Here is a 57671-nt window from a genome sequence, read left to right on the forward strand (position 1 = left end):
CGTTCCTGCTCGTGCTGGCCGTCGACCGGCCGACGTTCGTACGCTTCGCCGGCTACGGCGCCGCGGTGCTGCTGCTGGGCCTCTCCCACGGTCTCGCGCTGCTGTTGCTGGCCGGGCACGGCTGGACCGTGTTCGCCTTCCGGCGCGGCGTGGCCGGCCGTTGGTCGGCGGTGGCGCTCCTGGGCGCGCTACCCGCGGCCGCCGCGCTGGGACTGTTCGGCGGGCCACCCGGCGCGCCGATCGCGCGGGGATCGAAGCTCACCCCGGACGTGTTGGCCGCGACCCCCCGGGAGCTGTTCGGCGTCACCGCCCTGGGCATCGTACTGCTCGGGTTGGCGCTGTTCAGCCTTCCGTTGCGGCGCTCCGCCGCCGTCTACACCGCGTGGGCGGTGGTGCCGCCGCTGGCGTTGCTGCTCGTCGCGCAGGCGACACCGATCTGGGGGCCGGAGGTGCTGCTCTTCACGCTTCCGGCGTGGGCGACGCTCGGCGCGGTCGCCCTGGCCCGGGTGCGTGCCCGGTGGTGTGCGGTCGCCCTGGTGGCGATCGCGGTGCTCGGTGCCCCGGCACAGCTCGCCCTGTTGACGGCGGAAGGAAGCGAGCAGGCGACCGGCGATCTGGCGAGGATCATTCGACTGTGGACCCGGCCCGCCGACGGCGAGACGCCGGACGGGGGCTCGCCCGGGCTTCGCCGGTGACTGAGAACGGCCATCGGAACAAGGCTCAAGGCCATTTGGGCAACATGACCCCTTTGAGCAAAGTGTCCGAATAGCATCGGCTCCGGTCGGGTTCGTGTCGGGCAGAATCTTTTGGGGGCAACGTGGGCATCGCCAGCGATACCCGGCTGTCTCACGTCGCGGGGGAGGTCACCGCGGGTGCTCCCTTCGTCTCCCCGCCCCGGGCCTCGTCGGAGCAGCCCCCTGACCGGCGACAGCGCAACGTCAGAGCCCGTCGCGCCTACGCCGCGTGCGGGACGACGGCCGGACCGTTGGTCGCGCCACGGCACCCGGAGGCGGCGGTCGAGTTCCGCCACGCCTTGTCGCCGGCGTCACGGCTGATCCTGACGCTGTTCGTCCTCGTCAACAGCGCGGTCGGCCTGCTGTTCATCGGTTGGCTGCTGCTCCCGGCCCACGTGCCGGGGCCGGGCGTGACCGGGATCGGGAACTGGCAGACGATGACGGCCCGGCTCGGCTTCTGCGTGGTCGTCGGCGTCGAGCTGATCCGCCTCGCGCAGAACGTGGTGATCTGGGTGTTCGCGTTCCACGCCAAGGATCCGATCCCGGTCGATCCGCCGGTCGGCCTGCGGGTGGCCCTGCTCACCACGATCGTGCCCAGCAAGGAGCCGATCGATGTCGCCGAGCGGACCCTGCGGAGGATGACCCAGATCGTGTACTGCGGCCAGGTCGACGTCTGGATCCTCGACGAGGGGAACGACCCGGCGGTGAAGGAGATGGCCGCGCGGCTCGGGGTGCGGCACTTCAGCCGTAAGGGCCGCCCGGAGTACAACCAGCCGAGCGGCGAGTTCCGGGCCCGGACGAAGTCGGGCAACCACAACGCCTGGCGGGCCGAGTACGAGCACTGCTACGACGTGGTCGCCAACGTCGACCCGGACCACGTGCCGCTGCCGGGCTTCCTCGAACGGACCCTCGGGTACTTCCGCGACCCGGACGTCGCCTTCGTGGTGACGCCCCAGGTCTACGGCAACATGCACCAGAACTGGGTCGCGCACGGCGCGTCGGTGCAGCAGTACCTCTACAACGGGCTCATCGCGCGGGGCGGGAACGGGCTGGACGCGCCGCTGCTCACCGGCACCGGCCACCTCTACCGACCGGCGGCCTGGCGGAGCATCGGGGGCTACCAGGACTCGATCATCGAGGATCACCTCACCAGCATCCGGGTCCACGCCGCCGTCAACCCGCAGACCGGCAACCGGTGGAAGGGCGTCTACACCCCGGACGTGCTGGCCATCGGGGAAGGCCCGACGTCGTGGGCGGACTACTTCAACCAGCAGAAGCGGTGGGCGGCCGGCATCTGCGAGATCCTCATCCGCCCCGAGCTGCGCGCACCGCGCCAACTCGGTGGACGGCGCCGCTGGCAGTACCGCCTGCTCCAGTTCTACTACCCGAGCGTCGCCGTCAGCCTGCTGCTGGGCAACCTCGCCACGGCCATGTACCTGCTCACCGGGGTGGGCGCGGCCCAACTCGACGTCACCGTGTGGTCGGTGCTGTGGGGCTCGAGCATGGGCACCTGGTTCTTGCTGTGGCTCTGGCTCCGCCGCTTCAACATCGCTCCCCACGAACGGGAGGAGATCGGTCTGGTCGGCATGGCGCTGGCGCTGTTCGCCGGTCCCATCTACGTGGCCGCCGGTATCAGTGCGCTGTTTCGGCGGAAGCTCGGGTTCGTGGTGACGGCCAAGGGGAAGCTGCGCACCACCGAGTCGCTCGGCACCTTCCGGCTGCACTTCTGCTGGGCGGCTTTCGCCGCTGCCCTGCTCGGCGCGAGTTTCGTACTGGAGACCAGCTTCACCATGCTCCACGTCTGGCCGATCCTGACCCTCCTGACAGGTCTCGGTCCGCCACTGATCGCGCTCCTGTCGAACATCACGGCCCGCGGCAAGCAGCACGACGACACGGCCGAGCAAGCCGCGCGCGCCGGCAATGAGGAGCGCCAACCGCCGAAGTCGCGGGCGCCGGCGGACGGAGGTTTGCCATGGCCAAGCTGACCGTCCCGCGGGTCATGATGGTGTTGATCGCCGCGCTGCTGCTGGCCTACGCCTTCGCCATGGCGCCAAGGACCACGGCCGAGGGCCGAAAGGAGGCGCCGTCCGACCGGGTTGCCGCAGCCGGACCACGCGCGGTGGCGACCGCCGAGCCAGGCTCGTCGCTCGCACCGGACCGGAAAATCTTCCCGCCAGCTGGTAAGACGTTCATCGGTGTCATGACCCACGAGGGCCCGCACGACTTCACCGCGGTGAACAGGTTCACGGCGGCCGCGAAGCGCCAGCCGCAGGTCATGCTCTTCGGCTCCGGATGGGCAACCGACACATTCGACCGGACGCCCTTCGACCGGATCAAAGACCGGGGCATGCTGCCGATGCTGGGCTGGGAACCGTGGGACTACCGATTGGGCGAAGCGGCTATCAAGAAGGGGCTCCCGACCCACGAGGTCGACAGGTTACGGAACGAGCAGACCCAGTACCGGTTGTCCCACATAGCGCGCGGGGACTTCGACAGCTACCTGCGATCCTGGGCCGAAGGGATCAAGTCACTCGGCTACCCGGTGGCCATCCGGTTCGCCCATGAGATGAACGGCTACTGGTACCCGTGGTGCGAGCTGGTCAACGGCAACCGACCGGGCGACTACGTCAAGGCGTGGCGCCACGTACATGACCTGTTCCGAGCTGCCGGGGCCACCAACGTCACGTGGGTGTGGAGCCCGAACAACATCTGGGACGATTCGCTCCCGAAACTCTCCACGTTCTACCCGGGCGATGCCTACGTCGACTGGGTGGGCATCTCCGGCTACTACACCACTGTGTTCACCCCGGACTACCGGTCCTTCGACGTGATCTTCGACCGGATCATCAAGGAGATCCACGCCTTCAGCAGCAAACCGCTGGTCATCACCGAGACCGGTGCCTCCGACGCCTACGGGCGCAAGGCCGAGTGGATCAGGCAGACATTCCGGCTGCTGCCCCGCTACAAGGACATCATCGGCGTCATCTGGTTCGAAGTGAACAAGGAGAGGGAGGTGGACTGGCGCATCGTCAGCTCACCGGCCGTGACAAAAGCCTTCGCCAAGGGGGTGGCCGACCCTCGCTACCAGGTCACCTGGTCGCCAGACATGCTCCTGCGCAGGAAACTCGAGGACTAGATGTTCCGTACCCGCCCTCGTCCCCGGTCGGAACGCCACCCGCCGAGGTTGCGGGTGGCGGCTGAGGGGGTTCTGCAACGATGAGGTTGACGGTTCCGCGGGTCCTGATGGTGCTGACCGGCGCGCTGCTGCTGACCTACGCGTTCGCCATCGCACCGACCACCAGGTCCGGGGGCTGGGAGGACGGCCCGTCCCGCCGGATTGCGAAGGCCGAGGCAACGGCGGCACCGAGCGCGCCGCCCCGACCGGCTGCGGAACTCTTCCCGCCGGCCGGCAAGGCGTTCATCGGTGTCATGACCCATGAGGGCCCGCACGACTTCACCGCGGTGGACATGTTCACGGCTGCCGCGAAGCGCGAGCCGCAGGTGATGCTCTTCAGTTCGGGGTGGGCGTCCGACACATTCGACCGGACGCTCTTCGACCGGATCAGCAGCCGCGGCATGCTGCCGATGCTGGCCTGGGAACCGTGGGACTACCGCCTGGACCAGGCGGCCCGCAAGAAGGGCTTCAGCGCCCGCAAGATCGACAGGATCCGCTCCGACCAACCCCACTACCGGCTGTCCCGCATCGCCCGGGGGAGCTTCGACACGTACCTGCAGTCCTGGGCCCAGGGCATCAAGGCACTCGATTACCCGGTGGCCATCCGGTTCGCCCACGAGATGAACGGCGACTGGTACCCGTGGTGCGAGACGGGCAACGGCAACCGGCCGGGCGACTTCGTGAAGGCCTGGCGTCACGTCCACGACGTGTTCGAGGCGGCCGGGGTCAAGAACGTCATCTGGACGTGGAGCCCGAACGTCAGATGGGACAACTCGACCCCGGAACTCTCCACGCTCTACCCGGGCGACGACTACGTCGACTGGGTCGGACTCTCGGGTTACTACGGCCCCGGGGCGCTCTCGACGTACCGGTCCTTCGATGCGATCTTCAACCAGACGATCAAGGAGATCCGCACCTTCACCCACAAACCGTTGGTCATCACCGAGACCGGCGCCTCGGACCGCAGGGGGCGCAAGGCCGAGTGGATCAAGCAGACCTTCCAGTTGCTGCCCCGCCACCGGGACATCATCGGCCTGATCTGGTTCGAGGCGAACAAGGAGGTGGACTGGAGGATCGTCAGTTCTCCGGCCGCCGCCAAGGCCTTCGCCCGGGCGGTCGCCGCCCCCCGGTACGACTTCGGCTGGTCGCCGGCCATGCTGCCGCGTACCCGGATCGAGGAGTAGGCCCGGGGACCGGACGCTGCCCGCGTGACGCACCTGTCGGCGGGCCAGAAGTTGATCGGCCCCCTACAATCCTGTGGCACCTGTCACACCCGGCTCCGGGTCGTCTCCGCGCCGGGTGCACCACTCGGCGCGCGGAGGGGAGCCTCGGGAGTGAGTCCACGTCACGGATCCGGCCCTGACGGCATGTGGCGGATCGGCCCAATTCGCCTGCTGGCGGTGGTGGGAGTCGGCTACCTGATCATCGTGCTGACGCTGGCGGCGCTGAACGTGGATCTGGGTTTCGGGGGATCGCCGGCGGCGGATCGTCCCGGCCCGGCCGGCCCGGCGACCGGCCTTGATCCGGCCGTCCCGACGCGGGACCCGGCGACCGCCACCCCGGTCGAGGGCGGCGGGGACGTGCGCGTCGGATCGGTGGCGAGCCGACCCGCCGCGCCGTCGACGGCACCCCCGACCACCCGACCGCCGGCCACCCGCCCGCCCGCCGCCCCGGCGGCACCGATGGTGGTGCGGTCCTACGAGGCTGAGTCGACGGAGAACGGCCTGGACGACATCAGGATCTACGACTGTCCCGGCTGCTCCGGCGGGAAGAAGGTGGGCAACATCGGGCGCCACATGGGAACGCTGCAGTTCAACGGCGTGACCGCCCGCACCGGCGGGTCGGCCACCGTGACCATCGCGTACGTCAACGGCGAGGCCCCCCGCGTGGGGCGGATCAGCGTGAACGGCGCGGCCCCGATCACGCTGACCTTCCCGGGGACGGGCGGGTGGAGCAGCGTCGGCACGATGGTCCTGACGGTGCCCCTCCGACCCGGGCCCAACACGCTGAAGATGTTCAACCCGGACTCGCCGGCACCCGACTTCGACAAGATCACCGTGGCCGTCCGATAGTCCGCCCCACCCGCCGGACGCCCCGACCCGGTCGAACCGCTGGCCGGTGTGCTCAGACGCCCGAGGGGTAGCTCTCGGGCTCGGCGAGGCTGGCGGGCCGGATGTGCAGCGGCCGGACGGCCTGGGACTCGTCGACCCAGCAGAGGGCGTCGTAGCGGTCGCCGAGCACCGTGGCGACGTAGTTGCCCCAGCTCTCCCGTTCCGGGTGGTAGACCACCCCGACCGCCCGATGGTCCAGTTCGTCGGTCAGCAGGTCGGGACGGCCGTCGCGGGGAAAGACGAAGAGCGCCTCCGGCGGCGCGGCGGCGTGCAGCGCGTCCTCCAGCGAGTGCCGCCGGCCCGGCGGCATCGCCATCACCCGCATCGGCGCCCCCCAGGCGTCGCCGGCCACCACGGTCCCCCGATGGGTGGCGAAGCCGACCAGGACGACCTGGTCGACGCCGTGCCGCTCGCGGGCGAGCTGGCCGATGTTGACCTCGCCCGCGTCGACCATGTCGGTGGCCCGGGCGTCACCCACGTGGGTGTTGTGGGCCCAGACGACCGCCTTCGCGCCCGGTCCGTAGTGCGTGAGCAGCCGGTCGAGGGTGTCGTCCATGTGCCGGTCACGGACGTTCCACGACTCGCGACCGCCCCGCACCATCGCCCGGTAGTAGCGCTCGGCGCCGGCGACCACCTCGGCGTTCTGCCACGCCCCGAAGCGGTCCGCGCCGTCGGTGGCGGCCCGCTCGCGCAGCGCGGCGAGCAGGTCGACGACCTCGTTCTCGCAGCTGTTCGGCACCAGCCGGGTCGCCAGCGCGTACTGCTGCGGGTCCTCGTCGTACGGCTGGAAACAGCGGTACGCCGCCAGCGCCGCCGGAACCTGTTCCGGGTCGTGCTCGCGCAGGTAGACGAGGATCTCGTGCAGCGACTCCCACAGCGAGTACACGTCCAGGCCGTGGAAGCCGACGCGTGCCGTCGCGTCCAGCTGGGCGTTGTGGGCCCGCAGCCAGCGGGTGAAGTCGACGACCTCCTCGTTGGCCCACATCCAGGTGGGCCACCGCTCGAACGCCGCGAGGGCTGCGCGCGGGTCCTCCGGCGCGTCGCTGCGGCACCGGACGCTGCGGTCGACCCGGTCACAGTCGGGCCAGTCGCCCTCGACGGCGACGAACGAGAAGCCCTTCTCCTCGATGAGCCGCCGCGTGATCGCGGCCCGCCAGGTGTAGAACTCGTGCGTGCCGTGGGTCGCCTCGCCGAGCATCACCACCCGGGCGGCGCCGACGCGGTCCAGCAGCACGTCCAGGTCGCCCGGGTCGGTCAGCGGCGCCGCGAGCCCGGTCACCTCGTCGTTGTAGCGTCCCATCGCGCACTCCCGCCGCCTCGGATCCGGCCCGTGACCACCCGGCAGGCGCTCGGGCCGTACCGGCGGGCGCCCCGCAGTTCCCGCGGGTGCCGCGCCGCCGTCACGGACACGTCACCCGGTGCCTACCCGCCCCGGCTGGGCGCATGCGTACCGGCTGCCGTCGTGTGCCGGCTGCCGTCGTGTGCCGGCTGCCGTCGTGTGCCGGCTGCCGTCGCCGGCGGGCGGGAAGGTGTCGACCGCCCGAAGACGTGCGGGTGCGCCGGCCCGACCCCCAAAGGCCCGGAATCAGGAGGAATGGCCAGGGGCCGGCAGGGCACATGGACGGGGTGAGCAAGGCACACAACGAAGCGGGCATGTGGGTCGTCGACGACCTGGATCAGCTCGCCACCCTGGTGCAGAAGGCCGCGGACGAGTCGCTGTACGTGCGGTGGTCCCGGGGACCGCAGGCGGACCTGACCGACGAACGGCAGGCCAGCCAGTCCAGCCGGGATGCGCTGACCGGGACGGAGCTGCCGGGTCTGTCCGCCAACCCGCTCGCCGTGGAGTCGTGGTGGGGTGACCGTTCCCTGCGGCTGTGGATCGCCCGCCGGCTGTACGACTACTGCCACCTGCGGGACCTGCGTGGGCCCGGCGTACGCCCGTGGGTGCTGCTGGGCGAGCAGATCGGCCGGGGGCCCGACAACGAACCCCTGGTGATCTGCCAGCGGCCGCTGGCCTGGGTCAGCGAGGCGGCCCTCAGCCAGGCCCACCGGGCGGTGGAGGAGCAGGCGTCGCACGAGTGGGGTCCACTGCACCGCGCGGACTGACCGGTGAGCGTCCCGCCGGTACCCGCCGGCGGCCCCGGCGGGGTCAGAAGGCGCGCCGGTACAGCGAGCAACCCCGGCACACCTCGGGCGGCTCGCCGCCGAGGAGGCGGTGCCGGAACTCGCGGTAGCGCTCGCCGTACCAGATCTGTGGGAAGCTCTGCTCGGTCAACCGGCCCAGGGACATCCGGTCGTCGCCCATCACCATGCAGCACGGCTGCACCACGCCGGTGCTGGTGATGTAGGCCGCCTCCCAGGGCCAGGAACAGCCCCGGCCCGAGGGTGGGCCGGCGTCGGCCGGGACGCCGGGGCGCGGCAGGCGCAGTCGCACCCCGTGCTCCCGCGCCGCCTCGCCCGCCTCGTGGAAGGCGCTCGCGGCGCGGTCCGCGTCCGTCCCGGTCCACAGTGCCTGCTCCGCGGTGAACTGCCGGATGCCGTCGTACCCGCCGGCGGGGTCGGCATCGGAGAAGTTGTGCGAGAGGTTCTGCACGTGCAGCTCGTCCACCCCGACGCGGGCCAGCAGACGCACCAGGTCCGGCAGTTCGGCGACGTTGTCCCGCATCGCCACGAACACCACCCGGATCCACGGGGTGACGCTGCCCGCAGCCTGTTTCGCGTGCACCAGCCCGGCGAGGTTCGCCACCACGCGGGCGAAGTCGGCCCCCTCGCGGACCGCCTCGTAGACGCCCGCGCCGGCCCCGTCGAGGGAGACGTGCAGCCAGCCGACCCCGCTGTCCACCAACTCCTCCGCGCGGCCACGGGTGAGCAGGGTGGCGTTGGTGTTGAACCCGACGGTGATCCCGCGGGCGACCGCCGCCCGCACCATCTCCATCAGGTACGGCGACAGCAGCGGCTCGCCCAGACCCTGCAGCGTCAGCCGGTTCAGCGCGGGTAGCTCGGCCAGCAGGCGGTGGAACAGCTCCGGCCGCATGGCCCCGGCGAGCTTGTTGACCGGGGGCCGGTATCGGACCAGACACATGACGCACCGCAGGTTGCACGCCGAGGTGACCTCCAACTGGAGGTGCGGCGGCAACGGCGGAGCGTCGATGTCGGTCGACATGCCACCTGATGCCCGGACGCCACCCGATGAAACCCGGCCGCGCGCCGGGTCCCGGCGGGCCGACGGCCGGGCGGCGTCAGCCGATCACTGTTCGTCGTCGATGACCTCGGTCCGGTCGTCGCGCGTGACGGTCACCGGAAGGTGCTCGTCGGGCTGGGGCGCCTGCGCCAAGGTGTGGTGGGGATCCCCGTCAGGGGAGTAGAGCACCCGGTCGGTCTTGCCGGTCTTCTCCCGGTCTTCCTCCGGCTCCGTCACGTCACCCTCCTGCTGCCGCTCGTGTCGCCCACGCTACGCGGCCGGCCCGCTGGTTGGTCCGGTTTCCGCCCGGTACGTGCCGGTCAGCGGGCCCGACGGCGGGCCCGGCGGGGGAGCGGTTTCGTCGGTGCGGCTCGCTCAGCCCGGCAGCCGGGCCGGACGGCGCTGCTCGCCGGCCAGCAGGGCGTACGAGGCGAGCGCGCCGGCGAGGACCGCGTCCACGGAGATGACGAAGCCCCGGTCCATCCCGTCCGGGGCGAGGGCCGTGCCGGTCACCAGGGCGGTGACGGCCACCAGCACCATCGCCACCCGGACGAGCTGGTGGGGGTCGGGTCCGCTCCGGTCGGCGCGCCGGGACGGGCGTCCCGCCGCCATCAGCAGGGCGCCGACGGCGCCGGCGGCCCCGATCATCAACGAGGGCACGGCGAGCCCGTCCACCCCCTGGCGCAGCATGCTGCCCCCGGACCAGGCGAGCAGCCCGAAGATCACCATCGCCAGGAGGTGCGGGAGGGCGCTCCGGCCCAACCGACGCGACCGGTTCAACGCCGGATCTCTTCCGTCTGCCACGACAGTCCTCCGCTCGGCCAGAATGCCGTCGATGTCATCGTCGCACCACGACGCCCGGATGGCAGCAGCCGACGAGCGCGGACAACCGGCGGACCCGCCCGGTTCGGCCGGGCGGGGCGCGCGGACCGGCGTGGAGCAGCGTCGGCGCGGTCGAACCCCGGCGGTGGCCCGGGCGGGTGAAGATCCGCTGGGCCGCGGACGTCGCGGCGGCTCAGCGCGCGGGGCTGGGCGCCCCGATGCCGGCCGCCGCCGCGAAACCGGCCAGCGCGATCTCGGCCGACTGCTCGAGGTCGGCGCGGGCGACGCCGGCCGCGGCGTGCACGGCGTGCCCCTCGGTGACCACCGCGACGAACCGGGCCAGCGCCGCCGGGTCCGCGTCCGGCGGCAGGTCGCCCTCGGCCACCGCGCGGGCGAGGCGATCGGCGAGGGCACGTTCCCCGGTCAGTCGGCTGGCGGCGAGGAAATCGGCGACCGGGGCGCTGCCGGTGCCACCGGCGGTGCCGCCCTGGATCGACAGGCACCCGGCGGGGCAGTCGGAGCGGGTCAGGGCGAGCACGTTGTCGCGCAGCAGGGTGGCCACCACCTCGTACGCGGTGGGCTGGGCGAGCGCGTCGCGCACGTACGCCATGTCCCGCTCGGCGTACCGGGCCACGACCTTGCGGAAGAGCTCCTCCTTGCTGCCGTAGGCGGCGTAGAGGCTGGGCTTGTTGATGCCCATCGCGGCGGTCAGGTCGGCCATCGAGGCACCCTCGTAGCCCTGGCGCCAGAACACCTTCATCGCGCGGTCCAACGCCTCGTCGGCGTCGAACCCTCGCGGTCGCCCCCGTTGCGGCATGGTGGCACCTCCTCCGGTGCACCATGATACCTCCGGCGCGACCGATCGGTACAAAATTGCTCGGCCGGCGGGGAGTGGTCAGCGCTTGACGCTGTCGAGCGCCTGCATGATCACGTCGGTGACGGCCTGGGGCTGGCTGACCATGATTACGTGGGAGCCCTCGACCTCGGTGATGGTCGCCCCGGCCCGCTGCGCCATGGACCGCAGGACGTCGGTGCCGGCAGCCTTGTCGCCGGTGGCGACCGCGGCCCAGGACGGCAGGTTGCGCCAGGCCGGCGTTCCGGTGGGTTCGCCGAAGGCCAGCGCCGAGACGGGGCGCTGGGTGGCCGCCATGACGGCGGCGTCCTTCTTCGACACGTCGGCGGCGAACGCGTCGTGGAACTTCGCCGGGTCGATGAGGAACTCCGTCTCCGTGCCCTGGGCGGTCGGGTACTTCACCTCCATCAGCGCGGAGGTGAGCACGCTGTCCTTGGAGTCGCTCTCGATCGACAACAGGGTCTCACCCTCGTCGGGGGCGAAGGCGGCGACGTAGACCAGGCCAACCACGTTGTCGACCCGGGCCGCGGCGTTGGTGATGACCGCCCCGCCGTACGAGTGGCCCACGGCCAGCACCGGGCCCTCGGTCTGCTTCAACGCGCTCGCGACGTACGCGGCGTCCTCGCTGACCCCGCGCAGCGGGTTCGGCACCGCCTTCACCGTCACGCCCCCGGCCTGGAGGCGCTCGACCACGCCGTTCCATCCCGAGCTGTCGGCGAAGGCGCCGTGGACCAGGACGACGGTCGGCGTGCCGTTCGGTGCGGTGGCCATGGTGGTTCCCCTCATCGCAGTCGTGGGCGCGGGCGAGGGTCCACGCCGGAGCCCGTCAACTACTGAGGGTAGCCAGGGCGGTGCGGAGAGATCGGCGTTTCCGCGCCGCCGCCTCACCGGTGCGGCCCGGCACCGTGGCCGTCGGCGAGCGGCCCGTGCTCGGCGATCCGTGGTGACGCTCGTCCGGCCCGTCACCGAGCGGCACGCGAGCAGTCCCGGTCATCGTCGTCGTCCCCGGCTCGCCCGAGTGCGCCCGGCGGGCGGTGCCGGCTCCGTAGAATTCCGCTGTGCCGCGCATCGTCCAGCTGCTGGCCTCGCCGGTACACCGCTACGTGGGGCGGCCCGCCGACGGCCCGCTGCCCGCTCCGCCCGGCGAGCTGGTGACCGAGGTCCGGCTCCGGGCCGAGCTGGGCATCGTCGGCGACCGGTACTTCGGCCGGCCGGCGCACCGCGCGGCGAGCGTGACCGTGATTGCCCAGGAGTCGCTGCCGCCGGGCGTCGACCTGGTGCAGGTCCGGCGCAACATCCTGACCACCGGCATCGCGGTGGACGAGCTGGTCGGATCGGTGCTCGTCCTCGACTCGGGGGACGGCCCGGTCAGCCTGCGGGTCAACCGGCCGGCCAACCCGTGCGCCTGGATGGACGTCACGATCGGCCCCGGCGGATGGCGGGCGCTGCGGCGCCGGGGCGGCGTGCGCTGCACGCCGCTGAACGACGGCACCCTGCGGGTCGGCCCGGTGGACGTCGCGGTCGAGAGCTAGCGACACCGCGACCGGGGCGAGCCAGGCGGCTCGCCCCGGTCGTGTCACCCGAGCATCGGTGGGCGCGCGGTGTCGCCTCAGACCTGGTTCGCGCCGCCGTCGACGAAGATCTCGGCGCCGGTCATGAAGCTGCTCTCGTCGGAGGCGAGGAAGAGGGCGGCGTTGGCAATCTCCTCGGGCCGGCCCATCCGGCGCATCGGCACGGAGGAGGCGAGCATCTGCACCAGCCCGGCGGCCTCCTCCGGGGTGGCGGCCAGCCCGGTGATGCCCGGAGTCTCGGTCGGACCCGGGATCAGGGTGTTCACCCGGATCCGGCGGTCGGTCAGCTCGGCGGCCCAGGTACGGCCGAACGAGCGGATGGCCGCCTTGGAGGCCGCGTAGACGCCGAAGGCCGGGGTGCCGGCGGTGGCGGCGGTCGAGCCGGCCAGGATGACCGACGCGCCGTCGTTGAGTACCGGCAGCGCCTTCTGGACGGTGAACAGGGTGCCCCGGACGTTCCGATCGAACGTGTCGGTGTAGTGCTCGAGGCTGATGGTGCCCAGGGCGGCGAACTCGCCGCCGCCGGCGTTGGCGAACAGCACGTCCAGGCCGGCGCCGCGGGCGGCGATCGCTTCGACGAGGGTGTCGAGGTCGTCGAGGTTGCTCACGTCGCTGCGGATGCCGGTGGCGGCCGAGCCGATCGATGCCACGGCCTCGGCCAGCTGCTGCTGGCGGCGTCCGGTGAGGAAGACGTGCGCCCCCTCGGCGGCGAAGCGGCGGGCCGCCGCCAGCCCGATACCGGTGGTGCCGCCGGTGACGAGCGCGGTTCTGCCGTTGAGCTGTCCCACTGTGGTGCTCCTTTTATGTGGTGGTGCGGTGAAAGGGGATTGATCAATTGGTGCGGTGGAGCTGCGGTAGCAGCGCGGCGAGTTCCCGCCACTGCTTCCGGGGCAGGTCCGTGTGCTCCGGGGTGGCCGGCTGCAGGACGTGCAGGGCGACGTGGTCGGCGCCGGCGTCCAGGTGCGCCTGGACGCGGGCGGCGATCCGGTCGAGGTCTCCCCAGGCGACCAGGGCGTCGATGAGCCGGTCGCTGCCGCCCGGGACCAGGTCCTCCTCGGTGAAGCCGAGCCGGGCCAGGTTCGACCGGTAGGCGGGGAATCCGATGAACATGCCGATTCCCTCGCGGGCCGCCGCTCGGGCCCGGTCCGGGCCGCGGTCCAGGACCACCGCCAGGTGCGCGGCGACCAGGGGCCGGTCTCCGACGCGGGCGCGCTGGAGCGCGGTGTACTCGGGTGTCACCAGGAACGGGTGCCAACCGATGCTCCGGGCGGTGGCCAGGTCGACCATCTTCGGGCCGAGTGCGCCCAGGGAGACGCCGATCGGCCGGGACCGGGTGCGGTGCGGCGTTCAGCCCGTCGAGGAACCGGCCCATCGAAACCGTCGGCCGGCCGAAGTCCTGACCGGCGTTGGCTGCGGAGTGGGCGTTGCTGATGCCCAGCCCCACGAGGGTGCGGCGGCCGTGCGCCGCGTCCAGGTCGGCCAGCCACGCGCCCAGCCCGGCCGGGTCCTGGCCCCAGATGGAGAGCACGCCCAGCGCGACGGTGGCGCGCGGAGCGGCGGCGAGCAGGTGCCCGATGTCGTCCAGCGCCCCGCGGCCGTCCAGCCCCGGAAGCCACAGCGCCGGGTAGCCCAGTTCGTCCAGCTCGGCGACCGCCTCACGGACCTCGGGCCGGCCGGCCCCCCGCAGCTCCATGCTCCAGATGCCGACCGCGCCGAGCACCTGCTTGATGCTGTCCATCTCGCCTCCCTGTTCTGTACCGGTCGGTACACAAGAACCTAGCAGGCGGTCCGGCGATTCCCAAACTTCTGTACCGATCGGTTGGGGATGAGGGTCGGGTCGCCACGGGGGTGGGGGCGGAGGGCATGTCCGCGAGGTTTGTCCGGGGCGGCAGGTCGGCGGAAGCGCGGCGGCGCCGGCCGGAACCCGGGGGGATTCCGACCGGCGCCGCTCGGCGGGTCAGCCGGGGTGGGAGCAGGTGTCCGGGCCGGCGGTCACCAGGTGGACGGCGGTGGCGGGGCCACGACCGGCGGCCGGTCGTCGCAGGTGATCGTGTTGGGCAGCAGCCACGGGGCGAGCCATCCGCTGTCGTTGCCGCCGAGGTCGGTCAGGCTGAACTCGGATCCGGCGGGGGTGAAGTGGAAGGAGCCGCAGTTGTTGACGCCGACCGCGCCCACGTTGCGCGCGTCGACGTTCGCGAACGAGGCCGAGCCCGCCGTGCGGGCGCTCACCACGGACGTTCCGGCGCCGTCGACCCGGATGTCGCGGAAGTGCACGTTCGTGATCGAGTACCGGTCCTTCACCGGCCAGTCGCTGACCAGCATGATCGCGTTGTAGGTGTTGTCCAGGTAGTGGTCGCCGACCACCTGGATGTCGGCGTCGATGCTGCGGTCGAGGGCGTAGAACCAGACGGCGCCGAGGCCGATGTTCCAGTTCAGCTCGTAGGTGCCGGCCCGGGCGGTGGTGTTCTCCGTGATCCACAGGTGCCCGGTGAACGGCTCGGCGCCGAACCGGGAGCCGACCTGGATGGCGCTGCCCTCGCGCACCGGGTCGGCGATGAGGTTGCGCGAGACGGTGTTGTCCGTGCCGCCGTACACGGCGATGCCGTTGGCCAGGACCGGCGACTGCACGGTGTTGCGGTCGATGATGTTGCCCGCGTTGCCGGTCTTCTCCGACCACATGGCGAGGCCGTCGTCGCCGCTGTTGCGGACGAAGTTGTTGCGCACCACGGAGTTGGTGACGCCGGTGTGGAAGTTCAGGCCGTCGGCGATCTGGTCGACGATGACGTTGTTCGTGACCCGCAGGTCGGTCATCGGCCCGTCGAACCAGAGCCCCACCTTGGTGTGGTGCAGATAGAGGCCGTCGACGCTGGAGTGGCTCATTGCGCCACCGACGCCGTTGACCTGGTCGGTGTCGATGCGCTCGCGGACGTCGCCCTCGATCGCGAAGCCGGACAGGTGCACGTTGCGGCTGCCGCCCGCCGACGCGGGCCGGCCGTAGAAGCCGACCCCGGTGTGCACCGAGCCGTCCGGGGCCGGGGTGTCGAGCGCGACCTCGCGTCCCTTGACGATCGTGTACCAGTTGCCGGCGCCCTCGATGGTGACGTCGTCGACGACGATGTGGCGGTTCACCTGGTAGGTCCCCGGCGGCAGATAGACCTTCAGCTTGGTACGCCGGGCGAAGGCGACCGCCCGGTCGAAGGCGCCGGCGGAGTCGCGGCGGCCGGTCGGGTCCGCGCCGAACGCCAGCACGTTCGCCGCGACCGGCACGACGCGCGGCGCGGCGACCAGCTCCGAGTCGAGCAGGTCGATGACCGTCCACGGCGCGACGCTGCCCGCCGGGACCGCGAGCCGCAGCACGCTGCCCGCCGGGTACGTCCGGCCGAGCAGCATGCGCTGCTCGTCGTAGAAGTGGTGCGGGCGGAACGGCCTCGTGATCATCGGGGTGGGCGTGGTGGCCGCGGGGACGCAGGAGCATTCGGTGATCCACCAGTCCGGGTGCAGCAGGCCGGCGGTGGGGTCGTTGGAGAACGGGTACTGGTTGTACAGCCAGGCGTACTGCGAGGTGAGGGTCATGGTTTGAGCGGGTCGGCGACCGACCGAGACGTCCAGCGGCGCGGTGATGCCGCCGCCGGTGGGCGCGTCCGGGATGCTGTAGCGGACGGTGATGGCGTTGGTCGCGGCCGGCAGCGTGAACTCGACGAACTGGCCGGGCGCCAGGCTCACCGCCCGGCGGCCGGAGGCTTCCGACGCCAGGGTGTACGCCGTGCGCCCCGGGCCGATCAACGTGCCGTTCGTGGTGGCGTGCTCCGCCTCCTGCTCCAGGAAGCCGACGTCGGCGCCCCGGCCCGCGACGAGCGACGGGTCGAGAGCGGCCCGGGTGACCACCGGGGACGCGGGCGGGGCGGCCTCGGCCCGGGCCGCCCCGGCCCCACCGGTCACCGTGGCCGCCATGACCGCAGCCACGGCCGCCGCCCCGACGGTTCGCCGGCGCGCCGGTCCGCCCGGCCGTCCTGTGCTGATTCGAGACATCGCGTGATCCGTTCTCCCGAGGACCCGACGACCGTCATCGACGCCGCGGGCAGTCCCCGTGCCGCGGTGGATGTCAGAAGCGAGGCGAGTTGGTTGCGGCGATGTTATTTCTACGACCTGTCAATATTCAAGCAGGTGTTTGTGCAGTAATTGCAGAGGCTGCCTGCCTGCCTGCGGACGGCTTCGAACTGTCCTGTCGTCGAACGTTGACGTGACACGTCAACGTGCAGTTCATTTCTTGCAGAGTCGGTGACGTATCATCGCGGCGTGACGAAGCGACTGACCGAGGTGGCGAGGAAGGCTGGCGTCAGCGAGGCCACCGTCAGCCGGGTGCTCAACGGTCGTGGCGGCGTCTCCGAGTCGACCCGTACCGCCGTGCTCACCGCGCTGGACGTGCTGGGCTACGAGCGACCGACCAAGCTGCGGGGGGAGCGGGCCCGCCTGGTCGGGCTGGTGCTCCCGGAGTTGCAGAACCCGATCTTCCCGGCGCTGGCCGAGGTGGTGACCGGGTCGCTCGCCCAGCGGGGTTACACCCCCGCGCTCTGCGCCCGGACGATCGGCGGCGTCTCCGAGGCGGACTACGTCGAGATGCTGCTCGACCACCAGGTCTCCGGCGTCATCTTCGCCGGTGGCTCGTACGCGCTGGCCGACGCCTCGCACGAGCACTACCGCCGGCTGACCGACCGTGGGCTGCCGGTGGTGCTGGTCAACGCCGGCGTCGACGCGCTGGACTTCCCCCGGGTCTCCACCGACGACGCGGTCGCGGTCGAGCAGGCGTACGGGCACCTGCGCTCGCTCGGGCACGAGCGGATCGGCCTGGTGCTCGGCCCGGAGGGGCACGTGCCGTCCCGGCGCAAGCTGGACGCGATGGTCCAGGCCGCGAACTGGGCCGACGACCGGGAGTGCGTCGAGCGCTCCAGCTTCTCGATGGAGGGCGCGCGGGTCGCCGCGACCAAGCTGGTCGAGCGGGGCGTGACCGGCATCATCTGCGCCAGCGACGTGCTGGCCCTGGGCACCATCCGGGCCGCCCGGCGGCTGGGTCGGGCGGTGCCGACCGACGTGTCGGTGGTGGGCTTCGACGACTCCGCGTTCATGACCTGCACCGACCCGCCGCTGACCACCGTGCGGCAGCCGATCGAGACGATGGGCCAGGCCGCGGTGGACCTGCTGGTCACCCAGATCGAGGGGGCCGGCGTGCTGCACGACGAGCTGCTGTTCGAGCCCGAACTGGTGGTACGAGGCTCCACCGCGCCCGCTCCCGGCCGCTGACCCGGACCCGCTCCAGGCCGTCGACCGCTGCTCGCGGTCGGCGGCCACTTCGTCGATCCTCGGTCCCGCGCTGACCAGGTTGGACGCCGCCCGGACACCGGAAGGTTCCGGCGCGGGCGACTGACCGAGTACGCGCGTCGAAAGCTCTCAACACCCCTCAATCCGGGCGACGCCCATTGCTCTGTCGACATCTGCCACGTTCGCGTCGAGTCCTTTCAAGCCCTGATCGAAACCTTGCTGAAATGAGTCGGCCTCGCTACAGTGACTCCACTCACAGCTGGCCCCGACGCAGCTACCGGGGGTCAGGTCATCCGATCGACGCAGATCACTGGCAGGGCGGTGCCGCGGTGCGTACACCGCAGGTCGGCGACGTCCTGAAGACACCCGTTCCCGAAGGGATGGACAGATGTCCGTACCGCAGTACCGGAAGGCTGCGGCGTTGGCGCTCGCGGCCGGCCTGGGGCTCAGCCTCACGGCGTGCTCCACGAAGAGCGACGACACGACGAGCGATGCCGGTGGCAAGGTCACCATCACCGTCGACTGCCAGCCGGTCGGCTCCCAGAAAGAGCTGCTGAAGAACTGGAACGACGATGTCGTCGAGTTCCAGCGGCAGAACCCGAACATCGTCATCAAGAGCGTCAGCGTCGGCGAGCAGTGCAACAACCCGCCGGACTTCACCGCCCGCCTCGCCGGCGGCACCGTGACCGACGTGTTCTACGGGTACATGACCGATCTCCAGCAGGTGCTCGACTCCGGTCAGGCGATGGACATCACCCAGTACACCACCAAGGACACCGTCCCGACCTGGGACAGCGTCGACCCGGCGCTCAAGGAGGTCTTCACCGACGGCGGCAAGCTCTACGCCGTCCCGGTGAAGAACTACTCGATGGGCCTGGTCTACAACAAGGTCCTGTTCCAGCAGGCGGGGCTCGACGTCAACAACCCGCCCAAGACCTGGGGTGAGGTCCGCGACGCCGCCAAGAAGATCTCCGCGCTGGGCAACGGCATCGCCGGGTACGCGGAATACAGCGCCGGCAACACCGGAGGCTGGCACTTCACCTCCCTGCTCTACTCCCAGGGCGGCCAGGTGCTCACCCCGGACGGCAAGAAGGCCGACTTCAACAACGCGATGGGCAAGCAGGTTCTGCAGAACCTCAAGGACATGCGGTACGGCGACAACAGCATGGGTGCCCGCCAACTGCTCCAGTGGGGCGACCTGCTGACCAACGCCGGCGCCGGCAAGGTCGGGATGTTCATCGGCGCGCCGGACGCCACCCAGGCGATCGTCAGCCAGTTCCAGGGCAAGTTCCAGGACTGGGCGATGGGCCCGCTGCCCGGCCAGGACGGCGCGGCGAAGGCGACGCTCGGCGGTGGTGAGGGCTACTTCTTCAAGAAGGGCCTCTCCCCGGAGCAGGTCAAGGCAGGTCTGAAGTGGATCGCGTACCAGAAGCTGACGCCGGGCAAGGGCCAGTTCGACTACGTCCGGGCCAAGCCGCAGAACTACCCGGTCGGCCTGCCCCAGCCGCTGCTGTTCGCCAACGGCAGCGAGGCGCAGAAGCAGGAGCTGGCGCTGCGCAAGGCGAACGCGAACGTCGACACCACGAACTTCGCGATCTTCGAGGCGAACCCGGTGCCGATCAAGGGTGAGCCCCGCAACGCGCAGGCGATCTACGCGGTGCTCGACGCCGTGATGTCCGGGGTGCTGACGAACCCGAACGCGAACGTCGACGCGCTGCTCAAGACGGCCGAGGACAAGGTCGACAAGCTGCTCGCCGAGAGCTGATCCGATCGTGTGGGGGCCGGCCCGCCGGCCCCCACACCCTCCGCGCCGCACCGTCGGCCGCTGACTCACACAGGAGTTGCCTTGGTGATCACCACCGTCCCGGGGACCACGAGAGGAGCGGGTCGTCGCCCCGCGTCGCCGTACCCGGCCGGACCGCAGCGTACGAGCCTCGGCCGCAAGGTACGGGACAACCTCACCGGGCACACCTTCCTGATCGGCGCGGTGCTCTGCTTCGCCGTCTTCTCCTGGTACCCGATGATCCGCGGCATCGTGATGAGCTTCCAGCGCACCCGGCGGGGCGAGACCACCTGGGTGGGCTGGGACAACTATCTGCGCATCATCGACGACCCCAGCTTCTGGACGGCCTGGAAGAACACCCTCTACTTCACGGTTCTCGCGCTCGTCCTCGGGTACGCGGTGCCGTTCTTCGTGGCGATCCTGCTCAACGAGTTCCGCCATGCCAAGGGGTACCTGCGGATCCTGGTCTACCTGCCGGTGATGCTGCCGCCGGCCTCGGCGCTGTTCCTCTTCAAGTTCTACGCGTACGACCCCAGCGAGGCGGGACTCTTCAACGCGATCCTCACGGCGCTGCACCTGCCGACGTCGCAGTGGATGCAGTCACCCGAGATGACGATGCCGGCGATGGTGCTCGCGTCGACCTGGATGAACATGGGCGGCGCGGTGCTGATCTACCTGGCGGCGCTGCAGAACATCCCCGGCGAACTCTACGAAGCCGCCGAGCTCGACGGCGCCGGGATCTGGCGGCGGATCGTGCACGTGACGATCCCGCAGACCCGGCTGATCCTCGCGCTCCTGGCGATGCTTCAGATCGTCGCCACGATGCAGCTCTTCATCGAACCACTGATCCTCGCCAACGGTGCGGGCGCGGAGGACTCCGCGACCTCGGTGGCGTACCTCATCTACCAGCACGGGTTCTTCCAGAACGACCTCAACGGCGCTGCGGCGCTCGGCGTGATCATGCTCGTGGTGCTGGCCGGCTTCTCCGCCGCCTACCTGCGGCTGAGCGCGAAACAGGACTAGGACGGGGCGAGCAATGGCACAGGACTCCGGGACCCGGACCCTCATCTCTCCGGCCCAGCTCCGGCGGGGGCGCGGCAAGGTCGTCTACTGGACGCTGCTCGCCGTCGTCGTGGTGGGCTTCACGCTGATCTTTCTCGGGCCGCTCTACTGGATGGTCACCGGCGCGCTGAAATCCGGCCAGGAGATCGCGCAGACCCCGCCGTCGCTGTTTCCGACCGATCCGCAGGCGCAGAACTACGTCGACGCGTGGAACAACCTGGACCTCGCCAAGCTGCTGTTCAACACGTTCTACTACGCGGCCGGCGCGCTGCTGTTCCAACTCGTCCTCGACACCGCCGCGGCGTACGCCCTGTCGAAGCTTCGGCCCGTGTTCGGCAACCTGATCCTCGGTCTGATGCTGGCGACGCTGATGATCCCGGCGATGGTCCTCATCGTCCCGCAGTACGTGACCGTGATCGACCTGCCGATCCTGCACCTCAACCTGCTCGACTCGCCGTTCGCGATCTGGCTGCCCGCGGTCGCGAACGCGTTCAACATCTTCCTGCTGAAGCGGTTCTTCGACTCGATCCCGGAGGAGTTGATGGCGGCGGCCCTCGTAGACGGCGCGACCCCGCTGCGCACGCTCTGGTCGATCATCCTGCCGATGTCGCGCCCCATCCTCGGCGTGGTCTCGATCTTCGCCGTGACGGCGGTCTGGAAGGACTTTCTCTGGCCGAAGCTGGTGATGCCGTCGGCCGAGACCCGGACGGTCAGCGTCGGCATCTACGCCTTCTCGGGTGGTACGCCGATGAACGTGGTGATCGCCGCGTCGGTCATCGCCGCGATCCCGACCGTCGTCGTCTTCCTGATCTTCCAGCGAAACATCATGTCCGGACTGACCACCGGCAGCCTCAAGGGCTGACCCTCGATCCGCCGACGTACCGACGCAGAAAGCAGGTGCTCGTGTCCACAGCAGACAAGGGTCCGTGGTGGCGTGGAGCGGTGATCTACCAGGTGTACCCGCGTAGCTTCGCCGACGGCGACGGCGACGGCATCGGCGACCTCGCCGGCATCCGGTCCCGGCTGAGCCACCTGTCCGCGCTCGGCGTCGACGCGATCTGGTTCAGCCCCTGGTACCCCTCCCCGATGGCCGACGCCGGCTACGACGTGGCCGACCACCGCGACATCGACCCGGTCTTCGGTACCCTGGCCGAGGCGGAGGCGCTGATCGCGGAGGCCCACGCGCTCGGCATCCGGATCATCGTCGACGTGGTGCCGAACCACTGCTCCGACGCGCACCCCTGGTTCCAGGCGGCGCTCGCCGGCGGGCCGGACGCGCCCGAACGCGAGCTGTTCTGGTTCCGCCCCGGCCGGGGCCCGAACGGCGACCAGCGACCCACCGACTGGGTCGGCGAGTTCGGCGGCGAGACCTGGACCCGGACCGTCAACCCGGACGGCACCCCCGGCGACTGGTACCTGCACCTGTTCACCGCCGAGCAGCCGGACTTCAACTGGGACCACCCCCGGGTACGGGCGGAGTTCGAGGACATCCTGCGGTTCTGGTTCGACCGGGGGGTGGACGGCATCCGGATCGACTCGGCGGGCCTGCTGGTCAAGGACGGGACGCTGCCCGAGGCCCTGGCGGACCGGCCGCACCCGTTCCACGACCTCGACGGGGTGCACGAGATCTACCGCGCCTGGCGACGGATCGCCGACTCCTACCCCGGGGAGCGGGCGCTGATCGGCGAGGTGTGGCTGCCGGACCAGGAACGGTTCGCCCACTACCTGCGCCCGGACGAGCTGCACTCGGCGTTCAACTTCGACTTCCTCGGCTGCGCCTGGGACGCGACGGCGCTGCGCCACTGCGTCGACGAGACGCTCGCCGCGCACGCCCCGGTCGGCGCGCCCGCCACCTGGGTGCTGTCCAACCACGACGTGACCCGCCACGTCACCCGCTACGGCCGGGCGGACACCACGTTCAGCTTCGCCAGCAAGCGCGAAGGCGTCCCCACCGACCTGGAGCTGGGCACCCTCCGGGCCCGGGCGGCGGCGCTGCTCACCCTCGCCCTGCCCGGCGCGGTCTACGTCTACCAGGGTGAGGAGCTGGGCCTGTGGGAGGTCGAGGACATCCCGCCCGCGCTGCGCCAGGACCCGATGTGGGAGCGCTCGGGTCACGGCCGGGACGGCTGCCGGGTCCCGCTGCCCTGGGCCGGCGACGCACCGCCGTTCGGGTTCAGCCCGGACGGCACGACCCGGACGCCCTGGCTGCCCCAGCCGGCGGAGTGGAAGGACCGGACCGTCCGGGCGCAGACCGACGACCCGCACTCGATGCTGGAGCTGTACCGGGCGGCGATCGGCGTGCGGCGTACCGAGGCGGACCTCGGTGACGGGACGCTGCGCTGGCTGCCGGCCCCCGACGGGGTGCTCGCCTTCGCCCGCGGTCCCGCCTTCGCCTGCCTGGTGAACCTCGGCACGACCCCGGTGCCGCTGCCCCCGCACGAGGCGCGACTGCTCGCCAGCGCGCCCCTGGACGGCGACCTGCTGCCGCCGGACACCGCCGTCTGGCTGCGTACCCGGGAACGGCCGGCCGACCCCGGCCCCGCGCCGGCCTCCTGAGCTGTCCCGGCGCCGGCCGGTCCCGTCCCGACCGGCCGGCGCCACCCCCACCGGCCGGTCCGTCCCGACCCGCCGCCACGTCGCCGGCCCCCTCGCCGGCGCGACCGAACGGAGGTACCGCAGAGCGCAACGCCCGCAGCACGGGGGACCCGGCCCGTCCGACGAAACGGAGAGCACCGCTCATGGCCCACCACACCATCGGCACCCCCGCTCCACCCCCGGGAAGATCCGCCCGCTCCCTGCTGGCCGCGATCGTCGGCACCACGCTCGTGGCGGCGTGCGTCAGCGCCGTCGCGGTCTCCACCGCCACCCCGGCACACGCCGCCGGGCTGTCCCCGTTCGACATCGCCGGCCGCGGCGCCACCGTGCCGTTCGTCGAGCACGAGGCCGAGCGGGCCACCCACAACGGTACGAAGATCGGCCCGACCCGCTACTACGGTCAGTTGCCGTCCGAGGCGTCCGGTCGGGAGGCTGTCACCCTCGACGCCGTCGGCGAGTACGTCGAGTTCACCCTGACCGCCCCGGCCAACGCGGTGACCTTCCGCTACAGCCTCCCGGACAACGCCGCCGGCACCGGCCGGGACGCCAGCCTCGACCTACGGGCGAACGGCGGCCTGGTGAAGGCGGTGCCGGTCACCTCCCGGTACGGCTGGTTCTACGGCGGATACCCGTTCAACAACAACCCCGGCGACACCAACCCGCACCACTTCTACGACGAGACGCGGACCATGTTCGGGACCACCTACCCGACGGGCACCAGGATCCGGTTGCAGGTCTCCTCGACCGCCCAGTCGCCGAGCTTCACCGTCGACCTGGCCGACTTCGAGCTGGTCGGCGCGCAGATCACCAAACCCGCCGGCGTGCTGGACGTGGTCACCGACTTCGGCGCGGACCCGACCGGCGCGACCGACTCGACGGCGAGGTTCCAGGCCGCCGTGGACGCCGGGAAGGCCCAGGGCCGGGCGGTGTGGATCCCCGCCGGCACCTTCACCCTCTGGGACCACGTGGTCGTCGACGGGGTGACCCTGCGCGGCGCCGGGCCCTGGTACTCGGTGCTCGGCGGCCGGCACCCCACCGACCGCAAACGCGCCGCCGGCATCTACGGCAAGTACGTGCCCGGCGGCGGGTACAGCGGGGAAATCCGGCCGCATGAGGCCGGCGGCCCCAGCCGCAACGTCACCCTGCGCGACTTCGCCATCATCGGCGACATCCGGGAACGCGTCGACGAGGACCAGGTCAACGCCATCGGCGGCGCGATGAGCAACTCGGTGGTCGACAACGTCTGGATGCAGCACACCAAGGTCGGCGCCTGGATGGACGGCCCGATGGACAACTTCACCATCCGCAACAGCCGGATTCTCGACCAGACCGCCGACGGGGTGAACTTCCACTGGGGCGTCACCAACTCGACGGTGACCAACACGTTCGTCCGCAACACCGGCGACGACGCCCTGGCGATGTGGGCGCAGAACGTGCCGAACGTCGGCAACTCCTTCACCCACAACACCATCGGCGTGACCATCCTGGCCAACCACCTGGTCACGTACGGGGGCCGGGACATCACCATCGCCGACAACGTCACCGCCGACTCGGTGACCAACGGCGGCGGCATCCACGTCGCCAACCGCTATCCCGGGGTGCAGGGCCCGACCGCGGTCGCCGGGACGGTCACCGTCGCCCGGAACACGTTGATCCGCAACGGCAACTCCGACTACAACTGGAACTTCGGCGTCGGCGCGATCTGGTTCTCCGCGTTGAACGAGCCGATCCAGGGCGCCAGCATCCGGGTCACCGACACCGACATCCTGGACAGCTCCTACGCGGCCCTGCACTGGATCGAGGGCCAGACCAGCGGGATCAGCTTCGCCAACGTCCGGATCGACGGCGCCGGCACGTACGCGCTGCAGGTGCAGGCGCCGAGCCAGGTGTCGTTCACCGGCGTGCGCGCCACCGGCATCGCGCAGAGCAATCCCATGCACAACTGCGTCGGCAGCGGCTTCCAGATCAGCCAGGGCGCCGGCAACTCCGGCTGGTACACCGCCACCCCGTACTGCGGACCGTGGCCCACCCCGCAGTGGGGCAACGGCCCGACCAGCCCACCCACCGGCACCCCGACCACCCCGCCACCCACCACCCCGCCCCCGACCACCCCGCCGCCGACGGGCGGGAACCTGGCGCAGGGCCGGCCGGTGGCCGCGTCGAGCGTGTCGCAGAACTACGTGGCGGGCAACGCCGTGGACGGCAACGCCGGCAGCTACTGGGAGAGCGCCAACGGCGCGTTCCCGCAGACGCTGACCGTCGACCTCGGCGCGGCGGTCGACACCGACCGGATCGTGCTGAAACTGCCCGCGGGCTGGGAGACCCGCACCCAGACGCTCTCGGTGGCCGGCTCGACGGACGGCGCGGCGTACTCGACGGTCGTCGGGTCGGCCGGATACACGTTCAACCCCGCCACCGGCAACACCGTGTCGATCACCCTGCCGGCCGGCAGCCGGCGGTTCCTGCGGCTGAGCTTCACCGGCAACACCGGGTGGCCGGCGGGCCAGGTCGCCGAGTTCGAGGTGTACGGCGGCGGCACGACCCCGCCGCCGACCACCACGCCGCCGCCCACCACCACGCCGCCGCCGTCGGGGAACCTGGCGCTGGGCCGGCCGGTCACCGAGACCAGCCACGCCGACGTGTACGGCGCCGGCAACGCGGTCGACGGCAACCCGGCCACCTACTGGGAGAGCGCCAACAACGCCTTCCCGCAGTCGCTCACCGTCGACCTGGGGGCCGCCCGTTCGGTGTCCCGGGTGGTGCTGAGGCTGCCGCCGGTGACGGCCTGGCAGACCCGTACCCAGACCCTCGCGGTCCTCGGCTCGGCGGACGGCGCGACGTTCACCACGCTGAAGCCCTCGGCCGGGTACACCTTCAACCCGGCGGCCGGCAACACGGTCACCATCACCTTCCCCGCCACCACCCAGCGGCACCTGAGGTTGACCTTCACCGGCAACACCGCCTGGCCCGCCGGCCAGGTCTCCGAGTTCGAGGTCCACGCCGCCTGACGGCGCCCGTCTCCGGGCCGGTCGGCCGTCCCCGCGACCCGGCCGGCCCGGCAGCTCCACCCCGCCGGGGCACCCCCCGCCCTCCGGCGGGCACCACCACCCCCGAGAGAAGGTGCAGCTCCGCCATGCCCGGAAACAGCACGAGACGACGTACCCCCGGCCGGTGGCTGACCGCCGGCCTGCTGGCCACCGCACTGCTGGTCACCGGCGGGCCCGCCGTGCCCGCCGCCGCGGCCCCGGCCGGCCCCCGCGCCGGCGCCCCCCGGGCCGCCGCGCCGGCCCCCGCCACCGCCGCGGCGCTGGCCGGGATCGCCGCCACCATGACCGCCAGCAGCGTCAACCAGGTGTACGGCCCGGCCAACGCCAACGACGGCAACCCGGACACCTACTGGGAGAGCGCCAACAACGCCTTCCCGCAGTGGATCCAGGCCGACCTCGGCGCCACCGTCACCGTGGACCGGCTGGTGCTGAAGCTGCCCCCGGCCGCCGCCTGGCAGACCCGGACCCAGACGCTGTCCGTGCAGGGCAGCACCAACGGCTCGACCTTCACCACCCTGAAGCCGTCCGCCGGCTACACCTTCGACCCGGCCACCGGCAACACGGTGACCGTCCCGCTGACCGCCACCGGCAGCCGCTACGTCCGGCTCACCTTCACCGGCAACACCGGCTGGCCCGCCGGGCAGCTCTCCGAGTTCGAGGTCTACGGCACGGCGACCGGGGACACCCAGGCGCCGACCGCCCCGACCAACCTGGCCTACACCGAACCCACCAGCGGGCAGATCAGGCTGACCTGGACCGCCGCCGGCGACAACGTCGGGGTCACCGGCTACGACGTGTACGCCAACGGCGCGCTGCGCGGCAGCGTCGCCGGCACCGTGCTCACCTTCACCGACAACCAGCCCACCAGCGCCACGGTGAGCTATCACGTGCGGGCCAGGGACGCCGCCGGCAACCAGTCGGCGAACAGCAACACGGTCACCCGCACCGGCAGCGGCACCGGCGGCAGCAACCTCGCGGTCGGCCGGCCGATCACCGCCTCGTCGCACGTGCACACCTTCGTCGCGACCAACGCCAACGACAACAACACCGCCACCTACTGGGAGAGCGCCGGCCACCCGGGCACGCTGACCGTGCAGCTCGGGGCGAACGCCAGCGTGAGCGCGGTGGTGCTGAAGCTGAACCCGGACCCGGTGTGGGGCACCCGGACGCAGACCGTGCAGGTGCTCGGCCGGGAGCAGAGCGCCACGTCGTTCACCAGCGTGGTCGGCGCGGCCGGGTACACCTTCAACCCGGCGTCCGGCAACACGGTGACCATCCCGGTCTCCGCCACCGCCGCCGACCTGCGGCTGACCTTCACCGCCAACTCCGGCGCTCCGGGCGGGCAGGTGGCCGAGTTCCAGGTGATCGGCGTGCCCGCCCCCAACCCGGACCTGACCGTCACCGCCCTGTCGGCCAGCCCGGCCAAGCCGACCGAGGCCGACCCGGTCACCCTCTCCGCCACCGTCCGCAACGCGGGCACGGTCGCGTCCACCGCCACCGCCGTCAACGTCTACCTCGGTGGGGTGCGGGTGGGCAGCGCGCCGGTCGGCGCCCTGGCCGCCGGCGCCTCGACCACCGTCACGGCGAACATCGGGGCCCGCGCGGCCGGCAGCTACCCGCTGAGCGCCAAGGTCGACGAGGCGAACGCCGTCATCGAGTCCGACGAGACGAACAACAGCTACACCAGCCCGTCGGAGCTCGTGGTGAACCCGGTGGCCAGCTCCGACCTGGTCGCCGCGTCGGTCGTCTGGACCCCGGGCAACCCGTCGGCGGGCAGCGCGGTGGCCTTCTCCGTGACGCTGCGCAACGCGGGCAGCGTCGCCTCGGCCGCCGGCACGCACGCGATCACGCTGACCCTGCTCGACCAGTCGGGCGCGGTGGTCCGCACGCTGACCGGCGCGTACTCCGGGGTGATCAACCCGGGCGCCACCACCGGCCCGGTCGCACTGGGCAGCTGGACCGCGGCGAACGGCCGGTACACCGTCCGGGTGGTGGTCGCGGCCGACGCCAACGAGCTGCCGGCGAAGCAGCAGAACAACACCAGCGAGCGGCCGCTCTTCGTCGGGCGGGGCGCGAACATGCCGTACGACATGTACGAGGCCGAGGACGGCGTGGTCGGTGGCGGCGCGGCCGTCGTCGGACCGAACCGGACCGTCGGCGACCTGGCCGGCGAGGCGTCCGGCCGGCGGGCGGTCACCCTCAACTCGACCGGCAGCTACGTCGAGTTCACCACCCGGGCCAGCACCAACACGCTGGTCACCCGCTTCTCCATCCCGGACGCCCCGGGCGGCGGCGGGATCGACGCGACGTTGAACGTCTACGTCAACGGCGCCTTCCACAAGGCCATCGACCTCACCTCCCGGCACGCGTGGTTGTACGGCAACGAGGCCAGCCCGGGCAACTCGCCGGGGGCGGGCGGACCGCGGCACATCTACGACGAGGCCAACGTCATGCTCAACGCGACCGTGCCGGCCGGCAGCCGGATCCGGCTCCAGAAGGACCCGGCCAACACCACCACGTACGCGATCGACTTCATCAACACCGAGCAGGTCGCGCCGATCGCCAACCCGGACCCGGCGCGGTACCTGGTACCGGCCGGCTTCGGTCACCAGGACGTGCAGAACGCGCTGGACGCCGCCCGGCAGAGCGCGACGGCGCTCGGGGTCTACCTGCCGCCGGGGACGTACGCGACCGCCCAGAAGTTCCAGGTGTACGGCAAGGCCGTCAAGGTGCTCGGTGCCGGCCCCTGGTACACCCGGTTCGTCGCGCCGCGCACGCAGGAGAACACCGACGTGGGCTTCCGGGCGGACGCCACCGCCAACGGCTCGACGTTCTCCGGCTTCGCCTACTTCGGCAACTACACCTCCCGCATCGACGGGCCGGGCAAGGTGTTCGACTTCGCCAACGTGGCCGACATGGTGATCGACAACATCTGGGCCGAGCACCAGGTCTGCCTCTACTGGGGCGCGAACACCGACCGCACGACGATCCGCAACTCCCGGATCCGCAACACCTTCGCCGACGGCGTGAACATGACCAACGGCAGCACCAACAACCTGGTCAGCAACAACGAGGCGCGGGCGACCGGCGACGACAGCTTCGCGCTCTTCTCGGCGATCGACGCCGGCGGCGCCGACATGAAGGACAACGTCTACGAGAACCTGACGTCGCTGCTGACCTGGCGCGCCGCCGGGGTGGCCGTGTACGGCGGGTACGGCAACACGTTCCGCAACATCTACATCGCCGACACGCTGGTCTACTCCGGCATCACGATCAGCTCGCTGGACTTCGGCTACCCGATGAACGGCTTCGGCGCCGACCCGCCCACCCGGTTCGAGAACATCTCCATCGTCCGGGCCGGCGGGCACTTCTGGGGCGCGCAGACCTTCCCGGCGATCTGGGTCTTCTCCGCCTCGAAGGTGTTCCAGGGCATCCGGGTCAGCGACGTCGACATCGTCGACCCGACCTACAGCGGCATCATGTTCCAGACCAACTACGTCGGTGGGCAGCCGCAGTACCCGGTCACCGACACCGTCTTCACCAACGTCTCGATCAGCGGCGCCCGGCGCAGCGGGGACGCCTTCGACGCCAAGTCCGGCTTCGGGATCTGGGTCAACGAGATGCCGGAGGCCGGACAGGGCCCGGCGGTCGGCTCCGCCACCTTCACCAACCTGCGGCTGAGCAACAACGACCAGGACATCCGCAACACCACGTCCACCTTCACCATCAACCGGAACTGACCGTCGGGGGAGACCCGGACGCCGTCGGCGGGCTCACCGCCGTCCGGCGGCGTCCGGTCGCCCCGGGCCGGCCGGCTCCGCGCCCCGGCCCGGCGGTCCGGCGGCGCCGCTCACCCGCGCGGCGCCGTCGCCCGGGCCACCGGGCGGGGCGGGTCCGCTCAGGACGTCGCCCGGTGCGGGACCCAGCCGAGGAAGCGGTCGCGCAGGTCGGCGGGGTTGGCCGGCAGGTCCTGGGTGGCCGAGGTCAGGCAGCTGGCGAGGTACACCCGCAGGTTGGTCGACTGCTGCCGGTACTCGTCGAGCAGGATCTGCCGGCGGCTCGGGCAGGGCCACTCGCGCCCGCAGTCGCGGCACTGCCACGACGGACTCACCGGCTCATGTGGATCGGGCATCGGTCTCCGATCTCCGTACTGCTGTGAACGATTCTCGGACATTCGGGCCGCCAATCCCACCGCCGATGAGTTCCATTCACAGGACGAGCGGCTGATGGCCGGTGACGGGCCTGGCTCGTTGCGCCCCGCCCGCGCCGGGTGGTGCGGGGCGGCCCGGACTGGCGGGGACGGTGGAATCACCGGCCGGGGGTGCGGCGAGATCGAGCCCCGGGCGTAGGCTGACCTGCGTGGATCACGAAGACCGGATCGCCCTGTTCCTCGACTACGAGAACCTCGCGCTGGGGGCGCGCGACCACCGCGGCGGCATGGCCTTCGACTTCCGCCCCATCGCCGACGCCCTCGCCGAGCGGGGCCGGGTGGTCGTGCGGCGGGCGTACGCGGACTGGTCGTACTTCGACGAGGACCGTCGGATGCTCACCCGGTCGCACGTCGAGCTGATCGAGATACCCCAGCGCATGGGCGCCTCCCGCAAGAACGCCGCCGACATCAAGATGGCGGTCGACGCGGTGGAGCTGGCCTTCGAGCGCGAGTACATCTCGACGTTCGTGATCTGCACCGGGGACAGCGACTTCACTCCGCTGGTCCACAAGCTCCGCGAGCTCAACAAGCGGGTGATCGGCGTCGGGGTGGAGAAGTCGACCTCCGCGCTGCTGCCGCCGGCCTGCGACGAGTTCCTCTACTACGACCGGCTGGAAGGGGTCGACATCCCGCCGACCCGCGCCCGGCGGGCCCGGCCGGCCCGGGTGCCCAGCCCCGAACCGCAGGTGGAGCAGGAACAGATCGAGCAGGAACCCGAGCCCCAGGCGGCGGTCGAGGAACCGGTCCGCGACGTGGAAACCCTCGCGGGGCTGGTGGCCCAGACGGTGGCCGGTCTCCAGGGCAGCTCCGGCGGCGAGGTGACCGCGTCGACGTTGAAGCGCACCCTGCTGCGCAAGGACCCGACCTTCACCGAGTCCGACTACGGGTTCCGCACCTTCGGCGAACTCCTGCGCCACCTCGCCAAGCAGAACGTCGTCGAGCTGGCGGAGGGTCCGGCCAAGGGCGACCCGGAGGTCTCCCTGCCCGAACACGGCGACCGGGAGGAGGCGTTCGGGCTGCTGCGCGCCGTGGTCCAGGACCTGGCCGGCGCCGACGGCGCGGCGGCGCTGTCCGGCCTGAAGAACCAGCTCCGGCGGGCGCGGCCCGAATTCAGCGAGAAGAAGCTCGGCTACCGCAGCTTCCTCCAGTTCTGCAAGGCGGCCGCCACCAGCGGCGTGGTCCACCTGAAGTGGAACGCCGAGGCCGACGACTACCTGCTCACCCCGCAGGCTTCCTGACCCGGCCGCCCATCGGAGGCCAGCCGCGCACCGACCGCCCCGTCGACGCCGCCGGCACGCCGGGCCGCCGGCACCGACACCGCCGCCGGCTCACCGGATCGAGGCATCCCGCCCCGATGGCCCAGCGCGAGGCCGGCGACCCCGCCGCGATGCTGGTCCTGTTCGCCCCGGGCGCGCCTGGCGAAGGCGTACTTCCGGGAGCTCGCGGAGATCGGCGCGTCGGGACGGACCCTCAGCGCCGACGAGTGGGTCGACCTGTGGGCCCGCCACGACCAGTACCGGGTGGACCCCGCCGATCGGGGCTGAGGTCGCCACCGCGCCGTCTCACCACCTGCGTGGCGCCTCCCGCGCGTCCTCGCGGATGTGCTGCGCCTCCCCGGCGCCCGTGTCGCGGACCGAGGCCACGCCCTGGGCCGCGGTGGACCTGACCTGCTCGGTCGCCTGCTGGACGGGTTCGCGCAGGTTGTCCTGCACGCCGTGCATCATGCCGCTGGCCTGCTGCTTGAACTGGTCCGAGTGTTCCATGGCCTGGTGCTTGACGCGCTCGGCCAGCTCCCGCTCCTTGCGGCTGGGCCGCAGGAGCGACGAGGCCAGCGCGCCCACGCCGAAGGCGATGATGCCCGCGGCGAGCGGATTGCCCTCGGCACGTTCCCGCGAGGCGTGGGTGAGGCCCCGCGCCCGGTCGCCGGCGGTGGCGGCGCCGTGCTGCGCCGTACCGGTCAGGTGTTGCGTGGTGTCGGACAGCCGGTGCGTGGTGGCCGAGGCCCGCTGCGTCACGCCGGACGCCTGGTGGCTGGCCATGTCCCGCGCGTGCCTGGCGTTGCCCATGATCGTGTCGACCATGCGGCTGAGCCGGCCACGGGCCCGGTTCACCGGCGCGGCCGCGATCCGACGCGGGTTGACCCTGTCGGTCAACGCGTCGACGTCACTGCTCAACTCCGCTCTGGCTGCCTCGATGTCGTACCGGATCCGGTCCGGATCGGTGGACATGACGTCTCCCTTCGGTTTCAGCGGCCTCTGACCGCGTCCGGAATCTCCTGCGCGGTCTCCTTGGTACGCGGTACGGCCTTCACCGTGCGTAGCTGCTTGCGCGCCCGGGAGGCGAGCACGGCGCCGATCACCGCCCAGATGATGGCGACGATCAACGCGGCCCAGCCCTGGTCCATGACGTTGGACAGCGCCCACCACAGGGCGTGGGACAGGAACACCAGGGTCAGCAGCGCCGCGATCGCCGCGGCGGCGAACATGGCCGCCACCATGCCGAGGCTGCGTGCCTCCTCGCGCACCTCGGCCTTGGCGAGCTCCACCTCCTTGCGCAGCAGGTAGGAGAAGTTGCGGGTGGCGTCGGCGAGCAGCTCACCGATGGAGGCCTGGGTCTTGTCCGAACCCCCGCCCGGGCCCATGGGCGATGCGCTCATGGGCCCACCTCATGGCCCATCGGACCGTGGCGGACCGGCGCGGTCATCCCCGGACTCGCCGGCACGTTCAACGGCGTCCGGGCCGCCGCCGGCGGGCCCTCGCCGGCGAACCTGCCGCCCTCACCGCCACCGCCCTGGCCGTCCTGGCCGCCGGTGAGGGCGCGGCCCAACCGTCCGGCGAGCAGCCCGGCGATCGCGGCCCCGGCGAGGAAGGCCCCGGGGTGCCGGCTGGCGTAGTCGCGTACCTCGCGCACCAGGGCGCCGGGTTCGCGCTCGTCCAGCCAACCCGCGGCCTGCTGCGCGGCGTCCGCGCCCCGGCGGACGACGTCGACGGCCATGCCGCTCTGGTCGGCGCAGTCGGCCATGGACCGCAGTTGCGTACCCAGCGTGCGCAGGCTGTCGGCGGCCCGCCGCTGCTGCTCCTCGGCCTGCGTCCGAGCCTGCGCGGAGGCCTCGCTGAGCAGGTTGCGGGCCTGCTGGCGGCCCTCCGAGGCGACCTGCCGGCCCTGTTCCATCGCCTGCTGGGCGGTGTGTCCGCCGGCCTGCGCCGTCTCCTGGCCGAAGCGGCCGGCCTCCTGCCGGATTTGTCCGACCTTGCCGCCGCGCGATCCGTCACCGGATACAGGAGGTGATTCCCGACCCGTCGTCATGCGATCTCCCTTCGTCGGGGCCCGCCCTTCGGGCAGGAACGGGAACGCCGGTTACCCGTGGCCGCCGGGTGTACACGTCCGTCCCGCTGCCGGCCCTGCGGGATGTGGGATCGGGAGCTGCCAGGCGCCAACCGAACGGGTGTAGGTGCCGATTTCACCGCCCACGCCCCGACGGATTTGGACAATGGACGCATGAGAATGACGATGTTGCAGAAGAGGCGGGCGGCGCGGATGCACCGCCGGAACTGGTGGCCGCTGGCGGCGGTCGTCCTCACCGCCGGAGCGGCCGGTGCCGCGGCGCTGCGGCGGCGCAAGGGCGCCGGTGGCGACTGGGTGGGCTCCGGCGGCGAATCCACCGCCCCGTCGCCGGAGGTCATGACCCCCGCCGGCAGCCGCATGGACAACCCGTTGTCGCCCAAGCGCTGACACCGGGCGGCCAGCCGTCCGACGGCCCCCCCGGCTCAGCGGTGTCGCCACCGGCGCAGCGCGTACAGCGCCGCGCTGGCGGCGAAGAGCGCCCCGCTGACCGCCAGCCAGCGGAGCAGCAGCGGCCGGGGGGTCAGGCCGGTCGCCGCGGTGTACGTGCCGTCGCCGAGGCCGAGAACGCCGGGCAGGTGGACGAGCAGGAGCAGCCCGGCGGCGAGCGCGGGCACCCGGACGTGGTTCAGCGCCGACGGGCCGCCCCGGCGGTCCGCTCCGGCGCGCAGCGCCCGGTCGGCCAGCGCGTAGACCGGGAACAGCAGCAGGTCGTGGGCGATCACCGCGCCGAGGAACCAGAGCAGCATCCGCACCGCGGACCCCTCCCCGGCCAGCCGCAGCACGATCCAGCCGGTCACCGCGAAGCAGCCGAGCAGGAGCAGCAGGTGCCAGGGCGCGGCGCCGTAGGCCCGCCGGAACCTAGCCATCGGCGCGCCCCTCGAAGGCGATCTCCCGGACCCATTTGGTGCAGTGCACGCCCGGCAGCGCCGGCACGATGACCCGCGCCGGATAGCCGTGGTCGGGGGAGAGGTCCACCCCGTTGACCCGCAGGGCGAGCAGCGAGTCGGGGTCGCGGACCTGGTTGGCCTGCAACCGGGCCTGGCGGAACAGGCCGGCCCGCTCCAGCGACCGGACCGACGCCGTGGCCGCCTCCGGCGCGCCGACCAGCGCGGCGAGGTCGCGCAGCCGGACCCCGGTCCAGGTCTGCGCCGTGGACCAGCCCTCCACGCAGGCGATCGGCAGGTCCGCCGTGTGCTGCGCCATCGCGAGCAGGCGGTCCCGGTCCAGCTCGACGCTGCGCCCGCCGCCGCGCACGGTCAGCCGCCAACCGGCGCCGGTGTCGGCGGGCTGGATGCCGGCCGCCGCGGCGCTGCGGTTGACCGGGAAGCCGTTCGGCCCGTCGCCGGGCTGCCGACCCCGGGGCAGCAGCAGCGCGGTGCGGCGCAGCACCCCGTCCAGGCTCTGCCCGACGGTCAGCGCGGCCAGCAGCAGGGCGCCACCGCCGGCCAGGGCCAGCACCCCGCGCCGGCTCATCGTCGCCGGGCCGGGCCGCCGGGACACCAGGCCGTCCGGGTCGGCCGGCTCCGGCCCGGTCCGCTCCACCGGGGTACGCGCGAAGCCCGGCCCGCGCAGCGCCGTGACCATCCGGGGCAGCTTGATCGCCACGTGGGTGACCAGGGCGGCGGTGAAGACCCAGGCGCCGTACCAGTGCGCGGTGTAGAAGTCGAACCCGAACAGGTACGCGTACTGGATGTTGAGCAGGCCGGTGGCCGTCTCGAAGAGGATCCCGCCGACCAGCAGCAGCAGCGACAGCCGTTCCAGCACCTGGGCCACCGAGCGGGCCGGCGGCCAGTCGAAGAGCTTCGGCACCACCGACCAGAGCTTGCCCAGCACCACCGGGACCAGCACGATCCCGAGCGTCACGTGCAGGCCCTGGGTGAGCCGGAACAGCCAGGCCGGCCGGGTGGGCCAGTCGAAGACGGGCGGGTGCAGCCAGCCCACGTCGCGGGGGAACGCCTGGCCGAGCCGGGGGCCGTAGGCGATCCAGTCCAGCAGCCCGGTGACCATCACCAGCGGCAGGGCGGCGAGCAGGACCGCCCCGAACACCGAGGTCAACCACGGGCCGCGGACCGGGCTGCGCCAGGCGTCGGCGGTGGCGTCGACGCCGGGTGGGCGGTGCCGGTCCAGCGCCCGCCACAGTCGCGCCGGGTAGGCGTACCCGTGGGGGTCGGTGGCGCCCGCGGACGTGCCGGCGGCGGCTCGCGGCCCGGACCGGTCGGCCGCCCGGCCCGGCCCGCCGCGTCCGGGCGTCGGGTCGCCGGGCGGTGGCGGCGGGTCGGCGGGCACGGAACCTCCTGCGGCGGGACTGCTCGGGCGCGGTGGCCCTCGTGCAGGACGCTAGACGGCGACCTCGCCCGTCGGCCCGCTTTGTCGCATTACCGGTCCCTTACGGAGTGCTGACGTCCGACCCGAACCGGCCCGCCGGGCCGCCGCGCTGACCTAGCGTGACGGGAATGCGGGTACTGGTCACCGGCGCGGCCGGGTTCATCGGATCGCAGGTCGCGGACCTGCTCGTCGCCGAGGGGCACCAGATCGTGTGCCTGGACGCCCTGCTGCCGCAGGCGCACGGCGGTGCGCTCCCGGAGTGGTCGCGCCGGCACGAACCGGTGATCGGCGACGTGCGGGACCCGGAACTGCTCGACGACCTGCTGGCCGGGGTGGACGCGGTGTGTCACCAGGCGGCGATGGTCGGGCACGGGCTGGATCCGTCCGACGCCCCCGACTACGCCAGCCACAACGACTACGGCACGGCGGTGCTGCTCGCCGCGATGCACCGGGCCGGCGTGACCCGGCTGGTGCTGGCCAGCTCCATGGTGGTCTACGGCGAGGGGCGCTACGGCTGCGCCCGGCACGGCGTCGTGCGGCCCGCCCCGCGCCGCGCCGCCGACCTGGCCGCCGGCCGGTACGACCCCACCTGCCCCGAGTGCGGCGGCACCCTCGCCGCCCTGCTGGTACCCGAGGACGCCCCGCTGGAGCCGCACAGCACCTACGCGGCCAGCAAGCTGGCGCAGGAGCACCTCGCCGCCGCCTGGGCCCGGCAGACCGGGGGCGGGGTGTGGGCGCTGCGCTACCACAACGTCTACGGTCCCCGGATGCCCCGCGACACCCCGTACGCCGGGGTCGCCTCGATCTTCCGCTCGGCACTGGCGGCCGGCCGGCCGGCCCGGGTCTACGAGGACGGCCGGCAGCGCCGCGACTTCGTGCACGTCACCGACGTGGCGCGGGCGAACCTGCTGGCGCTGACCGCACCCGCCCCGGACGGCCTGGTGCCGGTCAACGTCTGCTCCGGCGAGCCGCACACCGTCGGCGACCTCGCCGCCGCGCTGGCCTCCGCGATGGACGGGCCGGCCCCGGTGGTGGTCGGCGGCGCCCGCGCCGCGGACGTACGGCACGTGGTAGCTGACCCGGCCCGCGCGCGCGAACTGCTCGGCTACACCGCCCGGGTCGGCTTCCTCAACGGAGTGACCGCCTTCGCCACCGACCCACTCCGCGACCCAGCCGCCGTACCAGCCTGACCCCCCGCGCCGTCCCGCGCCGTTCCGCGCTGCGTGCACTTTCTCTGAATGAGTGGCCTCGGGCCGCGGAATGCGCCCTCTTTCTCTGAAACTGTGAGCGGGCGTCGGGGGAGGGGGTGCCGGTCAGGAGACGGTGAAGAGGAGGTGGTTGACGGCCAGGGCGGTGAGCGCCTGGGCGGCCAGCCACCAGCGGCGGGCCGGCGCGGGCAGGTGCGCGGCGGCGACCAGCAGCCAGACCGCGAACGGCAGCCAGATCCGCTCCACCTCGGCCTTGCTCATGCCGGACAGGTCGGCGCCGATCACCGCCAGCGCGGCGGCGGCCGGCAGCAGCACGGTCGGCCCGAGCAGCCGCACCCGGGACGCCAGCGCGACCGGCCCGCGGTGCGCGAGGAGGGCGCCCACCAGCCGGCCGGAGGCCCCGACCGTCGGGGCGGACGCGGGCGACTCTGCCGCACCGGCTCGCGTCGTGCCGCGCCAGCCCGCCCGGGCCGCCAGCAGCGTGCGGCGCAGCGCCGGCCCGACCACCGGCCCGGCCGAGAGCAGCAGCGCCGCCAGGTTGGCCCAGACCCAGTACCCGTACGGGCGGTCGGCCGCCCAGCCCTGGTAGTAGCGCTCGACCACCCGGTCGTACCCCTGCCACCAGTGGAAGCCGGCGAGGGTGAACGCCACGAGGACCGCGCTCACCCCGGCCGCTCCGGCGAGCAGCGCACCGCGCCGACCCGAGGGGCGCAGCGCCAGCACGGCCAGGGCCAGCGGCCCGACCAGCACGAAGCCGTACGACAGGTGCAGCGCGGAGCCGAGCAGCAGTCCGCCGGCCAGCGCGGTCGCGGGTCCGCGTACCGCCAGCAGGGCCAGGCCGGCGGCGACCACGCCGGTGAAGACGCCGTCGGCGGAGGCGCCCACCCAGACCGCCCCGGGCAGCAGCACCAGGAACGGCAGCACCGCCCGGGCCGCCTCGCCGGCACCCAGCGCCCGCAGCGCCAGCGGTACGGACACCACGATGCTCGCGCCGACCAGGACGCAGGCCAGCGCCGCCGCCGTCCCGCCGCCCAGGCCGACCCGGTCCAGGCCGACGAAGAACAGCAGCGCCCCCGGCGGGTGGCCGGCGGTGTGGGTGGACCACGAGTCCGGCTGGAAGTCGAGGATCCGGTCGGTGAAGCCGGCCAGCATCCGCCGGACGTCGGTCACCCCGGGCACCTCGTGCAGGTACTCCGCCTGTGGGGTGAGCCGCCGGGACAGCCCCGCCGACCAGCCGTCCACCAGCGCCAGGGCCAGGGTCCACGCCACCGCCGCCAGGTAGCCGGCGCCGAGCAGCGGGCCCCACCGGGCGGTCCGGGCCCAGCGCAGCCCGGGCCCGAGCACGACGCCGGCGACCAGCAGCGCCGCCGGCGTACCCCAGCCCAGGTGCGGCCGCCAGGTGGCGTAGAGCGGCGCGGCGTCGGCGTGCAGCCCCACCCCCCGGTGGTTCAGCACCGCGCCGACGGCCACCGCGGCGGCCAGCAGCGCCGCCTCGACCGCCAGCACGACGACGTCGCCCCGGTCGCGGGCCGGGGCACGGTCGGGGGCGGACGAGCGGGGGAGCGTGGCACCGGGTCTCATGTCGACCGGACGGTACGGCCTGCGCGCCGGCTCGTCAGCCGAACCACCGGTACGTCACCGGACGGTAAGAAATGCCTGGTCGGTAAGCGTTCCGTAAGGCCGAACGCGGCGCGGGCGGCCCCGGGCGGACCTAGCGTCGGCGGTATGCCGACACAGATCGACGTGGTGCTGCCGTGCCTGGACGAGGCCGCCGCCCTGCCCGGCGTGCTGACCGCGCTGCCGCCCGGCTACCGGGCGATCGTGGTGGACAACGGCTCCCGGGACGGCTCGCCCGAGGTGGCCGCCCGGTACGGCGCCCGGGTGGTGCACGAGCCCCGCCGGGGGTACGGCGCGGCCGTGCACGCCGGGATCGAGGCCGCCGAGACGGAGCTGGTCTGCGTCCTCGACGCCGACGGCTCCTTCGCCCCTCGGGAGCTGCCCGCCCTGGTCGCCCCGGTCGCCGAGGGGATCGCCGACCTGGCCGTCGGCCGCCGCCGCCCGGTCCGCGTCGGGGTGTGGCCCTGGCACGCCCGCGCCGGCACCGCGCTGGTCGCCGCGCTGCTGCGGCACCGGGGCGTTCCGCTGCGCGACCTGAGCCCGATCCGGGTGGCCCGGCGCGAGGCGCTGCTGGCTCTCGGCGTCACCGACCGGGCCTTCGGCTACCCGCTGGAGCTGCTGATCCGGGCCGCCGCGGCGGGCTGGCGCATCCACGAACTCGACGTCGCCTACGCCCCCCGTGCCGTCGGCACCCGCTCCAAGGTCTCCGGCTCGGTCCGCGGCACCCTGCGCGCCACCCGCGACTTCGCCGCCGTGCTGCGCAGCGTGGACGGTCCCCGGTGACCGTGCTGCTGGTGGTCGCCAAGGCGCCCGTGCCCGGCGCGGTGAAGACCCGGCTCTGCCCGCCCGCGACCGGCGTGCAGGCCGCCCGGGTGGCCGCCGCCGCGCTGCGGGACACCCTGGACGCCGTCCGGGAGACCCCCGGCGTGACGCCGGTGCTGGCGTTGGCCGGGCTCCTCGCCGACGCCGAGGACGCCGCCGCGCTGACCGCCGCCGTCGCCGGCTGGCCGGTCCTGCCGCAGCGGGGCGCGGACTTCGCCGCCCGGCTCGTGCACGCCCACGCCGACGTCGCCGACGCCTTCCCGGGCCGTCCGGTGCTCCAGATCGGCATGGACACCCCGCAGCTGACCCCGGCGCGGCTGGCCGCCGCCGTACGCCGGCTGGCCGACGCCGACGCGGTGCTGGGGCGGGCCGCCGACGGCGGCTGGTGGGCGCTGGGGCTGCGCGACCCCCGGCAGGCGGTGGCGCTGCGCGCGGTACCGATGTCGACCCCGGACACCGGCCGGTCGACCTGGTCGGCGCTGGCCGAGCGGGGGCTGCGTACCGTGCCGCTGCCGGTGCTGCGGGACGTGGACGACTGGTCGGACGCCCGGGCGGTGGCCGCCGCGGTCCCGGGTGGCCGGTTCGCCCGGCAGGTCGCCGCGGTACGCCGGGCGATGGTGGTGCGGGCGTGACCGCGCCGGCCGTGGACGGCTTCGCCGCCGCCCTGCGTGACCGGGGCGTGGACGCGCACTGGCTGGTGCCCGCCGACGGGCTGCGCCGCCGGCTGCCGGTGGACCGCTGGCACCGCCCGGCCGACCCGGCGGACACGGCGGTGCTCGCCCGCTGCGCCGGCCCCACCCTGGACCTGGGCTGCGGACCGGGCCGGGTGACCCTGGCCCTGACCCGGTCCGGGCTGACCACCCTCGGGGTGGACGTGTCGGCCCGGGCGGTGGCGCTGACCCGGGCCCGGGGTGCGGTGGCCGTGCAGGCCGACCTGTTCGGCCCGCTGCCGGCGGAGGGACGCTGGGCGCACGCGGTGCTGCTGGACGGCAACATCGGCATCGGCGGCGACCCGGCGGCGCTGCTGCGCCGGTGCCGGGCGCTGCTGCGGCCGGCCGGCACGGTGCTGGTGGAGCTGGAGCCGCCCGGGTCCGGCGCCTGGCAGGGGCAGGTCCACGTGCTGACCGGTCGGCGTCCGGGGCCGAGCTTCCGCTGGGCCTGGCTGGACACCGGCGCGGTGGCGGGCCCGGCGGCGGCGGCCGGGCTGGCGGTCGGCGAGGTGTTCCGGGCCGGCCGCCGCTGGTTCGCCGAGCTGACCCGCCCCTGACCGGCCGCGCCGTCCCGCCGGTCCGGGCGGGTGAGTGTCCGACGGTCAGCCGTCGGCCAGCGGCAGCCGGACGACGAACCGGCACCCGCCGGCGACGTTGCGCACGTCGACCCGGCCGCCGTGCGCCTCGACCAGCCCGCGCACGATCGCCAGGCCCAGCCCGCCGGAGCCCTCGGCACCGCCGTTGCCCGGCCGGGGCGTGCGGGCCGGCTCGCCCCGGAAGGCCACGTCGAAGAGCCGGGGCAGGTCGTCCTCGGGGATGCCGCCGCAGGTGTCCGCCACGGCCAGCCAGGCGGCGTCGCCGTCGCGGCCCGCGTCGACCCGCACGGTGCCGTCGTCGGGCGTGTAGCGCACCGCGTTGAGCAGCAGGTTCCCCACCACCCGGGCCAGCTCCGGCTCGCTGGCGGTCACCGTCGGCCAGCCCGACTCGGCGGCGACCAGCCGGATCCGGCGGGCCGCGGCCAGCGGCGCGGTGCCGGCCAGGGCGTCGGAGACCACGTCACCCAGCGGCACGGCGGACAGTGACAGCCGCAACGCCCCGGCGTTGATCCGGGACAGCTCGAACAGGTCGTCGACGAGGCGGGTCATCCGGTCGGTCTCCACCCGGATCCGCCGGTGGTACTCGTGCACCGTCGCCGGGTCGGCGACCACCCCGTCCTCCAGCGCCTCGGCCATCGCCCGCAGCCCGGCCAGCGGCGTGCGCAGGTCGTGCGACACCCAGGCGACCAGGTCCCGGCGGCCCTTCTCGATCCGCCGCTCCCGCTCCCGCGCCTGGTCCGCCCAGACCGCCGCCGCGGCGAGCCGCCGGCCGAAGAGCCAGCCGACGGCGAGGCTGACCACCGCCGCCGCGGAGACGGTGATCAGCACCACCTCCAGGTCGTGCGGGGAGAGGAACATCGCCTCGGCGATCACCGCGACCCCGGCCGCCACCGCGCTCACCGTCATCGCCAGCAGGACGGAGATGTGCACCGTGATCGACCGGCCGCGCAGCAGCCGCAGCGCCCCCGCGCCGAGCAGCCCGACGCAGCAGGCCGCGGCGAGCGCCGCCCCGAAGATCAGCGCGAGGTCAGCCATCGGCCGGCTCGTACCGGTAGCCGACGCCCCACACCGTGACGATCCGGCGCGGGTCGGCCGGGTCGGTTTCGATCTTCTCCCGCAGCCGGCGCACGTGGACGGTGACGGTGGACTGGTCGCCGAAGCTCCAGCCCCAGACCCGCTCCAGCAGCTCGGCCCGGCGGAACGCCCGCGCCGGGTGCCGCATCAGGTGGGCCAGCAGGTCGAACTCGCGCAGCGTGAGGGCCAGTTCCCGACCGTGCAGCCGGGCCACCCGGGGGCCGGTCTCGACGGTGAGGGCGCCGTCGGTGAGCACCTCCGCCGCCGCGCCGGCCGGCTCGCCGCCGGCCCGGCGCAGCACCGACCGCACCCGCAGCACCAGCTCGCGGGGGGAGAAGGGCTTGCTCAGGTAGTCGTCCGCGCCCAGTTGCAGGCCGAGGATCCGGTCGGCCTCGTCGCCGCGCGCGGTCAACATCACGATGGGTACGCCGTCCGGGCGTTCCCGCAGCCGCCGGCAGACCTCCAGCCCGTCGACCTTGGGCAGCATCACGTCGAGCACCACCAGCTGCGGCGGCGCCGCGGCGACGGCGGCCAGCGCGGCGGCGCCGTCGGAGACGTGGTCCACCTGGTAGCCGGCGTGTTCCAGGTAGCGGCAGACCACGTCGCTGACCGTCCGGTCGTCGTCGACGACCAGCACCCGTTGCGGCACGGCGTACCTCCCCCTCGTGCCGGTCAGCGTAGCCGTGGGCCGGGCCGGTGCCGGGGCGCGGAAACCTTGCGATGTCCTTACGGAACGATCCGGGCCGGCGGCGGGATCAGCCGGCGCGGGTGTCCGTCCGGGTGGCGCGGTCGGCCATGGCGTCGACCAGGTCGGCCCGGGCCCGGGCCACCCGCGACCGGATGGTGCCGACGGGACAGTCGCAGACCTGCGCCGCCTCGGCGTACGACAGGCCGAGGAGCTGGGTGGCGACGAAGGCCTCGCGCCGCTCGGCCGGCAGTTGCCGCAGCAGGGCGTCCAGCACCACGACGTTCTCGAACCGGCCCGCCGACGGCGGGTCGTACCCGTCGATGGTGGTGGCCGGTGGGCGGGCCCGCCGGGACCGGAGGTGGTCGGCGGCGACCCGCCGGGCGATGCCGAACAGCCAGGTCCGCGCCGAGGACCGGGCGGCGAACCTGGGCAGCGCGCGCATCGCCCGCAGGTACGTCTCCTGCACCAGGTCGTCGGTCTCCGCGTCGGCCAGCAGGTGGTGCAGGAACCGCCAGGTCGGGCCCTGGGTGGCCCGGACGAACGCGGCCAGCGCCAACGGGTCGCCCCGGCCGGCGGCCAGCGCCCACGCGGTCACCTGCTCGTCGCCGTCGTCCACCACAGCCGCTCCCTCGTCCGCCACGCCCCATCCTACGACGAAGCGTAGTAGGCCGGTTCTCCGTGTCGGCCGGTGGTACGGACGAACGGGCCCGCCGGTTCACCGGGTCAGGCGTCCGGGCAGCGTTCCGACAGGGCGTACCGGACCAGCACCACGTCACCGATCTGGCGGGCCTCGACCACCCGGGCCCGTCGGCCGGGGTGCCACGGGAACGGGCCGTCGCGGACGAAGCGGGGTGCCCGGGGGTCGCCGACGAAGAACGGGGCGACCACCAGGTGCAGCTCGTCGGCGAGCCCGGCGGTGAGGAACTGGGCGTGTACCGACCCGCCGCCCTCCACCATCAGCCGGTCCACTCCGCGCCCGGCCAGGTCGGCCAGCGCCCGGGCCGGGTCCAGCGGGTCGCCGGCGTCCACGACGGTGGCCAGCCCGTCCAGCACCTCGCTGGTCTTCGTCACCGCCGGCGAGGCGCAGTACACGATCCGGTCCGCGTCGCCGACCGTGAAGAACCGGGCGCTCGGGTCGAGGTCGCCGCGCCCGGTCAGCGTCACCTTCACCGGCGACGGCGGCAGCCCGCGGTCCACCCGCGCCCGGCGCAGCCGCTCCGAGCGGATCACCAGCCGCGGGTCGTCGCGGCGGACGGTGCCGGCGCCGACGAGGATCGCGTCGCAGCCGGCCCGGACGGCGTCGACCCGGGCCAGGTCGTCGGCGTTGGACAGCAGCAGCCGCTGCCCGGTGGCGTCGTCGATGTACCCGTCGATCGACGTGGCGCAGCTCAGCAGCACGTACGGCCGTCGGCCCGCCGGCACGGTGCCCATCTCAGGTCAGCGACGGCGAGTCGGCGGTGCGGGCGGCCGCCCGGCTCGCCTTCGCCGCGAGGTAGTCGGCGTTGGCGGGGGAGAGGTAGACCCCGGTGGGGATCACCTCCGTCACCGTCACGCCGAGCCCGTCGAGCTGCTCGGCCTTCTCCGGGTTGTTGCTCAGCAGCGCCAGCCGCCGCACGCCCAGCACCGCCAGCATCTGCGCGGCCGCCCGGTAGTCGCGTTCGTCCTCGCCGTGCCCGAGCGCCACGTTCGCCTCGTAGGTGTCCAGGCCGGCGTCCTGCAACGCGTAGGCGTCCAGCTTCGGGTACAGGCCGATGCCGCGCCCCTCCTGCCGCAGGTAGAGCAGGAACCCGCCGGCGTCGGCGATGCGCTCCACCGCCTCGCGCAGCTGCGGGCCGCAGTCGCAGCGCTGGCTGCCGAAGACGTCCCCGGTCAGGCACTCGCTGTGCGGGCGGACCAGCGGCGCCGGCCCGGCCGACTGCCGCCGCAGCGCGCCCGCCCAGTCGCCGAGCCCGAACGCCAGGTGCTCCCGCCCGTCCACCAGCCCGTCGAAGGTGAAGACCCGGGCCGTGGTGGCGTACCCGTCGGGTAGGCGCAGGGGGACCGTGACCTGGGTGCGGACCGTGGCGACCGGAAGTGCTCCGTACATGTGTCTCCTCCGTCAGGCGCTGCCGGCCAACCCGGCAGCGGGTACCGCGGCAGAACCGCCCTGGCCCACCGTACGAGGCGTGGACCGGTACGGAAACGGGGCCGGAAGCCGGCCCAGCAGCAGCACGGCGGCGCCGGGCAGGGCGGCGACGACCACCAGCGCCCCGTACACCAGCGCGGTGGACACCCCCTGGGCGGCGCCCAGGCCGGCGGCCCCGAACGCCCAGGCGGCCACCCCCTCGCGCGGGCCGAACCCGGCCACGTTCGCCGGCAGCCCCATCGCCAGCAGCGCCAGCAGGGTCAGCGGCAGCAGCTGCGCCAGCGGGGCGGTCGCGCCGGCGACCCGGGCCGCCACCAGGAAGGTGCCCAGGTGGCCGAGGACCGCCACCGACGAGGCGAGCAGCACCCCCGGCCCGGTCCGGCGGGTCAGCAGGCCGGCGCGGACGTCGGCGGCGGCGGCGCGCAGCGCGCGGGCCCGCCGGGACGGCCCGGAGCGGGGCAGCGCCCGTGCCACCAGCACCACGCCGAGGGCGACCGCCAGGGCCAGCGCGGTGGCCTCCGGCAGCCAGGGCCGCACCGGCGACGGCAGCGCCAGCAGCAGCGCCGCGGCGAGCGTGACCTGGACGACCTGACCGGCGCTGCGTTCCCAGACCACCGCCCGCACGGCCCGGCCCAGGTCGCCGGCCTCCCGGCCGTGGCGCACCGCCCGGTGCACGTCGCCGAGCACCCCGCCGGGCAGGGTGGCGTTGAGGAAGACCGCCCGGTAGCAGTCCGCCACGGCGGTGCCCAGCGGGAGCCGGACGCCGAGCCCTCCGGCGACCAGCCGCCACCGCCAGGCGCAGCAGACGGTGCTGAGCGCCCCGAGCAGCAGCGCCGCGACCACCGCCGGGGTGTCTATGCGGCGCAGCGCGGCCAGCGCCGGGCCGGTGCCCAGCCACCACAGCAGCGCCGCCACCAGCGCCACGCCGCCGAGGTTGCTCACCCAGGCCCACATCGGACGGACCTGGGTGCCGGGGGTGTCGTGGGCAGCCTGTGGCACGCGGGGCCTCCTGTCGAAGATCTCTCCCTCCTCCACGTACCGGCCGGCCGTCGGGTTCATTCCACCCCGGCGAGCAGGTCGTCGTGGCCCACCGTGACGGTCAGCCGGCCCGCCGCCGCCTCGGCCAGCCGGCGGCGGGCGTACCCGGTGATCCGGGCGGCCAGCTCCGGGCGCTGCTCGACGGCGGCGTCGCACCAGCCGGTGAACCACTCGGCGATCAGCGCGTCCTGCCCGGCGCCCAGCCGCCACGGGCTGGACCGGACCGTCACGGGAACCCCGTGCCGCCGGAACGCGGCGACGGTGGCCGCGGCGGCGTCCGGCCCGAGCAGCCGCCGGCCGTCGACGGTACGGCGTTGGTGCGCGTCGAACGCGGCGGCGACCTCCGCGTCCAGCTCGTCCGGCGGGTCGAGCCGCACCCGGCCGATGACGGAGAGCGTGAACAGGGTCGGGCGGCCCGCCCCGACGCAGGCCGTCACGATCGCCTCGATCTCCTCGGCGCTCAGCATGTCCAGCAGCGCCGAGGCGGTGACCAGGTCGGCGCCGGCCAGATCGGCGGCGGTGAGCCGGGTGATGTCCGTACGCCGCGTCTCGACGCGCACCGGGCTGCCGTCGGCGGCGCGCGGCGGGGCGGCGAGGGCCCGGTCGAGCAACCCCGGGTCCCGGTCGTAGAGGACCCAGTGCTGCGGGCCGGGCAGCCGGGGGGCCAGCCAGCGTGCCATGGAGCCGGTGCCACTGCCCAGGTCGTGCACCACCAGGGGCCGGCCGGCGGCCAGCCGGGCGCGGACCCGGTCCACCAGGTCGTCGGCGCGGGCGGCGGCGTCGGCGGGCTCGCGCAGCGCGAGCCAGTCGGCGAAGGGATCGGTGACGTGCGTGGTCATACCCTCACTCCGTTCAGGACGTGGGCGATCGCGGCGGCGGTGTCCGGCCAGCCGGCCAGGCCGTCCCGGCGGGCCAGGGCCGCCTGCCGCAGCCGGTGCCGCAGCGGCGCCCCGGTGAGCCAGCGCCGCAGCGCGCCGGCCAGCGCGGCCGGGTCGTCGGCGGGTACCAGCAGGCCGGGCGGCTCGCCGTCCGGGGCCCGGCCCAGCGCCTCGGGCACCCCGCCCACCCGGGTCGCGAGCACCGGCAGGCCGCGGGCCAGGGCCTCGGTGACCACCATCCCGTACGTCTCGGCGTGCGAGGCGAGCACCAGCAGGTCGGCGGCGGCGTACGCGGCGTCGAGGTCGGCCCCGGTGCGCGGTCCGGCCAGCCGTACCCGCCCGGCCAGCCCCCGCTCGTCCACCAGCCGGCGCAGCCCGGCGACGAAGCCGGGATCGCGGGTGAGCGCGCCCACGCAGTCCAGCGTCCAGGGCAGGTCGGCGACCTCGGCCAGGGCGCGGACCAGCACGTCGTGTCCCTTGTGCGCGGTGACCGCCGCGACGCAGAGCAACGCCGTGCCGGCGCCCGTGCCGGTCGCCGGTGGTGCCGGGTCCACCCCGGGGGTGGCCACGTGCACCCGGTCGGCGGGCAGCGGGTACCGGTCGAGCAGGCGGCGGCGGGTCCACCCGCTGGTGGTGACCACCGCGACGGCGCAGGCCAGCGCGGCGGCCTCGGTGTCGTCCTCCAGCGGCATGTGCACCAGCACCACCAGCCGCAGCCGCCGGGCGTGCGGGGCCAGCACCTCCGGCACGGCCGAGGCGACCAGCCCGTCGAGCAGCACCACCGTGCCGTCGGGCAGCGTCGCGAGCACCCCGGCCAGGCGGGTCCGCGCCGGCGGGTCGGGGCGCGGCCACCGCCCGGGTACGCCGTGCTCGCGCACCGCCCACCCCCGCTCGGCGAGGCCCCGGCAGACCCGGCGGTCGTACGTGTTGCCGCCGCTCGGGGTCGCCGGGTCGTCGATGTCGCCGGGGAGGACGACGTGCACCACGGGCACCGGCTACAGCGACCGCTCGTAGCTGGCCCAGGCGATGTGCGACTCGTGCAGCGTGACCGTGATCCCGGCCAGCTCGCGGGCCCCCGGGCCGAGCCCACCGGTGTGCGCCCGCTCGGCCAGCCGGTCCGCGACAGTGCGGCACAGCACCTCGGTGGTGGTGTTCACCCCGGCGAAGGCCGGCTCGTCGTCGAGGTTGCGGTAGTTCAACTCGGCGAGGATCGCCCGCAGCTCCTCGGTGGCCCGGCCGATGTCCACCACGATGCCGTCGGCGTCCAGCTCGGCGCGGCGGAAGGTCGCGTCCACCACGAACGTCGCCCCGTGCAGCCCCTGCGCCGGCCCGAAGACCTCGCCCCGGAAGCTGTGGGCGACCATCATGTGGTCCCGTACGGTCACGCTGAACACGGCGTCACTCCCCGTCGTAGGTGATGAGGTGGCACAGCGCGGGGAGGCTCCCCGCGGCCAGTCGGTCGAGCACATCGGGCAGGTCCGCGAAGCGCGACCGGCCGGTGAGCAGCGCGTCGAAGACCGGATCAGCGAGCAGCTCCAGGGCCAGCGCCATCCGGTCGGCGTAGCTTCGCCGCCCCGCCCGGGCCGGCGAGACCGTGCCGACCTGGCTGCTGCGGATGGTCAACCGGCCGGAGTGGAACGACCCGCCCAGCGACAACTGCACCGGCCGGTCGCCGTACCAGCTCAGCTCGACCACCGTGCCCTCCGGGGCGAGCAGGTCGATGGCGCGTTGCAGCCCCGGGCCGGTCGCGCTGGCGTGCACCACCAGGTCCCGCCCGTCGGCCGCGTCGTCGGGCGAGGCGAATCCGACGCCCAGCGCCGCGGCCACCGCCGCCCGCGCCGGGTCGGGGTCCACCAGCTCGACGTGTACCCCGGGGAAGCGGGCGAGCAGCGCCGCGACGGCGCAGCCCACCATGCCGGCACCCACCACGCTGACCCGGTCGCCGACCAGCGGCGCGGCGTCCCAGAGCGCGTTCACCGCCGTCTCCACCGTGCCGGCCAGCACCGCCCGGGCCGCCGGCACGCCGTCGGGCACCGGCGTCACCGCCGAGGCCGGCACGACGTACGCGCTCTGGTGCGGGTGCAGGCAGAAGACGGTACGCCCGCGCAGCCGCGCCGGACCGGCCTCGACCACGCCGACGCTGAGGTAGCCGTACTTGACCGGGGCGGGGAAGTCGCCCTCCTGGAACGGGGCGCGCATCGCCGCGTACTGGTCGGCCGGCACGCCGCCGGTGAAGACCAGCGTCTCGGTGCCCCGGCTGACCCCCGAGTACCGCGCGCGGACCAGGACCTCGTCGGGGCCCGGCGCCGGTAGCGTCACCGGGCGGATCTCACCCACGCCGGGGGAGCGGAGCCAGAAGGCGTGGGCGTCGCGGATCACGCGGATGTTCTCCTCATCTGGCTGCCGGACCGAACCGAACGGCCACCCGCTCCGTGTTTCCTGTCGAGGCCGTCGATCATAAACACGGAGGCAGGGTGTCCAAGGTTCGAACCGGTCCGGTGATCGGCCTGACCGCCCAGATCGTCCTGCTCGCCGGGCTGACCGCGACCGTCGGGCTCGACGTCGCCGGCTGGCTGGCCGGCGTCGCGTACGGCATCGGGCTCTGCGGGGCGCTCGACCGTGGCCTGCGCCGGCGCGGCGCGGACCGGTTGGGCCCGGCCGACCGGGTGACGCTGACCCGGGCGGTGCTCGTCGGCGGGGTGACCGCCCTGGTGGTGGACGCCATCGACGCGGCGGCGCCGCTGGCCGTGCTGGTGCCAATGGCCGCGGTGGCGCTCGCCCTGGACGCCGTCGACGGCTGGGTGGCCCGGCGCACCGGCACCGCCAGCGCGCTCGGCGCCCGCTTCGACATGGAGGTCGACGCCTTCCTGATCCTGGTGCTCAGCGTCCACGTGGCGCCGTCCACCGGCGGCTGGGTGCTCGCCATCGGCGCGATGCGGTACGCCTTCGTCGCGGCGAGCCGGGTGCTGCCCTGGATGCGCGGGACGCTGCCGCCGCGGTACTGGCGCAAGGTGGTGGCCGCGGCCCAGGGAGTGCTGCTGCTGGTCGCCACGGCGGAGGTGCTGCCCGCGCCAGCGACCGCCGTCGTGCTGGCGGCCTCACTGGCGTTGCTGGTCGAGTCGTTCGGCCACGACGTCGGCTGGCTCTGGTGGCACCGCCGGGTGCGGACCGCCCCCGTACGCCGTCCGACGCCGACTCTCCGGCCGGTGCCGGAGACCGTCGCCGAGCGCCCGCTCGCCGCGCACCAGCCCGTCTGAGCCGCACGATCGCCCGGCCGGACGGCCGGGGGTGACCCAGGGAAGGGACATCGCAGTGTCAGTGCTGTCGCGCCTGCGCCGCCGGGCCACCGTGGACGGACCGGCCCGCCCGGTCGATCCGACCCCGCCGGTCGATCCGACCCCGCAGCCTCGGCGCGACGAGCCCGACGGGCCGGCCCACGACCAACCCGCCGAGCCTGCCGCCGGGGCGGAGGCCCCCGAGGCGGCGTCCGCGCCGCAACCGGCTCCCGCCGCAGCAGAGGCCACCGATGCGGCGTCCGCGCTACACCCGGCTCCTGCCGAGGCGGAGGCATCCGACGCTCCGAGCGGGCCGGAACCGGCCGGGCCCGTGGCGGATGGCGTCGCCGGTGGGCGGGGACGGGTGCGTACCGTCGCGGCGCGGGTGACCACCGTGGCGGCCGGCCTGCTCGTGTTCGCCGTGCTGGTGGCGCCGAACCGGCTCGACCAGCTCGGCCCCGCCGCGTTCCTGCGCATCCCGGTCGAGGGGCTGGTCGCCGCCGCACTGCTGCTGGTGCTGCGCGGCGTGGCACGGCGGGCGGCGGCGGTGCTGTGCGGCGTCGCACTCGGGCTGCTCGCCGTCGTCAAGCTGCTCGACATGGGCATGTCCGCCAGCCTCGCCCGCCCCTTCGACCTGGTCCTCGACTGGGTGCTGCTGGACGACGCGTACGGCTTCGTCCGCGACTCCGTCGGCCGGGCCGGCGCGATCGGCGCGATCGTGGCGCTGGTCGCCGCGGTCGGCGCGCTGCTGGTGCTGACCACCCGGTCGGTGCTCCGGCTGACCCGGCTGGTGGCCCGGCACGACCGCCGGGCGGTCCGAGTGCTGGCGGGGTGCGCGGCGGTCTGGGTCGCCGGCGCGACGATCGGCGTGCCGGTCGCCGACTCGGGGACGTCCCGGCTGGTCGGCCAGCACCTCGGCCAGGTCGGTGCCGGGCTGCGGGACCGGGAGGCCTTCGCCGCCGAGGCCGCCGCCGACGCCTTCCGCGACACCCCGGGCGACGAGTTGCTCACCGCCCTGCGCGGCAAGGACGTGATCGTCGCGTTCGTGGAGAGCTACGGCCGCGACGCGGTGCAGGACCCGGAGTTCGCCCCGCAGGTCGGCGCGGTGCTCGACGGCGGTACGCGCCGGCTCGCCGAGCGGGGCTTTTCCGCCCGCAGCGGTTTCCTCACCTCACCCACCGCCGGCGGGGGCAGCTGGCTGGCCCACGACACGCTGCTGTCCGGGCTCTGGGTGGACAACCAGCAACGCCACCTCAGCCTGCTGGCCGGCGACCGGCTCACCCTCAACGGCGCGTTCCGGCGGGCCGGCTGGCAGACGGTGGGGGTGATGCCGGCGGCCACCCAGCCCTGGCCGGAGAAGAGCTTCTTCGGCTTCGACCGCTACCACGACGCGGCCGGGCTCGACTACCGCGGCCCGAAGTTCAACTACGCGCCCATGCCCGACCAGTACACGCTGGCCACCTTCCAGCGGCGGGAGCGGGCCACGCCGGGGCACGCGCCGATCATGGCGGAGATCCCGCTGATCTCCAGCCACTCACCCTGGGCGGCGATCCCCCGGATGCTCGACTGGGACCACGTCGGCGACGGATCCATCTACCGCCGGCCGACCTCGGTGGCCGCCAACCCGAAGGACGTGGTGGGGCGCAGCGCCACCGAGGTCCGCACCGGCTACCGGCGCTCCATCGAGTACTCGCTGAACAGCCTGATCTCCTACGTGGAGACGTACGGCGACGACGAGCTGGTGCTGGTCTTCCTCGGCGACCACCAGCCCGCGCCGGTGGTGACCGGGGAGAACGCCAGCCGGGACGTGCCGATCACCATCGTGGCCCACGACCCCGCCGTGCTGGCACGGGTGACCACGTGGGGTTGGGACGAGGGGCTGCGGCCCGGCCCGAGCGCGCCAGTCTGGCGGATGGACACCTTCCGGGACCGGTTCCTGCGCACCTTCGGCCCGCAGCCACCGGCCGGCGCGGCCGCCCCACCGTCGCCCCGCTGACCCGGAAGGGAGCGGAGCTTCGGCGACGCGGGCCGCATAAGCTGACCGACCCAGAGGAGATCGACAGACGGGAGCAACGTGGGCAGGCGATCGGAGGTCGTCCAGGCTGCCACGAGTGCGGCCCTGACGGTCATCGCCCACGCATCGTCCAGCGTGGCCGTCGCGAACGCACTGTGGATCGGCCGGGATTCGCCCGCCGAGTGGACCTTCTACCTCGTCGGAGCCAACTGTCTTCTGCTGCCGGTCACCGTGGCTGTGGGCTGGTTCATGACCCGCTTCCCGGGCACCAGGCACCTCGGGCGGGGTGCGCTAGTGGGGACGGCGACAGTGGTCGTCCTTGCCGCAGCGGCGGCGGTGACGGGTTCGGCGCCGCCGTGGATCACGGAGGGTTGGACCGGCAACGGATGGAGCTGACCACGAGGCGCACGGCGGTCAGGACGTCGCCACCACCCCCGGTGTCGCGACCGGCAGGCGTGGACGGCGGGTGGCGGGCACCACCAGCGGCGTGCCGGTCTCCGGGTCCTCGACGATCCGGCACGGCAACCCGAACACCTCCTGGACCAGTTCGGCGGTGACCACCTCGCGCGGGTCGCCCTCGGCGACCACCCGGCCGTCGCGCATGGCGATCAGGTGGGTGGCGTAGCGGGCGGCGTGGTGCAGGTCGTGCAGCACCGCCACCAGCGTGCGGCCCTGCTCCTCGTGCAGCCGGGCGCAGAGGTCCAGCACCTCGATCTGGTGGGCGACGTCCAGCCAGGTGGTCGGCTCGTCGAGCAGCAGCAGCGGCGTCTGCTGGGCCAGCGCCATGGCGATCCAGACCCGCTGGCGCTGCCCGCCGGAGAGCTCGTCGACCGGCCGGTCGGCCAGTTCGGCGACACCGGTGGCGGCCATCGACTCGGCGACCACCCGTTCGTCCTCCCGGGACCACTGCCGCAGCAGCCCCTGGTGCGGGTACCGGCCGCGGGCGACCAGGTCGGCCACCGTGATGCCGTCCGGCGCCACCGACGACTGCGGCAGCAGGCCGAGGGTACGGGCCACCGCCCGGGACGGCAGCGCGTGGATGTCCCGCCCGTCGAGCAGCACCGTCCCGGCGCGCGGCCGCAGCGTCCGGGCCAGGGCCCGCAGCAGCGTCGACTTGCCGCAGGCGTTCGGCCCGATCACCACGGTGAACGACCCGTCCGGTACGGACACCGACAGCCCCTCCGCGACGATCCGCCGCTCGTACGCCAGGGTCAGCCCGACCCCGTCCAGGCGTGGGTTTCCCGACACGTGAGCTCCTTAGTTCCGTCCGGCCCGCCGCGCGGCGAGCAACCACACCAGGTACGTCCCGCCGAGCACCCCGGTCACCACGCCCACCGGCAGTTGCTGGCCGGCGAGGGCGCGCTGCGCCACCAGGTCCGCCCCGACCAGCAGCACCGCACCGGTGAGCGCCGAGGCCACCAGGTTCGGCCCCGGCGCGCGGGTGAGCCGGCGGGCCAGGTGCGGGGCGGTGAGCGCCACGAAGGAGACCGGCCCGGCGGCGGCCGCCGCGACGGAGGCGAGCAGCACCGCCGCGCCGAGCAGCACCTGCCGGACCCGGGTCACCGGCACGCCCAGCGCGGTGGCGGTCTCGTCGCCCAGTTCCACCATGGCCATTGCCCGGCCGCCGGCGAGCACCACCGGGGTGAGCGCCGCGAGGACGCCGAGCAGCGGCACCGCCTGCGACCAGCCGCGCCCGTCCAGGCTGCCGGTGAGCCAGAGCACCGCCCGGGCGGCGTCCATCAGCGGCGCCCGGGTGAGCAGCCAGCCGTTGACGCCGGTGAGGATCGCCGTGAAGCCGATGCCGACCAGCACGAGCCGGTGGCCGGCCAGGCCCCGGGCGCCGGCGACGGCACGGATGAGCAGGCCGGTGCAGATCCCGGTGGCCAGCGCCGCGCCGGACAGCGCGAGGCTGCTGCCGCCGAGCACCACGGCGATCAGCCCGCCGGTCGCCGCTCCCTGGGTGATGCCGAGCACGTCGGGGCTGCCCAGCGGATTGCGCAGCAGCGTCTGGACCACCGCGCCGGACAGCGCCAGGGCGGCCCCGACGCCCAGCGCGGTGACCAGCCGGGGCAGGCGCAGCTCGCCGACGATGAACTCCTCGGCCGCGGTGCCGCCCCCGGTCAGCGTGCGCAGCACGTCGGCCGGGCTCATCGGGTAGTCGCCGCCGCCCACGGCGAGCACGCCGAGGCCGACGGCGAGCAGCACGGCGGTGGCGACGACGACCAGCGATCGGGGACGCCAGCGCAGCGACCGGCCACCCGGGGTGCGGAGCACGGTCATCGCCGGGCCACCAGACGCAGGAAGAGCGGGCCGCCGAGCACGGCGGTGACCAGGCCGACCTGGAGTTCGCCGGGGCGGCCCAGTACCCGGCCCAGCACGTCGGCGCCGAGCAGCAGGACGGGCGCGTACAGCGCGCAGGCGGGCAGCAGCCAGCGCAGGTCCGGCCCGGTCAGCACGCGGACCAGGTGCGGCACGAGCAGCCCGACGAAGACGATCGGCCCACAGGCGGCGGTGGCTGCGCCGCAGAGCAGCGTGATCGCCGCGATGGCGCCGCCGCGCACCACGGCCGGCCGGGCGCCGAGCGCCCGCGCGGTGTCGTCGCCCAGGGCCAGCGCGTTCAGCGACCGTGCGCCGGCCAGGGCGACCAGCAGGCCGGCCAGCACGAAGGGCGCCACGGTACGCAGGGTGGCGAACTCGGCGTTGGCCAGCGAGCCGACCGTCCAGAACCGCAGCCGGTCCAGCGAGGCGGAGTTGAGCAGCATGACCGCGCTGACGTAGGAGTAGAGCACCGCGTTGAGCGCCGCCCCGGCCAGCGCGAGGCGGTCCGGGGTGGCCCGCCGGCCGCCGCCGACGGCATACACCCCGACGGTGACGGTGGCGGCGCCGAGCAGGGCGAACCAGATCCAGCCGCCGGCGGTGCCGACGCCGAGCAGGGCGGTGGCGGAGGCGACCGCGGCCGCCGCGCCGGCGTTGATGCCGAGCAGTCCCGGGTCGGCCAGGGGGTTGCGGGTGAGCGTCTGCATCAGCGCCCCGGCCACCCCGAGTGCCGCGCCGGCGACCAGGCCGAGCAGCGTGCGGGGCAGGCGCATCCGGTGCACCACCGCGTGTTCGGGGGAGGCGGCGGAGACCAGGCCCTGCCAGACCTCGGTGGGGGAGAGCGGTCGGGCACCGACGGCGATGCTCAGCACCGCGACGACGAGCAGGAGCAGCAGCCCGGCGGCGAGCGCCGCGGCGGGGCCGGCCCGGCGGGTGGGTGGCGCCGGCGCCGGGGCGGCGGCGAGCGTGGTGACGGACAGGGTCGGCTCCGGGGGGAAACGGCATGGCACCGGTTGACTTCGGGTTAGGTTAGGTTAACCTAACCCCGCCATCGCGGATCATCGCGGTCCGGTCCTGATCGAAAGACGTCATCATGCCTGCTTCCATGTCCGCCCGCGGACTCTCCCGCCGGGGCCTGCTCGCCGCTGGCGGCGCCACCCTCGCGACCCTCCTCGTCGGCTGCGGCCAGGACGACAAGCCCAGCTCCACCAGTGCCAAGGGCTCAACCGGGCCCTGGTCGTTCACCGACGACCGCAACCAGAAGATCGAGCTGTCGAGCACCCCGACTCGGGTCGTCGCCTTCACCGGGGTCGCCGCCGCGCTGGTCGATTTCGGACTCGACTCGCAGATCGTCGGCGTGTTCGGCGAGACCACCCGCAGCGACGGCTCCGTCGACCCGCAGGCCGGCGGCCTCGACGTCGACCGGGTCACCGTGCTCGGCAACGTCTGGGGCGAGTTCAACGTCGAGAAGTACGCGGGGCTGCGCCCCGAACTGCTGGTCACCCACATGTACGACCCCGGTGCCCTCTGGTACGTGCCGGACGAGAGCCGCGACAAGATCCTCGCCCTGGCGCCCAGCGCCACCGTCACCACCGCCCGGGTGCCGATGACCCGGCCCATCGAGCGGTACGCGGAACTGGCCCGCTCCCTCGGCGCCGACCTGAACGCGAAGAAGGTCACCGACGCCAAGGCGCGCTTCGAGGCCGCCGCCGAGTCGGTCCGCCAGGCGGTCAAGGCCAACCCCGGCATCCGGGTGCTCGCCGCCTCCGGCAGCCCCGACCTGTTCTACGTCTCCAACCCGAAGGTCAGCACGGACCTGATGTACTTCGCCGAGCTGGGCGTCGACATCGTGGTGCCGAACAAGCTCGCCACCGGCGACTACTTCGAGAGCCTGAGCTGGGAGAACGCCGGCAAGTTCCCCGCCGACCTGATCCTGCTCGACAACCGGTCCACCGCGTTGCAGCCCAAGGACCTCGCGGCCAAGCCCACCTGGCAGCAGCTGCCCGCCGTCCGCGCCAACCAGGTCACCCCGTGGGACGCGGTGCCCCGCTTCTCGTACGCGGGCGCGGCGCCGCTGCTGGAGAACCTCGCCACCGCCATCCGGTCGGCCAAGCGGGTCGGCTGACGCCGTGACGACCGGCACCGCGACCCGCGTCGCCCTCCGGTACCGCTTCTACCAGGCCCAGGTCCGGCACACCCGGCGCATCGGCGCCTCGCTGATCCGGGTCACCCTGACCGGCGAGGAGCTGGCCGCGTTCGCCGGCGGCGGCCGGGACCAGAGCGTCTCGCTCTTCCTGCCCCACCCGGGCCAGCCGGAGCCGGTGGTCCCGCTCGACGCCGGGGACGACTGGTACGCGCGGTGGCGGGCCACCGACCCGGCCGTCCGCGCGGTGATGCGCTCCTACACCATCAGCGGGCAGCGGCCGGAGGCGTCCGAAGTGGACGTCGACTTCGTCCACCACGGTGACAGCGGCCCGGCCACCCGGTGGGCGGGTCGGGCCCGGCCGGGGGACCGGATCGTCCTGCTCGGACCCGCCGAGCGGGACAACCGCAGCGTCTGCTTCCGGCCCCCGCCCGGCACCGACCACGTCCTGCTGGCCGCCGACGAGACGGCGCTGCCGGCCGTCGCCGGCATCCTGGCCTGGCTGCCCGCCGGTGCCACCGTGCGGGCGTGGGTCGAGGTGCCGGACGCCGCCGACGTGCGCGAACTGCCGACCGTGGCGAACGCGCAGGTGTGCTGGCTGGTCCGGGGCACCACCCCGCCCGGCAGCGGCCTGCTGGTCGAGGCGATCCGCGCCGCCCGGTTCCCGGCCGGCGTCCCGTACGCGTGGATCGCCGGCGAGTCCTCGACGGTCCGGGCGGTCCGCCGGCACCTGGTCACCGACCGCGGCCTGGACCGGCGGCGGGTGACCTTCGCCGGCTACTGGCGGCGCGGGGCATCCGAGGAGCAGCTGCGCGCGGAGGCGGACGCCTGACCGGGCCGACCGAGGTCCCTCCGGGCGGTGTTGCGGGTCCGCCCGCCTGCGTCGTCACCCGGTTGGTCACCCGACCCGACGGTCAGCCGTCGAAGCGGAACTCAGACTGGCCGGCTCACGCAGCAGGGCGGGCAGGTCGCCCAGGGTGGCGAACGCACGTCCGCCCCAGCTCGGGTCGGTGTCGCTGTGCTCCGTGGTCCGCAGC

Annotated in this window: 54 protein-coding genes and 1 pseudogene (2 of these 55 cut by a window edge); 25 read left to right on the plus strand and 30 right to left on the minus strand. The window is 73.7% G+C overall.

Annotation, left to right across the window (positions count from 1 at the left end; translation table 11 throughout):
* The 5 genes from M2302_RS20870 to M2302_RS20890 form a co-directional block, all read left to right on the plus strand.
* Positions 1-695: the 3' portion of a glycosyltransferase family 39 protein gene (locus M2302_RS20870; protein ID WP_280839532.1), read on the plus strand. 469 nt of this gene lie to the left of the window's left edge; the window shows 695 of its 1164 coding nt (coding positions 470-1164); the start codon falls outside the window, past its left edge; its stop codon occupies positions 693-695.
* 290 nt (positions 696-985) lie between these two features.
* Positions 986-2719, plus strand: a complete 1734-nt coding sequence (locus M2302_RS20875; protein ID WP_280839533.1) for a glycosyltransferase — start codon at positions 986-988, stop codon at positions 2717-2719.
* Positions 2707-3870, plus strand: coding sequence for a glycosyl hydrolase (locus tag M2302_RS20880; protein WP_280839534.1), 1164 nt, complete (start codon positions 2707-2709; stop codon positions 3868-3870). Before M2302_RS20875 ends, M2302_RS20880 begins: the two co-directional genes overlap by 13 nt.
* A gap of 80 nt (positions 3871-3950) precedes the next feature.
* A complete protein-coding gene (locus tag M2302_RS20885; RefSeq protein WP_280839535.1) occupies positions 3951-5093 on the plus strand; it encodes a glycosyl hydrolase in 1143 nt (380 codons plus the stop codon).
* A gap of 150 nt (positions 5094-5243) precedes the next feature.
* Complete coding sequence (locus tag M2302_RS20890; RefSeq protein ID WP_280839537.1) at positions 5244-5981, plus strand: hypothetical protein; 738 nt, start codon at positions 5244-5246, stop codon at positions 5979-5981.
* A 52-nt stretch (positions 5982-6033) separates the two neighbouring features.
* Here M2302_RS20890 and M2302_RS20895 read toward each other — a convergent pair whose 3' ends face one another.
* Positions 6034-7320, minus strand: a complete 1287-nt coding sequence (locus tag M2302_RS20895) for an erythromycin esterase family protein (RefSeq protein ID WP_280839538.1) — start codon at positions 7318-7320, stop codon at positions 6034-6036.
* Positions 7321-7673: 353 nt separating this feature from the next.
* Between M2302_RS20895 and M2302_RS20900 the strand changes: the two genes are divergently transcribed.
* Positions 7674-8126 (plus strand): DUF6098 family protein, encoded by a 453-nt coding sequence (locus tag M2302_RS20900; RefSeq protein ID WP_280839539.1) that lies wholly within the window; start codon positions 7674-7676, stop codon positions 8124-8126.
* A 43-nt stretch (positions 8127-8169) separates the two neighbouring features.
* On the opposite strand, the gene M2302_RS20905 is transcribed toward M2302_RS20900, so the two are convergent.
* The 5 genes from M2302_RS20905 to M2302_RS20925 all read right to left on the minus strand — a co-directional run bounded on the left by M2302_RS20905 (position 8170) and on the right by M2302_RS20925 (position 11647).
* Entirely contained in the window at positions 8170-9183 is a 1014-nt protein-coding gene (locus M2302_RS20905; protein WP_280839540.1) for a radical SAM protein, read from the minus strand.
* Between the two features lie 84 nt (positions 9184-9267).
* Positions 9268-9438, minus strand: coding sequence for a hypothetical protein (locus tag M2302_RS20910; RefSeq protein ID WP_210775737.1), 171 nt, complete (start codon positions 9436-9438; stop codon positions 9268-9270).
* Positions 9439-9576: 138 nt separating this feature from the next.
* Positions 9577-10005 (minus strand): hypothetical protein, encoded by a 429-nt coding sequence (locus M2302_RS20915; protein ID WP_280839541.1) that lies wholly within the window; start codon positions 10003-10005, stop codon positions 9577-9579.
* A gap of 211 nt (positions 10006-10216) precedes the next feature.
* The gene (locus M2302_RS20920) at positions 10217-10840 is read right to left on the minus strand and encodes a TetR/AcrR family transcriptional regulator (protein WP_280839542.1); all 624 of its coding nucleotides are present in this window, start codon (positions 10838-10840) and stop codon (positions 10217-10219) included.
* 78 nt (positions 10841-10918) lie between these two features.
* Positions 10919-11647: an alpha/beta hydrolase gene (locus M2302_RS20925; protein ID WP_280839543.1), complete on the minus strand. Its 729-nt coding sequence runs from the start codon at positions 11645-11647 to the stop codon at positions 10919-10921.
* A 287-nt stretch (positions 11648-11934) separates the two neighbouring features.
* Between M2302_RS20925 and M2302_RS20930 the strand changes: the two genes are divergently transcribed.
* A complete protein-coding gene (locus tag M2302_RS20930) occupies positions 11935-12408 on the plus strand; it encodes a molybdenum cofactor biosysynthesis protein (RefSeq protein WP_280839545.1) in 474 nt (157 codons plus the stop codon).
* Between the two features lie 77 nt (positions 12409-12485).
* Here the strand turns inward: M2302_RS20930 and M2302_RS20935 are convergent, their stop codons facing one another.
* The 3 genes from M2302_RS20935 to M2302_RS20945 form a co-directional block, all read right to left on the minus strand.
* On the minus strand, positions 12486-13235 hold the full coding sequence (locus M2302_RS20935; RefSeq protein WP_280839546.1) for an SDR family oxidoreductase: 750 nt from the start codon (positions 13233-13235) through the stop codon (positions 12486-12488).
* Between the two features lie 43 nt (positions 13236-13278).
* Positions 13279-13734, minus strand: a complete 456-nt coding sequence (locus tag M2302_RS20940) for a hypothetical protein (RefSeq protein ID WP_280839548.1) — start codon at positions 13732-13734, stop codon at positions 13279-13281.
* Between the two features lie 705 nt (positions 13735-14439).
* Positions 14440-16398: a glycosyl hydrolase family 28-related protein gene (locus M2302_RS20945; protein ID WP_280839587.1), complete on the minus strand. Its 1959-nt coding sequence runs from the start codon at positions 16396-16398 to the stop codon at positions 14440-14442.
* Positions 16399-16743: 345 nt separating this feature from the next.
* Here M2302_RS20945 and M2302_RS20950 point away from each other — a divergent pair, with 345 nt between their 5' ends.
* From M2302_RS20950 to M2302_RS20980, 7 genes are all read left to right on the plus strand, one after another.
* A complete protein-coding gene (locus M2302_RS20950; RefSeq protein ID WP_179805468.1) occupies positions 16744-17745 on the plus strand; it encodes a LacI family DNA-binding transcriptional regulator in 1002 nt (333 codons plus the stop codon).
* Positions 17746-18151: 406 nt separating this feature from the next.
* Positions 18152-19528, plus strand: coding sequence for an extracellular solute-binding protein (locus M2302_RS20955; protein WP_280839549.1), 1377 nt, complete (start codon positions 18152-18154; stop codon positions 19526-19528).
* Between the two features lie 81 nt (positions 19529-19609).
* Positions 19610-20569 carry a sugar ABC transporter permease gene (locus tag M2302_RS20960; RefSeq protein WP_280839550.1) on the plus strand — a complete coding sequence of 320 codons (960 nt, stop codon included), beginning with the start codon at positions 19610-19612 and terminating at the stop codon, positions 20567-20569.
* Between the two features lie 13 nt (positions 20570-20582).
* The gene (locus tag M2302_RS20965; protein WP_280839551.1) at positions 20583-21470 is read left to right on the plus strand and encodes a carbohydrate ABC transporter permease; all 888 of its coding nucleotides are present in this window, start codon (positions 20583-20585) and stop codon (positions 21468-21470) included.
* Positions 21471-21511: 41 nt separating this feature from the next.
* Positions 21512-23164, plus strand: a complete 1653-nt coding sequence (locus tag M2302_RS20970; protein WP_280839552.1) for a glycoside hydrolase family 13 protein — start codon at positions 21512-21514, stop codon at positions 23162-23164.
* A gap of 182 nt (positions 23165-23346) precedes the next feature.
* The gene (locus M2302_RS20975; RefSeq protein ID WP_280839553.1) at positions 23347-26211 is read left to right on the plus strand and encodes a discoidin domain-containing protein; all 2865 of its coding nucleotides are present in this window, start codon (positions 23347-23349) and stop codon (positions 26209-26211) included.
* Between the two features lie 125 nt (positions 26212-26336).
* Positions 26337-29990, plus strand: a complete 3654-nt coding sequence (locus M2302_RS20980; RefSeq protein WP_280839554.1) for a discoidin domain-containing protein — start codon at positions 26337-26339, stop codon at positions 29988-29990.
* Positions 29991-30148: 158 nt separating this feature from the next.
* Here the strand turns inward: M2302_RS20980 and M2302_RS20985 are convergent, their stop codons facing one another.
* A complete protein-coding gene (locus M2302_RS20985) occupies positions 30149-30382 on the minus strand; it encodes a hypothetical protein (protein ID WP_280839555.1) in 234 nt (77 codons plus the stop codon).
* Between the two features lie 227 nt (positions 30383-30609).
* Here M2302_RS20985 and M2302_RS20990 point away from each other — a divergent pair, with 227 nt between their 5' ends.
* Complete coding sequence (locus tag M2302_RS20990) at positions 30610-31698, plus strand: NYN domain-containing protein (RefSeq protein WP_280839556.1); 1089 nt, start codon at positions 30610-30612, stop codon at positions 31696-31698.
* A 324-nt stretch (positions 31699-32022) separates the two neighbouring features.
* Here the strand turns inward: M2302_RS20990 and M2302_RS20995 are convergent, their stop codons facing one another.
* The 3 genes from M2302_RS20995 to M2302_RS21005 are packed head-to-tail and all read right to left on the minus strand — an operon-like array spanning position 32023 to position 33766.
* The gene (locus tag M2302_RS20995) at positions 32023-32688 is read right to left on the minus strand and encodes a DUF3618 domain-containing protein (protein WP_280839557.1); all 666 of its coding nucleotides are present in this window, start codon (positions 32686-32688) and stop codon (positions 32023-32025) included.
* Positions 32689-32705: 17 nt separating this feature from the next.
* Complete coding sequence (locus M2302_RS21000) at positions 32706-33116, minus strand: phage holin family protein (protein ID WP_280839558.1); 411 nt, start codon at positions 33114-33116, stop codon at positions 32706-32708.
* Positions 33113-33766: a hypothetical protein gene (locus M2302_RS21005; RefSeq protein ID WP_280839559.1), complete on the minus strand. Its 654-nt coding sequence runs from the start codon at positions 33764-33766 to the stop codon at positions 33113-33115. The genes M2302_RS21000 and M2302_RS21005 overlap by 4 nt, the downstream gene beginning before the upstream one ends.
* A 192-nt stretch (positions 33767-33958) precedes the next feature.
* Between M2302_RS21005 and M2302_RS21010 the strand changes: the two genes are divergently transcribed.
* The gene (locus M2302_RS21010; protein ID WP_280839560.1) at positions 33959-34192 is read left to right on the plus strand and encodes a hypothetical protein; all 234 of its coding nucleotides are present in this window, start codon (positions 33959-33961) and stop codon (positions 34190-34192) included.
* A 35-nt stretch (positions 34193-34227) separates the two neighbouring features.
* Here the strand turns inward: M2302_RS21010 and M2302_RS21015 are convergent, their stop codons facing one another.
* Entirely contained in the window at positions 34228-34671 is a 444-nt protein-coding gene (locus M2302_RS21015; protein ID WP_280839561.1) for a hypothetical protein, read from the minus strand.
* The gene (locus M2302_RS21020; RefSeq protein WP_280839588.1) at positions 34664-35944 is read right to left on the minus strand and encodes a molybdopterin-dependent oxidoreductase; all 1281 of its coding nucleotides are present in this window, start codon (positions 35942-35944) and stop codon (positions 34664-34666) included. The genes M2302_RS21015 and M2302_RS21020 overlap by 8 nt, the downstream gene beginning before the upstream one ends.
* A 314-nt stretch (positions 35945-36258) precedes the next feature.
* Between M2302_RS21020 and M2302_RS21025 the strand changes: the two genes are divergently transcribed.
* Positions 36259-37320, plus strand: coding sequence for an NAD-dependent epimerase/dehydratase family protein (locus M2302_RS21025; RefSeq protein ID WP_280839562.1), 1062 nt, complete (start codon positions 36259-36261; stop codon positions 37318-37320).
* A gap of 123 nt (positions 37321-37443) precedes the next feature.
* On the opposite strand, the gene M2302_RS21030 is transcribed toward M2302_RS21025, so the two are convergent.
* Positions 37444-38844, minus strand: a complete 1401-nt coding sequence (locus tag M2302_RS21030) for a hypothetical protein (protein WP_280839589.1) — start codon at positions 38842-38844, stop codon at positions 37444-37446.
* Positions 38845-39063: 219 nt separating this feature from the next.
* On the opposite strand from M2302_RS21030, the gene M2302_RS21035 reads away from it, so the two are divergent.
* From M2302_RS21035 to M2302_RS21045, 3 genes are read left to right on the plus strand one after another with little or no spacing between them, the layout of a single operon-like run.
* The gene (locus M2302_RS21035) at positions 39064-39738 is read left to right on the plus strand and encodes a glycosyltransferase family 2 protein (RefSeq protein WP_280839563.1); all 675 of its coding nucleotides are present in this window, start codon (positions 39064-39066) and stop codon (positions 39736-39738) included.
* Positions 39735-40409 (plus strand): DUF2064 domain-containing protein, encoded by a 675-nt coding sequence (locus M2302_RS21040; protein ID WP_280839564.1) that lies wholly within the window; start codon positions 39735-39737, stop codon positions 40407-40409. Before M2302_RS21035 ends, M2302_RS21040 begins: the two co-directional genes overlap by 4 nt.
* Complete coding sequence (locus M2302_RS21045; RefSeq protein WP_280839565.1) at positions 40406-41044, plus strand: methyltransferase domain-containing protein; 639 nt, start codon at positions 40406-40408, stop codon at positions 41042-41044. Before M2302_RS21040 ends, M2302_RS21045 begins: the two co-directional genes overlap by 4 nt.
* Positions 41045-41089: 45 nt before the next feature.
* Here the strand turns inward: M2302_RS21045 and M2302_RS21050 are convergent, their stop codons facing one another.
* The 10 genes from M2302_RS21050 to M2302_RS21095 all read right to left on the minus strand — a co-directional run bounded on the left by M2302_RS21050 (position 41090) and on the right by M2302_RS21095 (position 49265).
* Complete coding sequence (locus M2302_RS21050; protein ID WP_210779843.1) at positions 41090-42118, minus strand: HAMP domain-containing sensor histidine kinase; 1029 nt, start codon at positions 42116-42118, stop codon at positions 41090-41092.
* Positions 42111-42806 carry a response regulator transcription factor gene (locus M2302_RS21055; RefSeq protein ID WP_280839566.1) on the minus strand — a complete coding sequence of 232 codons (696 nt, stop codon included), beginning with the start codon at positions 42804-42806 and terminating at the stop codon, positions 42111-42113. Before M2302_RS21055 ends, M2302_RS21050 begins: the two co-directional genes overlap by 8 nt.
* 106 nt (positions 42807-42912) lie before the next feature.
* The gene (locus M2302_RS21060; protein WP_280839590.1) at positions 42913-43464 is read right to left on the minus strand and encodes a sigma-70 family RNA polymerase sigma factor; all 552 of its coding nucleotides are present in this window, start codon (positions 43462-43464) and stop codon (positions 42913-42915) included.
* A 104-nt stretch (positions 43465-43568) separates the two neighbouring features.
* Positions 43569-44267 carry a dihydrofolate reductase family protein gene (locus M2302_RS21065; protein WP_280839567.1) on the minus strand — a complete coding sequence of 233 codons (699 nt, stop codon included), beginning with the start codon at positions 44265-44267 and terminating at the stop codon, positions 43569-43571.
* A 10-nt stretch (positions 44268-44277) separates the two neighbouring features.
* Positions 44278-44931 (minus strand): GTP cyclohydrolase II, encoded by a 654-nt coding sequence (gene ribA / locus M2302_RS21070; RefSeq protein ID WP_280839568.1) that lies wholly within the window; start codon positions 44929-44931, stop codon positions 44278-44280.
* Between the two features lie 12 nt (positions 44932-44943).
* A complete protein-coding gene (locus M2302_RS21075; RefSeq protein ID WP_280839591.1) occupies positions 44944-45924 on the minus strand; it encodes a lysylphosphatidylglycerol synthase domain-containing protein in 981 nt (326 codons plus the stop codon).
* 101 nt (positions 45925-46025) lie between these two features.
* A complete protein-coding gene (locus tag M2302_RS21080; RefSeq protein ID WP_280839569.1) occupies positions 46026-46847 on the minus strand; it encodes a class I SAM-dependent methyltransferase in 822 nt (273 codons plus the stop codon).
* Complete coding sequence (locus tag M2302_RS21085; RefSeq protein ID WP_280839570.1) at positions 46844-47878, minus strand: glycosyltransferase family 4 protein; 1035 nt, start codon at positions 47876-47878, stop codon at positions 46844-46846. Before M2302_RS21085 ends, M2302_RS21080 begins: the two co-directional genes overlap by 4 nt.
* Before the next feature lie 3 nt (positions 47879-47881).
* Positions 47882-48280: a 6-carboxytetrahydropterin synthase gene (locus M2302_RS21090; RefSeq protein WP_280839571.1), complete on the minus strand. Its 399-nt coding sequence runs from the start codon at positions 48278-48280 to the stop codon at positions 47882-47884.
* A 4-nt stretch (positions 48281-48284) separates the two neighbouring features.
* Entirely contained in the window at positions 48285-49265 is a 981-nt protein-coding gene (locus M2302_RS21095; RefSeq protein ID WP_280839572.1) for a zinc-binding alcohol dehydrogenase, read from the minus strand.
* Between the two features lie 95 nt (positions 49266-49360).
* Between M2302_RS21095 and M2302_RS21100 the strand changes: the two are divergent.
* From M2302_RS21100 to M2302_RS21110, 3 genes and pseudogenes are all read left to right on the plus strand, one after another.
* Positions 49361-50035 (plus strand): annotated as a pseudogene (locus M2302_RS21100) (CDP-alcohol phosphatidyltransferase family protein); the annotation flags it as partial.
* A gap of 511 nt (positions 50036-50546) precedes the next feature.
* The gene (locus M2302_RS21105; protein WP_280839574.1) at positions 50547-52157 is read left to right on the plus strand and encodes a sulfatase-like hydrolase/transferase; all 1611 of its coding nucleotides are present in this window, start codon (positions 50547-50549) and stop codon (positions 52155-52157) included.
* Between the two features lie 153 nt (positions 52158-52310).
* A complete protein-coding gene (locus M2302_RS21110; protein WP_280839575.1) occupies positions 52311-52571 on the plus strand; it encodes a hypothetical protein in 261 nt (86 codons plus the stop codon).
* 18 nt (positions 52572-52589) lie between these two features.
* On the opposite strand, the gene M2302_RS21115 is transcribed toward M2302_RS21110, so the two are convergent.
* Genes M2302_RS21115 through M2302_RS21125 form a run of 3 tightly spaced genes read right to left on the minus strand, consistent with a single transcriptional unit; the run spans position 52590 to position 55387 of the window.
* On the minus strand, positions 52590-53390 hold the full coding sequence (locus M2302_RS21115) for an ABC transporter ATP-binding protein (protein ID WP_280839592.1): 801 nt from the start codon (positions 53388-53390) through the stop codon (positions 52590-52592).
* Positions 53391-53432: 42 nt separating this feature from the next.
* Entirely contained in the window at positions 53433-54455 is a 1023-nt protein-coding gene (locus M2302_RS21120) for an iron chelate uptake ABC transporter family permease subunit (RefSeq protein WP_280839576.1), read from the minus strand.
* A complete protein-coding gene (locus tag M2302_RS21125) occupies positions 54452-55387 on the minus strand; it encodes an iron chelate uptake ABC transporter family permease subunit (RefSeq protein ID WP_280839593.1) in 936 nt (311 codons plus the stop codon). The genes M2302_RS21120 and M2302_RS21125 overlap by 4 nt, the downstream gene beginning before the upstream one ends.
* A gap of 197 nt (positions 55388-55584) precedes the next feature.
* On the opposite strand from M2302_RS21125, the gene M2302_RS21130 reads away from it, so the two are divergent.
* Both M2302_RS21130 and M2302_RS21135 read left to right on the plus strand, forming a co-directional pair.
* Entirely contained in the window at positions 55585-56616 is a 1032-nt protein-coding gene (locus M2302_RS21130) for an ABC transporter substrate-binding protein (RefSeq protein WP_280839577.1), read from the plus strand.
* A gap of 4 nt (positions 56617-56620) precedes the next feature.
* Positions 56621-57466, plus strand: coding sequence for a siderophore-interacting protein (locus tag M2302_RS21135; protein ID WP_280839578.1), 846 nt, complete (start codon positions 56621-56623; stop codon positions 57464-57466).
* 66 nt (positions 57467-57532) lie between these two features.
* Here M2302_RS21135 and M2302_RS21140 read toward each other — a convergent pair whose 3' ends face one another.
* Positions 57533-57671, minus strand: partial view of an HAD family hydrolase gene (locus M2302_RS21140; RefSeq protein WP_280839579.1) — the 3' end only. 566 nt of this gene lie beyond the right edge of the window; the window shows 139 of its 705 coding nt (coding positions 567-705); the start codon falls outside the window, past its right edge; it ends in the stop codon at positions 57533-57535.

Origin of the sequence: Micromonospora sp. A200 (assembly GCF_029893845.1) — a bacterium.
Lineage (GTDB): Bacteria > Actinomycetota > Actinomycetes > Mycobacteriales > Micromonosporaceae > Micromonospora > Micromonospora purpureochromogenes.

Bases quoted from the DNA above. Each gene is read 5' to 3' on its own strand.
- M2302_RS20880 (WP_280839534.1), top strand. From the start codon at position 2,707: ATGGCCAAGCTGACCGTCCCGCGGGTCATGATGGTGTTGATCGCCGCG.
- M2302_RS20885 (WP_280839535.1), top strand. From the start codon at position 3,951: ATGAGGTTGACGGTTCCGCGGGTCCTGATGGTGCTGACCGGCGCGCTG.
- M2302_RS20895 (WP_280839538.1), bottom strand. From the start codon at position 7,320: ATGGGACGCTACAACGACGAGGTGACCGGGCTCGCGGCGCCGCTGACC.
- M2302_RS20900 (WP_280839539.1), top strand. From the start codon at position 7,674: ATGTGGGTCGTCGACGACCTGGATCAGCTCGCCACCCTGGTGCAGAAG.
- M2302_RS20905 (WP_280839540.1), bottom strand. From the start codon at position 9,183: ATGTCGACCGACATCGACGCTCCGCCGTTGCCGCCGCACCTCCAGTTG.
- M2302_RS20920 (WP_280839542.1), bottom strand. From the start codon at position 10,840: ATGCCGCAACGGGGGCGACCGCGAGGGTTCGACGCCGACGAGGCGTTG.
- M2302_RS20925 (WP_280839543.1), bottom strand. From the start codon at position 11,647: ATGGCCACCGCACCGAACGGCACGCCGACCGTCGTCCTGGTCCACGGC.
- M2302_RS20940 (WP_280839548.1), bottom strand. From the start codon at position 13,734: ATGGTCGACCTGGCCACCGCCCGGAGCATCGGTTGGCACCCGTTCCTG.
- M2302_RS20945 (WP_280839587.1), bottom strand. From the start codon at position 16,398: ATGGCGGCCACGGTGACCGGTGGGGCCGGGGCGGCCCGGGCCGAGGCC.
- M2302_RS20955 (WP_280839549.1), top strand. From the start codon at position 18,152: ATGTCCGTACCGCAGTACCGGAAGGCTGCGGCGTTGGCGCTCGCGGCC.
- M2302_RS20965 (WP_280839551.1), top strand. From the start codon at position 20,583: ATGGCACAGGACTCCGGGACCCGGACCCTCATCTCTCCGGCCCAGCTC.
- M2302_RS20975 (WP_280839553.1), top strand. From the start codon at position 23,347: ATGGCCCACCACACCATCGGCACCCCCGCTCCACCCCCGGGAAGATCC.
- M2302_RS20980 (WP_280839554.1), top strand. From the start codon at position 26,337: ATGCCCGGAAACAGCACGAGACGACGTACCCCCGGCCGGTGGCTGACC.
- M2302_RS20985 (WP_280839555.1), bottom strand. From the start codon at position 30,382: ATGCCCGATCCACATGAGCCGGTGAGTCCGTCGTGGCAGTGCCGCGAC.
- M2302_RS20995 (WP_280839557.1), bottom strand. From the start codon at position 32,688: ATGTCCACCGATCCGGACCGGATCCGGTACGACATCGAGGCAGCCAGA.
- M2302_RS21000 (WP_280839558.1), bottom strand. From the start codon at position 33,116: ATGAGCGCATCGCCCATGGGCCCGGGCGGGGGTTCGGACAAGACCCAG.
- M2302_RS21005 (WP_280839559.1), bottom strand. From the start codon at position 33,766: ATGACGACGGGTCGGGAATCACCTCCTGTATCCGGTGACGGATCGCGC.
- M2302_RS21010 (WP_280839560.1), top strand. From the start codon at position 33,959: ATGAGAATGACGATGTTGCAGAAGAGGCGGGCGGCGCGGATGCACCGC.
- M2302_RS21015 (WP_280839561.1), bottom strand. From the start codon at position 34,671: ATGGCTAGGTTCCGGCGGGCCTACGGCGCCGCGCCCTGGCACCTGCTG.
- M2302_RS21025 (WP_280839562.1), top strand. From the start codon at position 36,259: ATGCGGGTACTGGTCACCGGCGCGGCCGGGTTCATCGGATCGCAGGTC.
- M2302_RS21035 (WP_280839563.1), top strand. From the start codon at position 39,064: ATGCCGACACAGATCGACGTGGTGCTGCCGTGCCTGGACGAGGCCGCC.
- M2302_RS21050 (WP_210779843.1), bottom strand. From the start codon at position 42,118: ATGGCTGACCTCGCGCTGATCTTCGGGGCGGCGCTCGCCGCGGCCTGC.
- ribA (WP_280839568.1), bottom strand. From the start codon at position 44,931: ATGTACGGAGCACTTCCGGTCGCCACGGTCCGCACCCAGGTCACGGTC.
- M2302_RS21075 (WP_280839591.1), bottom strand. From the start codon at position 45,924: ATGTGGGCCTGGGTGAGCAACCTCGGCGGCGTGGCGCTGGTGGCGGCG.
- M2302_RS21080 (WP_280839569.1), bottom strand. From the start codon at position 46,847: ATGACCACGCACGTCACCGATCCCTTCGCCGACTGGCTCGCGCTGCGC.
- M2302_RS21120 (WP_280839576.1), bottom strand. From the start codon at position 54,455: ATGACCGTGCTCCGCACCCCGGGTGGCCGGTCGCTGCGCTGGCGTCCC.
- M2302_RS21130 (WP_280839577.1), top strand. From the start codon at position 55,585: ATGCCTGCTTCCATGTCCGCCCGCGGACTCTCCCGCCGGGGCCTGCTC.